The sequence below is a fragment of the Mesorhizobium sp. B3-1-8 genome (assembly GCF_006439495.1).
Taxonomy (GTDB): domain Bacteria; phylum Pseudomonadota; class Alphaproteobacteria; order Rhizobiales; family Rhizobiaceae; genus Mesorhizobium.
The window spans coordinates 111,009-161,354 of the sequence record NZ_VFTK01000015.1 but is presented as its reverse complement, the minus strand read 5'-3'; the positions used below and the strand labels follow the sequence as shown (position 1 = coordinate 161,354).

47 protein-coding genes, 1 tRNA gene and 2 pseudogenes (1 of these 50 cut by a window edge) are annotated in these 50,346 nt (G+C 58.2%); 20 read left to right on the top strand and 30 right to left on the bottom strand.

The window, feature by feature from the left end:
• Positions 1-490 (top strand): hypothetical protein (locus FJ424_RS16210; RefSeq protein WP_210239419.1); only part of this gene is annotated, 490 nt, incomplete at its 5' end.
• 34 nt (positions 491-524) lie between these two features.
• Here FJ424_RS16210 and FJ424_RS16205 read toward each other — a convergent pair.
• Positions 525-971, bottom strand: coding sequence for a MucR family transcriptional regulator (locus FJ424_RS16205; RefSeq protein ID WP_140653899.1), 447 nt, complete (start codon positions 969-971; stop codon positions 525-527).
• A gap of 358 nt (positions 972-1,329) precedes the next feature.
• Between FJ424_RS16205 and FJ424_RS16200 the strand changes: the two genes are divergently transcribed.
• Positions 1,330-1,587, top strand: a complete 258-nt coding sequence (locus FJ424_RS16200) for a hypothetical protein (RefSeq protein ID WP_140653897.1) — start codon at positions 1,330-1,332, stop codon at positions 1,585-1,587.
• A 98-nt stretch (positions 1,588-1,685) separates the two neighbouring features.
• Here the strand turns inward: FJ424_RS16200 and FJ424_RS16195 are convergent, their stop codons facing one another.
• On the bottom strand, positions 1,686-1,916 hold the full coding sequence (locus FJ424_RS16195) for a helix-turn-helix transcriptional regulator (protein ID WP_140653895.1): 231 nt from the start codon (positions 1,914-1,916) through the stop codon (positions 1,686-1,688).
• Between the two features lie 117 nt (positions 1,917-2,033).
• Between FJ424_RS16195 and FJ424_RS16190 the strand changes: the two genes are divergently transcribed.
• From FJ424_RS16190 to FJ424_RS16170, 5 genes are all read left to right on the top strand, one after another.
• A complete protein-coding gene (locus FJ424_RS16190) occupies positions 2,034-2,660 on the top strand; it encodes a DUF4339 domain-containing protein (RefSeq protein ID WP_140653893.1) in 627 nt (208 codons plus the stop codon).
• A gap of 51 nt (positions 2,661-2,711) precedes the next feature.
• Positions 2,712-3,134, top strand: a complete 423-nt coding sequence (locus FJ424_RS16185; protein WP_140653918.1) for a superinfection immunity protein — start codon at positions 2,712-2,714, stop codon at positions 3,132-3,134.
• A gap of 49 nt (positions 3,135-3,183) precedes the next feature.
• On the top strand, positions 3,184-3,630 hold the full coding sequence (locus tag FJ424_RS16180) for a hypothetical protein (protein WP_140653892.1): 447 nt from the start codon (positions 3,184-3,186) through the stop codon (positions 3,628-3,630).
• 89 nt (positions 3,631-3,719) lie between these two features.
• A complete protein-coding gene (locus tag FJ424_RS16175) occupies positions 3,720-4,058 on the top strand; it encodes a hypothetical protein (RefSeq protein ID WP_140653890.1) in 339 nt (112 codons plus the stop codon).
• A 165-nt stretch (positions 4,059-4,223) separates the two neighbouring features.
• Positions 4,224-4,799 carry a hypothetical protein gene (locus FJ424_RS16170; protein WP_140653888.1) on the top strand — a complete coding sequence of 192 codons (576 nt, stop codon included), beginning with the start codon at positions 4,224-4,226 and terminating at the stop codon, positions 4,797-4,799.
• Between the two features lie 417 nt (positions 4,800-5,216).
• Here FJ424_RS16170 and FJ424_RS16165 read toward each other — a convergent pair whose 3' ends face one another.
• From FJ424_RS16165 to FJ424_RS16120, 10 genes are all read right to left on the bottom strand, one after another.
• The gene (locus FJ424_RS16165) at positions 5,217-5,729 is read right to left on the bottom strand and encodes a sigma factor-like helix-turn-helix DNA-binding protein (protein WP_246677263.1); all 513 of its coding nucleotides are present in this window, start codon (positions 5,727-5,729) and stop codon (positions 5,217-5,219) included.
• 92 nt (positions 5,730-5,821) lie between these two features.
• Positions 5,822-6,172, bottom strand: coding sequence for a chorismate mutase (locus FJ424_RS16160; protein WP_140653884.1), 351 nt, complete (start codon positions 6,170-6,172; stop codon positions 5,822-5,824).
• Positions 6,173-6,244: 72 nt separating this feature from the next.
• A complete protein-coding gene (locus tag FJ424_RS16155; RefSeq protein ID WP_140653882.1) occupies positions 6,245-7,315 on the bottom strand; it encodes a 2-dehydropantoate 2-reductase in 1,071 nt (356 codons plus the stop codon).
• A 471-nt stretch (positions 7,316-7,786) separates the two neighbouring features.
• Positions 7,787-8,362 carry an FAD-dependent monooxygenase gene (locus FJ424_RS34355; protein WP_140653880.1) on the bottom strand — a complete coding sequence of 192 codons (576 nt, stop codon included), beginning with the start codon at positions 8,360-8,362 and terminating at the stop codon, positions 7,787-7,789.
• A 49-nt stretch (positions 8,363-8,411) separates the two neighbouring features.
• Positions 8,412-9,149 carry an FAD-dependent monooxygenase gene (locus FJ424_RS16145; protein ID WP_140653878.1) on the bottom strand — a complete coding sequence of 246 codons (738 nt, stop codon included), beginning with the start codon at positions 9,147-9,149 and terminating at the stop codon, positions 8,412-8,414.
• A gap of 80 nt (positions 9,150-9,229) precedes the next feature.
• A complete protein-coding gene (locus FJ424_RS16140) occupies positions 9,230-10,798 on the bottom strand; it encodes a class I adenylate-forming enzyme family protein (protein ID WP_181182038.1) in 1,569 nt (522 codons plus the stop codon).
• Between the two features lie 43 nt (positions 10,799-10,841).
• Entirely contained in the window at positions 10,842-11,504 is a 663-nt protein-coding gene (locus tag FJ424_RS16135) for a CatB-related O-acetyltransferase (protein ID WP_140653875.1), read from the bottom strand.
• A 176-nt stretch (positions 11,505-11,680) separates the two neighbouring features.
• Positions 11,681-12,187 (bottom strand): DUF3455 domain-containing protein, encoded by a 507-nt coding sequence (locus FJ424_RS16130; protein ID WP_140653873.1) that lies wholly within the window; start codon positions 12,185-12,187, stop codon positions 11,681-11,683.
• A gap of 171 nt (positions 12,188-12,358) precedes the next feature.
• A complete protein-coding gene (locus tag FJ424_RS16125; protein ID WP_140653871.1) occupies positions 12,359-12,766 on the bottom strand; it encodes a BA14K family protein in 408 nt (135 codons plus the stop codon).
• 111 nt (positions 12,767-12,877) lie between these two features.
• Positions 12,878-13,891: a helix-turn-helix domain-containing protein gene (locus tag FJ424_RS16120; RefSeq protein ID WP_181182037.1), complete on the bottom strand. Its 1,014-nt coding sequence runs from the start codon at positions 13,889-13,891 to the stop codon at positions 12,878-12,880.
• Positions 13,892-14,224: 333 nt separating this feature from the next.
• Between FJ424_RS16120 and FJ424_RS16115 the strand changes: the two genes are divergently transcribed.
• A complete protein-coding gene (locus tag FJ424_RS16115) occupies positions 14,225-14,596 on the top strand; it encodes a DUF1127 domain-containing protein (RefSeq protein WP_210239417.1) in 372 nt (123 codons plus the stop codon).
• Positions 14,597-14,721: 125 nt separating this feature from the next.
• Positions 14,722-16,353 (top strand): GMC family oxidoreductase, encoded by a 1,632-nt coding sequence (locus FJ424_RS16110; RefSeq protein ID WP_210239416.1) that lies wholly within the window; start codon positions 14,722-14,724, stop codon positions 16,351-16,353.
• 78 nt (positions 16,354-16,431) lie between these two features.
• On the opposite strand, the gene FJ424_RS34045 is transcribed toward FJ424_RS16110, so the two are convergent.
• From FJ424_RS34045 to FJ424_RS16075, 6 genes and pseudogenes are all read right to left on the bottom strand, one after another.
• Positions 16,432-16,836: an AraC family transcriptional regulator gene (locus FJ424_RS34045; RefSeq protein WP_140653865.1), complete on the bottom strand. Its 405-nt coding sequence runs from the start codon at positions 16,834-16,836 to the stop codon at positions 16,432-16,434.
• 756 nt (positions 16,837-17,592) lie between these two features.
• The gene (locus tag FJ424_RS16095; protein WP_140653914.1) at positions 17,593-18,372 is read right to left on the bottom strand and encodes an alpha/beta hydrolase; all 780 of its coding nucleotides are present in this window, start codon (positions 18,370-18,372) and stop codon (positions 17,593-17,595) included.
• Between the two features lie 250 nt (positions 18,373-18,622).
• Entirely contained in the window at positions 18,623-18,976 is a 354-nt protein-coding gene (locus tag FJ424_RS16090; protein ID WP_181182035.1) for a nuclear transport factor 2 family protein, read from the bottom strand.
• Positions 18,977-19,297: 321 nt separating this feature from the next.
• Positions 19,298-19,402 (bottom strand): annotated as a pseudogene (locus FJ424_RS34040) (ATPase); the annotation flags it as partial.
• Between the two features lie 163 nt (positions 19,403-19,565).
• Positions 19,566-20,252 carry an MFS transporter gene (locus FJ424_RS34350; protein ID WP_210239415.1) on the bottom strand — a complete coding sequence of 229 codons (687 nt, stop codon included), beginning with the start codon at positions 20,250-20,252 and terminating at the stop codon, positions 19,566-19,568.
• Between the two features lie 540 nt (positions 20,253-20,792).
• Entirely contained in the window at positions 20,793-21,194 is a 402-nt protein-coding gene (locus FJ424_RS16075; RefSeq protein WP_140653913.1) for a MarR family winged helix-turn-helix transcriptional regulator, read from the bottom strand.
• 364 nt (positions 21,195-21,558) lie between these two features.
• On the opposite strand from FJ424_RS16075, the gene FJ424_RS16070 reads away from it, so the two are divergent.
• Together FJ424_RS16070 and FJ424_RS16065 are read left to right on the top strand one after the other, a co-directional pair.
• Positions 21,559-21,972, top strand: coding sequence for a hypothetical protein (locus FJ424_RS16070; RefSeq protein ID WP_140653861.1), 414 nt, complete (start codon positions 21,559-21,561; stop codon positions 21,970-21,972).
• 21 nt (positions 21,973-21,993) lie between these two features.
• Positions 21,994-22,767 carry a tetratricopeptide repeat protein gene (locus tag FJ424_RS16065; protein WP_210239413.1) on the top strand — a complete coding sequence of 258 codons (774 nt, stop codon included), beginning with the start codon at positions 21,994-21,996 and terminating at the stop codon, positions 22,765-22,767.
• On the opposite strand, the pseudogene FJ424_RS34030 reads toward FJ424_RS16065, so the two are convergent.
• Positions 22,739-22,867, bottom strand: a pseudogene (locus tag FJ424_RS34030) (IS630 family transposase); the annotation flags it as partial. The gene FJ424_RS16065 and the pseudogene FJ424_RS34030 overlap by 29 nt on opposite strands.
• A 150-nt stretch (positions 22,868-23,017) precedes the next feature.
• Between FJ424_RS34030 and FJ424_RS34025 the strand changes: the two are divergent.
• Positions 23,018-23,290, top strand: a complete 273-nt coding sequence (locus tag FJ424_RS34025; RefSeq protein ID WP_140653859.1) for a hypothetical protein — start codon at positions 23,018-23,020, stop codon at positions 23,288-23,290.
• 218 nt (positions 23,291-23,508) lie between these two features.
• On the opposite strand, the gene FJ424_RS16050 is transcribed toward FJ424_RS34025, so the two are convergent.
• Entirely contained in the window at positions 23,509-24,258 is a 750-nt protein-coding gene (locus tag FJ424_RS16050) for an outer membrane beta-barrel protein (RefSeq protein ID WP_140653858.1), read from the bottom strand.
• Between the two features lie 1,431 nt (positions 24,259-25,689).
• Positions 25,690-26,847, bottom strand: a complete 1,158-nt coding sequence (locus tag FJ424_RS16045; RefSeq protein WP_140653856.1) for a sulfite oxidase — start codon at positions 26,845-26,847, stop codon at positions 25,690-25,692.
• An 861-nt stretch (positions 26,848-27,708) separates the two neighbouring features.
• On the opposite strand from FJ424_RS16045, the gene FJ424_RS16040 reads away from it, so the two are divergent.
• Together FJ424_RS16040 and FJ424_RS16035 are read left to right on the top strand one after the other, a co-directional pair.
• Entirely contained in the window at positions 27,709-28,209 is a 501-nt protein-coding gene (locus FJ424_RS16040) for a TIR domain-containing protein (RefSeq protein ID WP_140653854.1), read from the top strand.
• 3 nt (positions 28,210-28,212) lie between these two features.
• Positions 28,213-29,094 (top strand): macro domain-containing protein, encoded by an 882-nt coding sequence (locus FJ424_RS16035; protein WP_140653853.1) that lies wholly within the window; start codon positions 28,213-28,215, stop codon positions 29,092-29,094.
• Positions 29,095-29,604: 510 nt separating this feature from the next.
• On the opposite strand, the gene FJ424_RS16030 is transcribed toward FJ424_RS16035, so the two are convergent.
• Positions 29,605-30,681, bottom strand: a complete 1,077-nt coding sequence (locus tag FJ424_RS16030) for a type I restriction enzyme HsdR N-terminal domain-containing protein (RefSeq protein ID WP_140653851.1) — start codon at positions 30,679-30,681, stop codon at positions 29,605-29,607.
• A 442-nt stretch (positions 30,682-31,123) separates the two neighbouring features.
• On the opposite strand from FJ424_RS16030, the gene FJ424_RS16025 reads away from it, so the two are divergent.
• A complete protein-coding gene (locus tag FJ424_RS16025) occupies positions 31,124-34,540 on the top strand; it encodes a TM0106 family RecB-like putative nuclease (protein WP_140653849.1) in 3,417 nt (1,138 codons plus the stop codon).
• A gap of 160 nt (positions 34,541-34,700) precedes the next feature.
• The gene (locus tag FJ424_RS16020) at positions 34,701-36,803 is read left to right on the top strand and encodes an ATP-dependent helicase (RefSeq protein ID WP_140653846.1); all 2,103 of its coding nucleotides are present in this window, start codon (positions 34,701-34,703) and stop codon (positions 36,801-36,803) included.
• Positions 36,804-36,813: 10 nt separating this feature from the next.
• Here the strand turns inward: FJ424_RS16020 and FJ424_RS16015 are convergent, their stop codons facing one another.
• From FJ424_RS16015 to zorA, 5 genes are read right to left on the bottom strand one after another with little or no spacing between them, the layout of a single operon-like run.
• Complete coding sequence (locus FJ424_RS16015) at positions 36,814-37,722, bottom strand: ASCH domain-containing protein (RefSeq protein ID WP_140653845.1); 909 nt, start codon at positions 37,720-37,722, stop codon at positions 36,814-36,816.
• Positions 37,723-37,758: 36 nt separating this feature from the next.
• Positions 37,759-40,743 (bottom strand): DEAD/DEAH box helicase, encoded by a 2,985-nt coding sequence (locus tag FJ424_RS16010; RefSeq protein ID WP_140653843.1) that lies wholly within the window; start codon positions 40,741-40,743, stop codon positions 37,759-37,761.
• Positions 40,740-42,125 (bottom strand): EH signature domain-containing protein, encoded by a 1,386-nt coding sequence (locus FJ424_RS16005; protein ID WP_140653841.1) that lies wholly within the window; start codon positions 42,123-42,125, stop codon positions 40,740-40,742. Before FJ424_RS16005 ends, FJ424_RS16010 begins: the two co-directional genes overlap by 4 nt.
• Positions 42,122-42,985 (bottom strand): OmpA family protein, encoded by an 864-nt coding sequence (locus tag FJ424_RS16000; protein ID WP_140653839.1) that lies wholly within the window; start codon positions 42,983-42,985, stop codon positions 42,122-42,124. The genes FJ424_RS16005 and FJ424_RS16000 overlap by 4 nt, the downstream gene beginning before the upstream one ends.
• A gap of 12 nt (positions 42,986-42,997) precedes the next feature.
• Positions 42,998-45,121, bottom strand: a complete 2,124-nt coding sequence (gene zorA / locus FJ424_RS15995; protein WP_140653838.1) for an anti-phage ZorAB system protein ZorA — start codon at positions 45,119-45,121, stop codon at positions 42,998-43,000.
• A 536-nt stretch (positions 45,122-45,657) separates the two neighbouring features.
• On the opposite strand from zorA, the gene FJ424_RS15990 reads away from it, so the two are divergent.
• From FJ424_RS15990 to FJ424_RS15980, 3 genes are read left to right on the top strand one after another with little or no spacing between them, the layout of a single operon-like run.
• A complete protein-coding gene (locus FJ424_RS15990; RefSeq protein ID WP_140653836.1) occupies positions 45,658-46,080 on the top strand; it encodes a DUF3489 domain-containing protein in 423 nt (140 codons plus the stop codon).
• A 5-nt stretch (positions 46,081-46,085) separates the two neighbouring features.
• The gene (locus tag FJ424_RS15985) at positions 46,086-46,556 is read left to right on the top strand and encodes a DUF2924 domain-containing protein (RefSeq protein ID WP_246677264.1); all 471 of its coding nucleotides are present in this window, start codon (positions 46,086-46,088) and stop codon (positions 46,554-46,556) included.
• Complete coding sequence (locus tag FJ424_RS15980; RefSeq protein WP_140653832.1) at positions 46,553-48,247, top strand: recombinase family protein; 1,695 nt, start codon at positions 46,553-46,555, stop codon at positions 48,245-48,247. The genes FJ424_RS15985 and FJ424_RS15980 overlap by 4 nt, the downstream gene beginning before the upstream one ends.
• Positions 48,248-48,448: 201 nt before the next feature.
• Here FJ424_RS15980 and FJ424_RS15975 read toward each other — a convergent pair.
• A tRNA-Ile gene (locus FJ424_RS15975) sits at positions 48,449-48,524 on the bottom strand.
• A gap of 221 nt (positions 48,525-48,745) precedes the next feature.
• Between FJ424_RS15975 and FJ424_RS15970 the strand changes: the two genes are divergently transcribed.
• Positions 48,746-49,456: an SIMPL domain-containing protein gene (locus FJ424_RS15970; protein ID WP_140653830.1), complete on the top strand. Its 711-nt coding sequence runs from the start codon at positions 48,746-48,748 to the stop codon at positions 49,454-49,456.
• A 227-nt stretch (positions 49,457-49,683) separates the two neighbouring features.
• Here the strand turns inward: FJ424_RS15970 and FJ424_RS15965 are convergent, their stop codons facing one another.
• Positions 49,684-50,049: a hypothetical protein gene (locus FJ424_RS15965; RefSeq protein WP_140653828.1), complete on the bottom strand. Its 366-nt coding sequence runs from the start codon at positions 50,047-50,049 to the stop codon at positions 49,684-49,686.
• Between the two features lie 219 nt (positions 50,050-50,268).
• Positions 50,269-50,346: the final stretch of a YcgN family cysteine cluster protein gene (locus FJ424_RS15960; RefSeq protein WP_140640628.1), read on the bottom strand. The gene runs 369 nt beyond the window's last position; 78 of the gene's 447 nt are visible here — the last part of the coding sequence; its start codon lies beyond the right edge, outside the window — the gene reads right to left on this strand; it ends in the stop codon at positions 50,269-50,271.

The window sequence follows — 50,346 nt, the reverse complement described above, 5'->3', positions numbered from 1 at the left end:
CTCCGATCCCACTACAGGATCGGCAACCTCACAGATCGCGATCACTCCCGAAAGGTGGCCCCAAAACACCGCTTACCCAGAAGGGAAAGTGGGCTTCTTCTGGATCGTCGTCGATCGCAATTGCCGCGATGCCATCTTGGCCGACGCCATAGGACTTGCCGATGCAGAACACTATGGCGAGCTGCTCACCCATCCGGGTGGACACTTCGATTATTGGGAGACGATGAAGCAGCGCGGCCCGGCCTGGTTGCGCGGCAAAAAGCTGAGCGCTCAGCTGCTCCAAACTGAATATGAGGACTGGCCGCGCGGTCGAGTGGTTTTTTCGCCCAACGAGGCATGCTTTTTCGTCTATGCCGATGCAAGGATCAAGACTAGAGCGCGAATAGCGCTAGTACGGGCAGCGTTTCAGATTTCTGATGTCAACCTTATGATAAGGGAAGACAGTCATTACCGGCCTCTTTCGCCCTCGATCATGCTATGCGATGACTGAGACCTGCCCCTGTCCGCAGCCGCGATCCTCCACGTTAGGATTTGGCTTTGCGCCTCAAAGGCTGTTTTTTGGCCGGCACGGGCGCTGCCTTCCTTCCTAAGCCGAAGGATTTTGCCATCGCAGCGCGCGTAGCAGAGTAACTTGGCGCGACCATTGGATAGTCCTTTGGCAACCCCCATTTCTCGCGATATTCCTCTGCTGACAGATTGTGAGCTGTGCGCAGGTGACGTTTCAAGGCTTTGTATTTTCTGCCATCCTCGAGGCTGATTATGTAGTCCGGAAACACGGAGCGCTTTGGATTGACCGCCGGCTTCTGCGGTTCCTTCTGCGCTGGGGCCGGATTGTTTACCTGTGACAAGGCCGAATTCACACTCGCAATAAGATCCGGCAGCCCGGCGACAGGAACGGCATTCCTCTGCACGTAGGCAGCAACAATATCCGTCGTCAGTTCAATCAGACTTATTTGATTTTGATCCACCACTGTTCAGTTCCCTCGGCCCCGCGATTTGGGCAATTGATATCGGCGTTAATGGACACGAGAGTCCAATAGGAGGTTGAAAAATTCTCGTCAATGCGGACCATCGGCCACAACGCTCAAAATGAGATACTAAAGCTGGTGATCGAACGGCTGCTACAAAGCCTAGCCAACGGTTCATTCGAGCTGGTTGCCGCAAAAACCTCAGCTAAGTCTCAGCAGGTCATTAGTCTATTCTCTGTCCATCGTTAAGGTAATTGTTCCGACTAGTGCCAACAATATGCAGAGATATAGATAACGTCGCGAATCGACTGGACTTCCGCCAAAAAGCAAGCATTGGTTTGGTGGCTAGGCGAGGTCAGCAATGCGGAAAACACGGGGTGCAGTATCGAACGAAACAACGATCGACGCGCTTCGCCAGCATTTATTCGACATCGAGCCGGAGCTCGGAATGCTGGAAGGTGTCGTGGCAATACTCCAGTCACTTAGCACTACAGCGGATCATATTGAACCCCTCGCCCTAGCGCCGCTTGCCCATTTGAGCGCGGAGGCCTTGGAAAAGGTTTGGGCATCGTGGCGGCAGGCCATGGCTGCCTGCTCCAAAAAGGCACGGGCGCAATGAACGTGCGAGATCAAGGACACAACCGCAAAGCAAGAATCCTACTTAGCGGTGTTGGTGCCGGCTGCGTGCGCGAACTCGGCCAAGGACGTCAGTGTTTGTCACTCGTCGCCGGACGAATCCTGGTCCTTCCGCAGCAAATCGGCTGGATCAATCTCCAGCACCCTGGCGATCTTCTCGATCGCGCTCAGGCTCGCGTAATACCGGCCGCGCTCGAGCAGGCTGATATAGGTCCTGTGCAGCTTAGCCTCATGGGCAAGGTGCTCCTGGGAAAGATCCTTCGCCTCCCGTGCGGCTCGAAGATTGCGAGCAAAACGCTGCCGTATGTCCATCGGACGCACCACAGCCGCTTGCAGCGCATACTCGCCACAGAGTATACTCTACAATCCCACCCTACGCCGCATCTCAGCGGCAAATCCAACGCATTTTGAAGCCAACTCGGAGGAAGCATGACTGACTGGTATTATGAAGAGAACGGAACGCAGCGCGGGCCGGTTAAGGAGACGGACCTCGCCACGATGTTCGCGAACCGGTTCTTGCCGATAGAGGCCAGAGTTTGGTCGGCGGATCTCGGATCAGAATGGACGCCGGCTAGCCAGACCAAATTTAGGGACAGCGCTTCTGCCACGCCTCCGCCTTTGCCGCCTTCATCTGACGTGCAGCAGGGCCAAGCGGCTGCGACAGTGCTATCGCCTTTCGTGGGCCAGCGCCCGACGCCGAAGCTCGGCACATATTATGCCGAGATGCTGGCCTACTCACCTCTTGCCATTCTGTTGATCGATGTCACTGCCAAGGCGGCCAAAGTCGATCCGAACGCCAGCGACTTCAGCAACGCTTCTCAACTCTGGTTGACCTTGGCCACCATCGCCGTGTGCCTTCTCGATGTGAGGCAGCTCAATCGGAGGGGCCTCAATCCAGGCAAGCGCTGGATCGCCCCCTTCCTGCTGCTTACGCCGATAGGATATTTTTGGCGACGGGCCGCAATCCTCGGCGGCGGCTGGCGTTATCTTTGGATCTGGCTCGGCTGCATGCTGGCGCTCCTCATCGGCGAGGTCGCCTTCGTCATCGACGTATGAGACCTGTCAACCGCGAACCATCGATCCGATCCACCGAACAGAACCGCTGACATGTCAGATCCACAATCCGAATTCCTGACGGTGTTGCTTATCGCAACGATTATTTTCTTGATCCCGAGTATCATTGCCTTCCTGCGGCGCCATCCCAACCGCTGGATGATCTTCCTCCTTAACACCTTTCTCGGCGCCACTGGCATCGTCTGGTTCGGCTGTCTGATCTGGGCATGCAAGGCCATTCACATCACAGCTAACCCGAAAGGAACCAATGGCGGCGAATCCGGCCTCAACTTGGCCGCCAACGACATTCGGCGGGTTCGGTTGGAGAATGCCCCGGCGCCGCGGCCACTTGCGTCGCGGCCTCCAGGCGAGGACATGCTCAATCGGCTGGAGCGCCTCAAAAAGCTGCGCGACGACGGCGCCATCGACGCCGAGCAATTTCAACGAATGCGAGATGGGATTGTCGGGACGGGTTGATCCCGCTCCGACAGTCTTCAAGCGACGAGATTTGAAAAGGCATGATCGTATGCGCGTACTTTCAACCGTCTTAGCATTCGTACTGCTCGCCAGCGAGGCGTTCGCCTTTGGCAACGATGATCACTGGGTCTCGGGGTCTGGACAGGGCTTTGACGAGGCAATCATCACCCACGGCCCGGGCAACGAGATTCTGGTGACATGCAATCGCGGGGCCACCGATCCAGGCGGCACCGGAATCACGATCAAAATCGGCGGTCGAGAAATCAACGGGCCGCTCACCATGCTCTTTGACGGATCCAAATCGGTCAGCCCATACACCGGCGTTATCACCACTGACAATCGAGCCGGTATCTCCTGGTATCAAGAGGTTATGAAGCAGCTGGTTAGCTCTCGATCCGTAATGGTTGTCATTCCCAGCATAGCGCCGGTCAGATTCAGCCTAAGGGGGGCGAAGAAGGCCATCGGCACCCCTTGCGCGCCTGACCTTTGGAGGTAGGCGCCCAAGTAATAACTGACCGCCCTTCGAAAAACCAGCCAGCACCAGCCCAGGTGAGCAGTCGTCACGTACCGAGACGGAAAAGCGATATGAAACCAATCTACGGACTGATTTTCACGATTGTTTTCGCTACCGCAGCTTTCGCTGGCAACAAACATCCGGTGTTGGCTGGAGGAGAATTGAAGTTCGTTGCGGACTACTGCCACTTCAGGCTGACGCCAGCAGGAAAAGCCTTCCTTGCAAAGTCGCGCGAAAGGGATCCTGGCCTCTTCGATGCGCAGTACGCCAGCGAAGAAAAAGGCCTCACATTCGACGACAACAACAACGTTATTGATGGGCTCGACTGTGAAAACGGGTACGGCAAGTTCCTGAAAGGAGGCTCCTGGTATCTCGGCTTCCAACCATTTTTCGAACTACCGCCAGAATGATTTGAGGCATGAAGCAATGGGAACCAAGCGCCCTGCTTGGGACAGTTACGGGCCGCATCTGCCTGGTTAAGTCGTCCGAGTGAAGGAGGTGATCCCGCTCGAACGGCGCCTTGCAGTTCCCACAGCGCGACAACCGAGCCACGTCCCAATGGAGCTATAGGCTGAATGAGAAAGACCAATTTCGAAACAGCATCCTTCAATGAGAGCAGCCTGTCACGTGTGTGGCATCACACGCACAACAGTAACATCGGGCTCATTACCGCATTCCAAAAAGCTGCAGCAACCCAGGAAAACCCAGAACGTAACAGCGAGCTCGCTGCGGCCATACGCGGCCGTTTTGGCTATATCAAAGTGCGTGGTCGGCTCGTTGCGGAGAACGGTGTAGACACGGGAAAAAGCATTGATGATGAGAGTTTCCTCCTTGTCGGCAACAGCGACGACAGCGGCAACATGCTCGGCTTCCTGCGACAGCAAGGCCAGCGATTCGAGCAGAACTGTGTTCTGTACAAACCGCACAACAATGAGAATGCATATATATTAGGCACTCGCGAGGGCGGGTTTCCGCGGCTCAGACAGAAGCACAAGGCTGGCCTCTGGCATCCGAACAGAATGGCAGAGTACTACCCACTGTTGTTCGGCGCTGAGACCGTCGAGGGTGGTGACAAGGTGGCATGCCACTACGCCGAATTCAGGTTCTACAGGCCCCTCAGTTTCTTTTCCCGCGTTGAGGCGGAATTCTGATGTTTCTGCCATAGGACAGTCGGTCGCTATGAGCATCGAAAGGGACGTGTTCTGAGACAATAGACGAGGCACGCACCTCGCGACGTTTGCCTTTCGAAACAGCTGTCTCCGAATCTGAAATGGGGCCGGGAGGTGACGGTCTGGTTTCGAGTTCGGACGTGGCGATAGCTGCCAATCGCCGGACGTTTGCTCGAATGGCCGGTCTGGGTAATTCGAGCACACTATATGCTCTTCGCCACGTTGGGACCTAACCAGCCTTTAGGCCAGTTCCCCGGGAGGTGTGCCGGCCGGCAATGCGATCGGAGGTTCAATCCCGCCACTGCAACGAGAAATAGGGCAGTCACGTGGCCTTGAGATTGCGTCCGGATGCATCCATGTCTCGGGTGCGCGAAACATGAAGCGGACGCGATTGCCTGGTCATTTTTCGACGTCCGTCACTCTATCAGCGAACCGCAAAGCAAGGATCGACCGCAACTCTTCTCTGCCTCTGGCCACCTGCGACACCAGTAGGTCCGCAGGGATTTCAAGAGCGCTCGCGGCATCGGAGTAGGAAAGACCTTCGACCGCGACAAGCACAAGCGCTGCGCGTCGTTCGGGCGCGAGTTGCTGAAGTGCTGAATGCATTTCCGCCGAAGCGACCCTGTCGATCTGCGACGGCTGGGCGATCACATCTACGATCTCCGGCGTCGTCTTCGCCACTTGCGCGTTGCGTTTGCCGCATCGCGACTGGTCCAGGAACCGATGATAGATGATGGTGAACAGCCGGTGGGGTGAAGATCTACCAAACGCGCTCTTCCCCATCCTTGAGCGGGCTTGTTCGAGGCTGTTGTGCACGAGATCGTCGGCGGCACCGCAGTCTTGCAAGAGCGCGCGCGCATACCGGCGCAGTCGTGGAATGTCCTCTGTGATCTCTCGCCCGTGACCGCTCAAGCTCTGATTTCGTCGATCGAGTGGCAGCGCTGAGCTTATGGGTCTATGCATGTCGTTTATCCAACCGCCGCCGCCCTTGGACAATCTAGCCCTCAGGCGGTTTTGTTTAGGCCACTCGGGGCATTTTTTGTATCGCCGTTCGAAGCGGCAATCTGTTCGTGGTGGCGGATCACTTCGCAGATGACGAAGTTCAGGAACTTTTCCGCGAAGTCAGAATCGAGATTTGCGTCCTTTGCCAATTCGCGCAGACGGGCAACCTGCTGCCGTTCACGCGCGGGATCAGCTGGCGGCAGCCCATGCGTCGCCTTCAGCACGCCGACCGCTTTCGTGCAGCGGAAGCGCTCAGCCAGCATATGGACGAGCGCGGCGTCGATGTTGTCGATCGAGGCGCGACAGTCTGCCAGAACGACGCGCGCATCGGCGCTGTCCTTTTCCTTGATCATCGTGTGCTCACTTTCAGCGTCCGTTGATTGTCTATTAGCTATGCCGTCGCGTTAGCCGTCCACACCGGCATATCAACGGGAACTCGTCCCGATGCTGATTTGGGGCGGACGATGTCGCACCCGAGTGAGCAGATCAGCTTCTCGCCCGGAATCGTTCTCGAACAGGCCCAAGCTGTTTGCCCGCAAGCGGGCAAGGCCTAGCACGCTGTCGATGAACGGCGTCGGCACCCCTACGACCAGGCCGATGTCGTGAATGACTGTCAGCAACGTATCGATCTCGACCGGCTTGCGAAGTTCGACATCCTGCAACATCGACATCTTGAACGCGCCGAGCGTCCGGATCTTTTCAATCATCATCGAGACGGGTGGATTGTCCGACACGCCGATCGCGGTGCCTATTTGTGCCGCCTCTTCCATCATCGAGACACAAAGCCGGTGAAGCAGCGGATCGCCGATGATACGATCGGATGTCGCTGTGGTCAGCAGGCTGATGGGATTCATGCTGAGGTTCGCCCAAAGCTTGAGCCAGATCTCACGCCGGATATCGAGGCTCTCCCGGCAATCGAAGCCGGCATCGCAGAGCCAGTCGGCAAGGCGTCTCAACCGAGGTGTCAGCCTGTTGTCCGGCTCACCGACAAAGAGCCGGCGGCCGCTTTGATGACGGACAATGCCGGGCTCATCGACGGAGGCCGCAACATACACCGCACAGCCGATCACGCTGGTTGCGGGGATGGCCTGGGCGATCATGCCACCTGGATCGATTGCCTCGAATTGATATCCGGCAAGGGCGCCGTTGGCGTTAAGGAAAAACCACCAGGGCAGACCGTTCATCGCCGTGACCACGGCCGTTTCAGATCCAAGCAATGGACCGATGCGCCGCGCAATATCCGGCATTGAAGGTGCCTTCGCCGCAACGATCACATAGTCTTGCACGCCAAGCTCTGACGGATCATCGCTGACCCGAACGGATGTCCGTAACACTTCGCCGTCGATCTTAAGCTGGAGCCCCCTGCCCTTAAGAGCTGCGAGGGTCTGACCTCGTGCCACCATGCTTACCCTGGCGCCACAGCGCGCGAGAAGAGCGGCCATCGTCCCGCCTATGGCGCCGGCGCCGAAAATGCAGATTTTGGGTGAAGCGGGCATAAGATGTATCTCGCCTGTTGTCATTTGGGTGCTGCAAACGAGGCTAGATCGCCGGCGGATGAGCGTCATGAGCCTGCCGCGCACCTTCACAGGTATGAGCGCGCACTGCTTGCCGGGCCGCCGCTCGCTTTCGGAACTCGTGTGGGATATCGAGCCAGCCAAGCACGAGCCTTCCAGCGTTCCGCATTCTCGTCAGCCGCTTCTTTCAGGCCGGCAAAGCCCCCTTGGCATATGGTGACGCGCGTGCCCGTTGAGACAGGTTCCAGAAGAAATGCAATTGTCGTTTCCGCCGGCCGAGCGATGGATGATCCCATTCGCTCTTTCGCGTCAGTACCATCCTGCGTGGCGCTTCAATCTCGATGAATTCTGTCGTGGCAGAGGTTAGGTCGCCAAATGACGAAGGTCATGTGCGGTGTGCGTACAATCGCTGGTACCGGCACGCACTAACCCGCCGAGGCGAGCACATGCTTGTCAGGCAGTGCTGCGCAACTGATCGGCCGCATAACCAGCAATCTGCGCATATCCGTGCACGATCGCTTTGCGCTCCTCAAAGGGAGCGACTTCCTCGATATCGGCATTGGATCCCGAAAGCCGCGACACAACAAAATCGATCACGCGTTCCGGACCACCCTGGCGATTGCTCATGACGACAGAGTTAGCCTTGTCGCGCCGCTCCTGCTCGTACGCAACGAGTGCCCCGGCCACGTCGCCATTGGCTCTTACAAGCTGCACGGCGAGCGATTTCGCATCGAGGATCGCTTGCGCCGCACCGCTACCGCCATAGGGATACATCGGATGGGCGGCGTCGCCCATCAGCGTCACGCGACCAAAGCTCCATCGAGACAAGGGATTGCGATCGCACATGGCATATTCCCAGATATTCTCCGTGGCCGAGGCGAGCGCGTGGACGTCGAGATCGGGGACGATGAAGGTCTCAAGCATTTTTAGGCAGCGCGCGCGATCAGCCCGGCCTTGCCATTCTTGACGCCGATTCAATGGGCTGCCGTCTTCCGCCGCTCGATGAACCAAAACCCAGCTTGTAAGCAATGTGCCATCCGTCTCGCCGGCAGCTATCGGACACAGCACAAGGCGTGAGTCATTCGATCCCGCTATCACTGCCGTCGCCGAATTTTGACCAGTTCGCCGTGCCGCGCCACATCAGGCGCCCGCTCCAGCGTGGCATGCCCTCGTCGGGAAACAGGATTCGGCGAAGCTGGGAATGGATGCCGTCACCACCGATCAGAACATCGCCTTTCACGGCGAACCGTTCACCCGATGCGGAAACAAATTGCGCTTGGACTTGGCCATCCGTTTCGTACCAGGACGCAAAGGTGCGATCGACATGAACGCGACCGGGGGCTCGTGCTTCGAAGGCGTCATGAAGCAGGCGCTGCAGTCGGCCGCAGTGGATCGAGATTTGCGGATACGGCAGGCCCGCGCGCCGTCCGCGCGGCTCGTCCCACACAGTAAGTCCCTGAGCCGTGCGATAGAAGAGGTGGTCTGGTGCAATGCCAGACTGCTCCAGCACCGCAAGCAGGCCGATCTCATCGAAAGATGCGATTGCCTGAGGCATCAAATTGATGCCCACACCCAATTCCTGGATCGCCGCCGCCTGCTCGAACACCTCGCAGCCGATGCCGTGCTTGTTCAGAAAAAGCGCGGTGGTTAATCCTCCAATACCCGCACCGATGATGATCGCCTTCAAGGGATGTGGACGGGGCTCCTCATGTGAAGACGTGCGGGTGACAACGCGTTTTCCTGGCGTAACCTCTGTCCGCTCATCCTCACGCTCATGACCGTTCGAAAGTTCATTGACGGTTTTTTCGGGGTTCATCGTGCTTGCCTTCCTGTTTGCCGCGACGACCAGCCTTCCGAAGACGGCATCGAAATTGTGTGATCAACAATTTTCGGGAGTCAGTTCGACGCGGCCACGAGACTGTGCTGGCATTCATCCCTGCCCCCGAGACCTTGGCCTGCATCAGCCGTCAGTGCCAGCAATGCCTTCCGATCGGTCTTGCCAAGGCCATTGCGCGGAATCGACGGGACCACCTGCAGGCGCTCCGGCATCTTGTAGTCCGCGAGCTGTGTGCTCGCCGCGTCGAGGATGTCATTCTCGATTCCCGGGCGGAAGTCGTGCTCCAATTGCACGAAGCCGACGACGCGTTGTCCAAGAATATCGTCTGGAATTCCGGCGACGGCGGCGTCCCGGACCGCGGGGTGGCTGGCCAGCACAGCCTCGACCTCGACCGGTGAAATGTTTGATCCGCCGCGGACAATGATGTCTTTCTTTCGACCCATGAACCACAGATTGCCCTCTTCATCCTGGCGCATCAGATCGCCGGTCTGATACCAGCCTTCATTCGGCGCACCTTCGATCGCGTCCGGACCATTCCAATAGCCAACGCTGACATTGGGTCCGCGCAGCAGCACTTCACCAACTTCGCCCCGCGGCCCGGTTGCCCCGGCATCATCGACCAGGCGCACTTGAGCGCCCGGAGCAATTCGGCTGATCGGCCCCGGCTGCAGCCCGTAGGTAAGGGTGCCAACCGCCTCACTTGCTCCCCAAATCGAATAAAGCGGCAGGCCGAACTCGACATCGAACTCCAGCTGCAACTGCGGTCGACAAACGTCGCCGGCGGATGCACAGAAACGCAAGGTTTCGACATTCCGCCTGCGCAGCCGCTGAGCTTCCAGCGTAGCTGTCCACATGAACGTCAGTCCGAGCATCCAACCGCATCGGTACTGCTCGATGGCATCCAACACTGCGTCAGGATCGAAACGCTCGAACAACACCATTTGAGCGCCGTGATGCATGCATCCGATGAAGGAGAAAAGCCCGCCGGCATGTACCATGGGACAGGCAATGATCGCGGTACGGCTGCCGTCGACCCCGACATACTTGGTATTCTCGGCAGTTGCCGCCAGCGTCGAGAGGGTATGGATGACGAATTTGGGGATGCCGGTCGTCCCTGAAGTCGCGAGCAGCAGAGCAGGCGCGTCAATGTCGGAAGACACTGGAATTGACACCGGAACGTCCCAGAACAGATCCATCCGCAGCTCTGCCCATTGATGTACGCCGCCATCGTCACCTCGGCTGTCGGTGATAAAACACCGCTCCGGCGGGACTATTGATGAACTCAGAGTCCGAACCTCGCCGTAGAGATCGGCGTGCCCGACATAAAGTGTCGGCTGCAAACGCTGCAGCATGGCGTTGAGCTCGGGAGCCTTGAACCTGTTGTTCAGCGGAGCGGCGATGGCTCCAAGGTGAAAGCAGGCATAAACCGCCACGGCCAATTCGGGACAATTCGGCAGATGGAGCGCAACGCGATCACCCTTCTGAACGCCGCGTGCAGCCAACCCGTGCGCCACGCGACGCACTTCTCCCGCAAACCGGCCCAAGGTCCATTGGTCGCCGGCGGCGATGAACGCCGTGTCGTTTTGATTTCTTGCAGCTCGATCATACAATGTCTGGATCAGTGTCATAAACATCTCCTGTGATACGCGAACGCAGGTTTGTGCCTCAGCGCTATGCGATGAGGCCGGCGCGGTCGGCCACGTGTTCGAGCTCGACCGGCGTGCCGGCCCAGATCGTGCGGACGTGCTCGGTGATCAGCTCGATCGGCCAGTTCCACCACGCGATCCGCAGCAGCCGCTCGATGTCGTCGTCGGAGTAGCGACGGCGGATCAGCCGTGCGGGGTTGCCTCCAACCGTCGCGTATGGCGGCACATCGGAGGCGACGACCGCCCCGGCGCCGATGATCGCCCCATCACCGACGGTCACGCCGGGCATGATCACCGCGTCGCGCCCGATCCAGACGTCGTTGCCGATCACCGTGTCGCCGCGGCTCGCGATCCTGGGCAGCAGGTCGGCGGTGAGTTCGAGCCAGTCGCCCCCGAAGACGAAGAAAGGGTACGTGGTCGAACCGAGGATCGGGTGGTTGGCCGCCGACAGCAGAAAGCGGGCGCCGCTCGCAATCGCACAGAAGCGTCCGATGATCAGCCGCTCTGGCCCCGCCGTGTAGAGCACGTTGCGGATCTCGAACGCGGTCGCGTCATCGGCGTGATTGTAGTAGGTGTACTCGCCGACCTCGATCTTCGGCGAGGTGACGAGGGGCTTCAGGAACACCGTGTTGCGCTCCTGGCCGTCGATCATACCTGGGATGACGATGTGGGTGGGATCAGGCGGCATTTTGTTGCTCCTTTTGTCGACGGTGATCGGGTGCTGTAGCGTCGCCGCAACTGCGCGAGCTTCGCGCCCGTCAGGTTGGATGTCGTGAGCCGGTGGCGCACATTCGCCGGTATTGACACGCACCACCCGAACGCTACCAGGATCAAAGTCTGTTAGACGGACACTTGGGCGCCGGGTTACTTGTAAAAAATATAGTCGGCTGTGTAGTCGACGCGCTGCTCTGTTCCGACGGTCCGACATGCGCCGGTCGGCCCGGCTCCGCCAGAGGTGTTGACCCGTTGGACAAAACGCACGCCGGCAAATGTCCCCGAGGCTGGGGATTGGGTCGACAACAGCAGCCAGGCAACTGCGCCCGCTTTCGGAGCGGTTTCGCTTGCCAATACCTTGCCGGCGATCTTCGAGCCGTCGTTGGCTTCCCAGGTCGGACCGGCATAATGCTTGGCGAACGGCTTGCCATGTGCATCGACAAGTTCGGCCTCAGGAGATTTGAAGGCCCATTCGTTTGCGGATCCGTCGTGGCTGCAGACATATATCTGAACGCCCTTGGCCGCATATTTGCCGACCAGTGTGCTTCCCTGTGGAGGCTCGAGCTTGGCGGGAATGCCTTGAGCGACCGCTGAAACCGTTAAGAGCACAAGAACAGCAACAGTGCGGCCGAGAATGGACTCGATAACCGTCGGCATGGGAAGCCTACTTTCTTGAAGGATCGCTTTTCAATATGCAGCGGATTCTCGTGGTTGGCGGTGCCCGGCACGATTGCGTCGCCTTCTTTGCCATCACGTCCATAGGCCTTTCGCGCTCCAATCCGGCCCTGCGTTTTGCAGAGACCGGATCGAAGGGACTGAGCGAGTGGATCACGAGCAGGCGTGACGGATTCCATGCCGCCCAAGATATGTACCGGTGGCAGGGTCAAAGGAACGATACAGCCTCTCGCAGTAGGCGGAGGTGCTGTCGTCATACGCCTGGTAGCTGCCCGGCCCCCAGAACGGGCCAAACCCAAAAAAGGCGTCTGAGCCGTCATGTCCGCGGAAATCATGCAAGTGGCGCCTGTGGCCGGAGCCATAGTGGCCAGCCATGCCCCTGCCGTGATTGGCGCCATTGCTCATGAAAATTGAAGGGGCGCTACCGCCACGCTCGCCACCATGACCCATGCCGCCATGCTCGCCACCCATGCCGCCGCGAGCCATCGACGCCGTCGCCGAGCCGATGGCCAGCACCGAGCCCAATGCGATTGCCGCAAAGATTGCTGTTGAGTTTCTCATAACATACTCCTTCGAGGTTGAAGCCTCCCGACCGGTCTCCTCCCGGTCCTGGGCGCGCCTCCGCGGACGGACGGTCCCATCCTCCGCGCTGGATCACATGAATGAGGGAAGTTAGATCGCTGCAGGCTGGACGTCGTGAGTTGACGACGCACTTTCGCCAGTCCGCTCGCGCACTAATTGATCGAGTTCTTCTGAATGGGCGCCTGGCGCTTGACCGAACCGATGACGAAACCTCCGGGCGAAATGTGCATAGTCGCGAAAGCCGCTGGCGTAGGCGATTTCGGCGAGAGGCTGGTTCGTTCCCAGCGAGGCCCGGCGTTGCACAAGACGCGCGGCATGATCCAGGCGAAGCGAGAATACGAATTCACTGCAGGTCGAGCCACGCTCGGTGAAGAGCTTCTGAAGATAGCGCAGCGATATCCCCGCTTCCGCCGCCACTTCGTTGGGACCGAAATCCGGATCGGCAAACCCTTCCTTGACAATGCCACAGATGCGCCGGAACAGCGTGTCCGAATGTCGTGAACCGAGGGAGGGGTCGGGCGGCGCAAATAGCGCGCCGACGAGATCATAAACGGCCAGTTTCATGTAGGAATCGGCCGGCGACAAGGTCGATGCCTCGACGTCATCGGCCGCCCGAATGAGATTGAAGAGCAGGCGCCCGGCAGGCGTTCCGCCGGGCCGGTAAAGCCCGCCCTGTGGCTCGAATCCAAGGTGGGACACAAGCGACTGGCGTGGCAAGCTGAGAGCGACAGTATTCCATGGTTCGCCGTTGTCGGTGCTGTATGCTACAGGCCGAGACGCATCGACGAGCGCAACATCGCCTGCAGCGAGCCGCACGGCTTGATCGTTGTGGACCATCGCCAACTGGCCACAGGGAGCAAAGAGTGCGAAATAGTGGTCTGCGCCATCGCGCCGAACATCTTGATTGGTTCGTTCGACCCGTGGAGCATTGGAGCCAATATCTAATGCCGTAATGCCGCGGACGCTGACGGGTCGCACCCAACCCGAGAAATGATCGGGTGCGATACCTTCCGAGTAGTATCGCCCACATCCAGTGCGAAGCGTATCTCTCCATTCCTCGAAATCCGATTGCAGCGTTCCGGAAAGATCGTCACTTTGAAACATGATCGGCTCCACTAGGCGGCTCTCTGCTTCGAAACGCCTTAGGTAAGGCCCTTCTGCCATCCGAGTCGGCGAAATGTCGGAGACGTGATGAATTGTGACCCGAGGCTCCAAGTCTCGGCCGTCGCGAATGTCGCCTGCCTCACGGGTATGCTCGAGGCAATCGCGTTCAGCGAAAAACCCACACGCAGGCATTGCCGGACGCATTTGACAGGGCCGTGTCGGCAATAAGGTGCGCGCCGGTACCGACTTCTGTGCGCTTCACGCCCACGACATTTACCCGCCACCACCTTACGCCTCGCTCCCTCAATTCAACAGCGTTGAAAGGGAAAACACATGGCCGACGACAAGATCCTGAATGTCGAAGTTCTGAATTTTTCAAAGCCAGCCGTCCGGCGCATTGCCCCGCCGCCTTACAGGGATGATGGACGTCGAATGCTTGACGGAAACGTGCAGCCTAAGGCGGGTCACACCGGTTCGACGGCTGCCGATTTTCCCTCCCGCGGCACGGGTCTGGTGAAATCCGCCAAGAATTTGATGGCTTGGCTCAGGCATCGGCGTCGGGTTCGTCGCGACATCATTAACCTGATGCAATTGGACGACCGCCTGCTCGCGGACATCGGCCTAAGTCGCGGAGAGGTCCTTTACGCAGCCGTTCAGCACGGCCGCCTGCCGGAGCGCAGCAACCGGGCCCGCCTGACTAAATAGTGCGCTGTCGGACCGCTCATCATCATTCGGATCTCGGTCCGACCGGGACGACGGCGAAGCTCACCGCTTCCCATCCTCAAGAATATCCCCACACACGGAGATCCAGCATGACATCGGGAAGAGACATGAAAACCTCTGAGCTCGATGCTCGCATCCACGCCAACCAGCGCCAACTCAGGACCGATATCCGACCTTCCTACGATTTCATCGTCTGCGGATCCGGCTCATCCGGCTCGGTGGTAGCGCGCCGCCTGGCTGAGACCGGCGACGCCTCCGTGCTGTTGCTGGAAGCCGGCGGGACCGACGACGTGCAAAGCGTCTGGGACCCAGGACAATGGCCGGCCAATCTCGGCACGAGGCGTGACTGGGGTTTTGAAGCCTTGCCCAACCCTTCGCTCAACGGCCGCCGGCTGCCGCTCTCCATGGGCAAGGTGCTGGGCGGCGGCTCGAGCATCAACGTCACCAACTGGGCGCGCGGGCACCGGAACGACTGGGATTATTTCGCTGAAGAAGCCGGCGATCCGGGTTGGGGCTATGATGCCGTTCTCGGCATTTTTCGGGGCATCGAGGACTGGCAAGGGACACCGGACCCGCTGCGGCGCGGAAAGGGCGGTCTCGTTTATGTTGAGCCGGCGCGCGATCCGCATCCTGTGGCGCCGGCCGTGGTGGACGCCGCCCGATCCGTCGGCATTCCGACCTTCGACGATCACAACGGCCAGATGATGGAAGGCAACGGCGGTGCCGCCTTGTTCAATCTGCGCATCCGCGACGGCCGGCGTCAATCGGTCTTTCGCACCTATACCTATCCTTATATGGATCGGCCGAACCTGACCGTCCTCACCGGCGCCCTGGTGACGCGCGTCATCCTGGAGGGTAAAAGCGCCGTCGGGGTGACGTTTGTCCACAAGGGTGTTATCCATCGGATCAAGGCACGCTGCGAGACAGTTCTTTCGCTCGGCGCCATCAATACGCCCAAGGTGCTGATGCAATCAGGCATTGGCGATGAGCGCCAGCTGAGCGCGGCCGGCATCGAGGTTGTGCAGCATCTCCCGGGCGTGGGGCGCAATTTTCAGGACCACATCGCGGTTCCCTGCGTCTTCGAATATCGGACGCCGCTGCCTCTTCACAACAGCGGCGGAGAGACGACCTTTTTCTGGAAAAGCGATCCCTCGCTCGCCACCCCGGATCTGCAGGGGCTCGTAGGAGAGTTTCCGTTCTCGACTCCGGAAGTCGCCCATTTCGCGCCGCCTCCAGGCTCCTGGACGCTGCTGGCCAGCCTGGCACGCCCTGGCAGCCGCGGCAGATTGCGGATCACCGGGCCAAAGCCGTCCGATTCCATCGAGATCGCAGCCGACACGCTTTCCGATCCCGCCGACATGAAGGCGTTGCTCCGTGGGGTCGAGCTATGCCGCGAGATCGGCAACTCGTTGGCCATGAGGCCGTTCGTGAAGCGCGAGGTCATGCCCGGCAATCTGACGGGAAGCGCGCTCGAAAGCTTTGCTCGAGATGCCGCCTCGACGGTCCATCACCAGACCTGCACGGCGAAGATGGGGCGCGATGAGATGTCCGTCGTGGACGGTCGTCTCAAGGTCTATGGCATCGACAATCTGCGCATCGCCGACGGCTCGATCCTGCCGCGAGTGACCACTGGCAACACCATGGCGCCCTGCGTGATCATCGGCGAGAAGGCCGCGTCGTTCATCAAGAGCGCAGCGAAACTCGGGGAAGAGAACGGGGCACGCCAAATCCCGACTTAGGGCTTTCCGCGCAAGGAAGGCTCCTGAGATAAGGCGTCGTGAGCCCACGACGCCTGATCTTGATTCCCTGCGCCCCGATCAGCTGTCGGTGACACCGAGTTCTGTCGAATGGGCGCCTGGCGGGTGACCGAAGCGATCACGAAATTTTCGGGCGAAATGCGTATAGTCGCGAAAGCCGCAGCTATAGGCGATCTCGCTGAGAGGTTGTTTCGTGCTTAGTGACGCCCGGCGCTGTACGAGGCGCGCGGCTTGATCCAAACGAACCGAAAATATGCACTCGCTGCAGGTCGAGCCACGCTCCGTGAACAACTTCTGGAGATAGCGCAGAGAAATCCCCGCTTCGGCCGCTACTTCGTTGGGACCGAAATCCGGGTCGGCGGCGCCGTCCTTGATGATGCCGCAGATCCGCCGGAACAAAGTTTCCGAATGGCGTGAGCCGAACCATGGGTCGGATGGGGGCAAACAGTGCGCCGACGAGGTCATAGACTACCAATTGCATGTAGGACTCGGCCGGCGACGAGGCCGATCCTTCGGCCTGATCGGCTTCGCGAATGAGATCGAAGAGCAGACGCCCGGCAGACGTTCCGCCCTGTCTGAAAAGGCCACCCTCCGGCTCAAAACCTAGATATGAAACCAACGCCTGACGCGGCAGGGCAAGGGTGACGATATTACTTGGTCCGTCAGCGCAGTATGTCACTGGCCGAGACCCATCGACGAGCGCGACGTCGCCTTGAGCGAACCGTACAGCCTGATCGTTTTGGAGCATCGCCAACTCTCCATTGGCCTGAAAGTGAGCGAAGTAATGGTCTGCGCCATCGAGGCGAGCATCTCGGTAGGTCCGTTCAACCCGTGGAGCATTAGAACCAATATCTAGTGCGGTGAACCCTCGGACGCTGACAGGGCGAACCCAGCCAGCAAACTTATCGGGTTCGATACCTTCCGAGTAATACCGTCCAGACTTTGTGCGGAGCAGATCTCTCCAGGCCTCGAAATCCAATTGTGGCGCTGAGATAGCATCGTCGCTTTGAAACATCTTTGGCTTCATTTTTGTGGTTTCTCTGCATAAACGACTCGCAGCCGGTCTTTCTGCGATCTTTACCGTCAAAATCGCAGAGGCGTGATGAACAGTGAGCGAAGCTCAGCGATCTCTCGGCCTACGCGAACGGTTCCGGCCAATTTGCTAACGGGACGCGCTGCGGAGGCTGCACCTTCCGCGCCGCTCCTTTATCCGAAGCCTCGTCAGGCGCTCTGCCGCCCGGCGGCTTCCAGGATGAGCTGAGCAATCTCATGCGGATGAGAAATCAACGACAAGTGGCTTGCCTTCACCTCTATGGTCTTTGCGTTCATGCGCTTGGCCATGAAGCGCTCTAGATCCGGATTGATCGTGCGATCCTCGCTCGAGACAGCGTACCAGCTTGGCTTCGAGCGCCAGGCCGCTTGCGTAGTCTTTCCGGAGAAAAGCTGGTCCGAGATCGGTGCCTGAGCGGCATAGAGAATGCGCGCCTTGTCGTGCGCGATACCGCCGGCGAAATCCCGCAGGAAAGCCTCTTCTCCGAGCTTGCCATAGCCTCCGGACCAGACAAGGCCGGCGGAGGCCGGCGGCGCAGGGAAAGTCTTGGCGAGCGCCGTATAGTCTTCGGCGGCATCCGGCGCGCGGGCCGCGACGTAGACGAGCGAGGAAACCTTCGGATCGATCCCTGCCTCGGTGATGATCATGCCGGCAAAGGAGTGTCCGACAAGTACGGTCGGTCCTTCCTGGAGCGCGATCGCGCGACGCGTTGCCTCGACGCCCGCCTCCAGGGTGGTCAGCGGATGTTGGACAGCGGTAGCGTTGAAGCCGGCCTTCTGAAGAATTCCAATCACCTCCGACCAGGACGAGCCATCGGCATACGCGCCATGGACCAAGACAACATTGCGAATCTTGGAGCCCGTCTGCGCTCGTGCCTTGTCGGCGCCAGTCAACAAAGTTGTTGCCATTCCAGCGGCGAGTGCGGTGGAGAAAGTACGTCTATTTAGCATGTCGTGAACTCCTTGGGAGGGTGGCAGACTTGGATCCAATTGGTATCAAATCTCGAGCCAGATGAGCCGCAAACGTGCCGCCCATGCCCAAGCTTCGCAGCCTACCGGGGCTTCGTTACGGCCGTCACCGCTTCGTGATCTTCGCCTCGTGTTCAATGAAGAGGTCTGCTCACGATCTCGTCGACTTGCGCGCCCCGTCTGCCGGTTGTCGTTAGCGGCACAAACGCGAAGTTCGGCCGAGAACGCCGTCTCAGGTTTTACCGAGAGGTGTAGCATCGAAGACGACGCGCAGCGATCTTATCCGGCCGCCGCTGATGGTGAACCATCCGCAACAGAATATCGGTGTACCTGGCCTTGCGGGCAGAACAAGGTAGTATTGGCAGGCAACCTCATCGCGTTCGACGAGACACTTCACTATCGTCTGTTGAGCGCCAAGGCGCGCCATGGCGTCGAGATACGCATCGGCGCCGTCGATTGGCGGGCCGAACGCGCCAACAAAATGAAAATCATCCGTCAAATAGCTCCTCGCGCGCACCAGATCGCGTGCGTTGAGCGCATCAGCGAGGCAGGTGACCAAGTTTCTGTCGAAGTCGACCGTTCTCATTTCCATTCTCCGAGGTACGTCGAGCTCCGGCCGGTCTCGAACCCGGTCGCTCCATCGCACCTTGGTGCAACCTAGATCTCGCACTGTCGGAGGTCGTGAGCCGATGACGCACTCGCGTGGGCACCGGCGCGCACCGTTGACTGCGGTGAGCTCGGATATTCATTCCGGTTTCCCCCGCTACGTTGTGAAGACTGCTCAAGTCCGTGGCTTTCGCGACTTACTCATTTCGCATAAAAGCGCCGTCATGGCTTCGGTCGCGCTCGGGGTGCCTATCCAAAGGAAACTTGCGATCCGCTCCGGTTCGCTCAAGGCGGCGGCAGATCGCCTGACCAGGTGGAAGAGCAGCTGGCTGCCGGATTGGGCGAAGGGCAGATAGCCCAGTTCATTGAGGACGATGAAGTTCTTGCGGCTGAGGTAATAGGCAACCGTGCACCACAGCTAGCTCGCCTCCGATCCCTTCAACGACTTCTGGAAAGACAGACAAACAGGGCATTTTCGCCAACATATCACTCAAACCCTTTGGATCAAAAATTTCGAGGGTCTGAGCGCGGAACCCCTGATAGCAAGGCGAAGAGCAGGCTACCGCCGGTCAAAGCAACCCCGAAAGCAGCCGCGAGCGGCCATCCGCCCGTGGCGATACCCCAACCACCGAGGGCGGAGCCGCAGGCGCCGGCGAGAAAGATAGAGCCATGTAGAGGGCGTTCACCCTCGTCCGAATGTCGTCCCCGAGTGAAAAGATGGCGCGCTGCGAAAGGATCATATTTGCAGTCACGGCTGCGTCCAGAACGATGCCCGCGCAAGCCAACAATCCCACAGCCCATATGCGGTGACCAAAAAACGATATGATGAAAGGAATGACGGCTGTGGTGAGTGCAACGAGCTGCGCAGCCCGGGCAATGCGCGGCTGGCGATGTCCCGCGTCTGCAATGCGCCCGACGAAGGGAGCCACACACGCGCCCGAAACGCCAGCCAACGCGAACAAGCCGATAGCCTGCTGGCCCAGGCCGAAATCTCTTGCGAGGTGAAGGGGGGCAGCCGTCCAAAATAGAATGAAGGCGGCCAAAAGACCCGCGTGGATAACCGCCCGGTAGCGCAGTTCCGCATGGTTGCGCCAGATCGGCAAAAGAGAGCGCAGCAACGCCGTGTAGCTGAGGGATGTCTGCGGTCGAAGAGAGGGTAACACCTTCAACAGGAGCACCGCCAGGACCGCTTCCCCCGCAGCGATGAGCCAGTAGATGGCCCGCCATCCCGCGACGCTTGCCACGAAGCTGCCCATCGGCCGTGACAGCTCATGACCTTGCCGACGACTTGGCCCCGCTCATGCTCCGGCGCCAAGCGAGCGGCATAGGGAAGCAGAATTTGGCCGCCGACAGGACAGATGCCGATCCCAAGGGCGGCTACCAAGAATGGTCCTGGCGACGAGCTCAAGGCAGCAGCGACGAGGGCTAACAGCCCAATCAAGACGATCGGAACGACGACTGCTCGCGTTTCGCAAATGTCGCCCAACGGTGCCAACAGAAGGAGCGCTATGGCGTAGCCCACTTGGGTCAGGGTGACGGGCACACCGGCCAGAGATGGCGGCAAGCCCGTAGAGGCGCTGATCGGAGCCGCAAGCGGTTGCCCAAAGTAGAGATTGGCAACCAGCAGTCCGCACCCAAAGGCAAGCGTGAGGATAATCCCGCCCGAGAGGTGGGACCCCGCTGTGCTCGTTGGCCCGCGCTCTACTTGCAATGACGGCATTTCGCTGCTCCTGCTACCGGTCCTCCAGGGAGCGGTTCCACGCATTATTCGGGTATATACCCACATCTGGCAAAATTTAGAGGCTTGCCAGAAGGCGTTGAAGTTGCCTCGCTTTGTCGACCCCGAGGTTTTTCTCTATGCCATGCTGCACACTGTCCCACAGCGGCAACCCTCGCTTGAGCACCTCGTGTCCTTTTTCCGTCAGCGAGAACAGCGCCTCGCGCTGGTCCGAGCCATTAGACCTCTTCACCAGTCCCAAGCGCTCGAGGACGCGCCCGTTCCGACCCACGGTTGATCGGTCAAGCTCAACAAAGGCAGCCAAATCCGTGACGGAAACGGGCTCCATCGAGATGATCACCCGAATCAGATTGAATTGCGCGATGCTCACCCCCAAAGGGGCGAGCGCTTCGTCGTAAAGCGCAGAGACTTTACGGGAAGCACGATTCAGAAGGACCCGGTAGCAGTGCGTCTCTCTCATCATGAGGGTATATACCGATACTCCGGGAGCGGTTCAAGCCATTCCGGGCTCGAAGCTCGACCGCCGAGGGATGGCGGCTGACTGAATAACCAGTATGGGGCACAAACGCGCCGGCTTCGCCGGTTAACTGAACGTCCGCTTTTAGGATATCGCCAAAGCCGGCTCAACGTCCAACATGAAGGCGCGAAGCTGCCGTCGGATCGAACCCGCATTGCCGGATCGTCCGGCTTGGATCCAAGCGGAAGGAACAGACCGCATTCCGTCGGCACATCGCCCCTCCGCTAACGCAAAGTTGATCCCCCTCTTGGATTGACTTCAAAGAGCCGAAGCAAGTTCCCTCTAATCACGAGAAATGGAGGAAGGAATGGCTGAAAAGGTCAGTCCGAATAACGCTGGGCCTGTGGCCGAAGTTACCAGGACCGACGGTACAACGCACAGTCCCCTTACTATCGATCAATTTTGGGATGAGAACAAGTTAATTCCGCCTTGGATTGATCAATATCTGCCACAAAATCGAATGTGGAAAGACGCCATCTTCCTGGCATATAACTGCTTCTTTTCCGTCGTCATAGTGGTGATATTGTCAATGATACTTTTGTTGCCGGACAAATTCGTTTTTTCTCCGGGAATCCTTCTGATCACTTGGGATTCATATCTTTTAGCAAAGCTTAATACAAGAATGGCCCGCGCACAGGGAAAATTCCTCAGAGCGAAGCTGAATGCGAGACCCCTTTCCGAAAGGGTTCGGGACGGAGTGCATGCATCAAAGAATGGTTGAACCCTTAAATCGGAGGCCAACATGCAGAGGTTGTCGAAGTTGTTTTGTTTCGCCTCCGTCATGCTGATGGCCGGCGTAGCCCATGCGGGGCAAGCGGAACGGGCCTATAAAAGAGGAGACTATGCAGCGGCTGTCTTGTTGTGGAGCGTCCTGGCCAACACCGGTGATCCCAAAGCACAGGACAATCTTGGCACTGCTTACGCCGAAGGGCACGGTGTCACACAGGATTACCTCCAAGCTGCCGCTTGGTACCGTAAGGCAGCGGACCAAGGTGACGCCCAGGCAGAGCACAATCTCGCCTATCTTTACGACCGTGGGCTAGGCGTCGAGCAGGACTATGCCGAGGCCGCAATTTGGTATCGCAAAGCAGCCGATCAGGGATTAGCGGACGCTCAAACCAATCTCGGGTTGCTTTACAGAGATGGAACAGGCGTCCGGCAGGACTATAGAGAAGCTGCCACGTGGTTCCGTGAGGCAGCCGACCACGGAACGGCCGTTGCCCAATACTTTCTGGGATTGGCCTACCTTAAAGGTCAAGGGGTCGCCCAGGATTATGCTGAAGCAATCGCATGGTATCGCAAAGGGGCGGAGCAGGGAAACGCCCTGGCGCAGCATGATCTTGGTGTAGTTTATGAAGAGGGCCTAGGCGTTACAATTGACTATGCCCAGGCTGCCTCCTGGTTCCGAAAGGCCGCAGACCAGGGGAATGCGGGTGCGGAGTACAATCTTGGCATTTCGTACTACAAGGGGCTAAAGCGTGTCGCGATTAATTGGCCTCATATCCTGCAGCTTTGAAGAAGTTTCTGCATTCGGCAGGCTCGAATAGGTGGCAGATGTCGCCAAGGGCCTGGCAGAGTGCATCGAAGGTTCTGGCCGCCTTCTTTCGCAGCTTCGCGAGTGGAAGCGGCAACAACTGGCGGCATGGGAGGTACGCATCCCCTGGAAGCACAGGCGATCAGGCCCGCGCCATAGCGGGCGCGCCGCCAAGAAGCCAAACAACAGGCTGTACGGCTTCGTCACGCGCCGATCGGTCTACAAGGACATCATGCGCATCTGCGGCCTGGCTGGCCTGCCCTACCTCGGCGCGCATCAGCCAGGCAGCCACAGCTTCGCCACCGAAATGATTGTCAGGCACGGCATCGACGTCGCCACCACCGCCAAAAAAGGCCGATGGAAAACGAAGAAGCTTCTCCTCGAAAACTATACCCACGGGGAGCGCGGCAAAGGCGTCATCGACAAGGTGTTCGGGAAACAGAAGCCGCGCAAATCTGCGAACGAGGATCAACGATCAAAGCGCCGTAGGGCGGAAGGACAATGAGAGGAGGCGGGTCACAAGACGGCAGACCGACGAGGCGGAGATGCGTTCCGGCTCATGGCCAAAACTTCGGCGCCGTCTATGGCGCCTGCGATCTCAGGACATGAAGCGTGGGATCGACGAACTGCGGCGAAAGCAAGAAACTCAGACGCCATTGTTTTAAGAGGCCCGTCGCACTCACGAGGGGCCTCTTCCGGATAAAGAAAACGGTGATTAACGGACTAAAAACCGCCGCCGAACTTATAGCTGAGGCGAGCCATAACAGCGTCCGCTCTGGCCTTGACCTTATACGTCTCGGGATTGTCGCCCAGGGAGCCGTCGTCGAACACGTTGTTTCCGGTGCTGGTCTTGGAGCCGAGATCGATGTGCGTGTAGTCGATGCCGAGGCTAAGCTTGTCAGTGAGGGCATAGTCCACCCCCAGACCTAGCGCGTAGCCGTTGTGCCATTCGTTCTGCTCGTAGGTCACCAAGGCATCGTTGTCCCTTGCCTTGAACCCTACCTCGCCACCTGCATAGCCGCCCTTGGCGTAGACCAGGAACCGGTCGAAGGCATAGCCGACCTTACCAACCACCGTCGCATAGTGCTGGATCCTGCCGGTCTCGGTGTCGGTGTCGGGAAAGTAGGGGCTGACAATCGTCTTCCGGATGCCGGTCGCCGTCCAAGAGGCTTCACCGCCGAACACGAATTGGTCCCATTGATACTGAGCACCGACATGTACGCCGCCCGCAATGTTCGTATCACGGAAATGAAATCCCTCGGTTCCGGCAGGAACCAGTTCGGTGAAGAAGCCGCCGCTCGGCTGAGTGAAGTCCGTCGCACCGATGTTGCCGGTGGCGACGCCGATATGCGCGCCGGCGTAAAAGCCGCTCCAATCGTAGACGGAGCCGGCTACTGGACCAGCCATGTCGGCCGCATAGCCAGTTGTTGCGCTGAACAGTACCAGTGCAGTTGTCGCTAAAAGTTTTCTCACGGAATTTCGTCCCCAACTTGAGCCCAAGACTGAGCTTAGCAGTATTGGGGGCCTTATACTGTGACGAATATGTCGCACCGCGACAAAATCAGGGATTGCGCGGGCTATGTCACCGCGGCCAAACGGGCGCCGTTTCAGTGTAACCAGTTTGGCACCGAGACCTTACCCCGGGCGCAAAATACGAGCCATCATAAGGCGATGATTTTGCATGGGCGTGGTGCCAGTCTGGTTACTCCCTTACCAAGGGAGAGTTCCATCACCGGGCGCCGAAGTGTCTGAAGCGATCGGCCGGCAAGAAAGAACCCCGCAACCTTGGCCACCGGGCTTGGAGCCGCAACAGTGTCAAGCAATTTGCGGTAGGGCTGCTCGAAGAACGTCAACGGCCCTCGTTGTCGCCCGCGCATACAATTGCCAGATCCTCACCTGCCTCAAGAATTGCCAGCAGATACTGGAGCTTGGGGTCGACCTTCGAAAGGGTCTCGCACGATAAGTCAGCACGGTTGCTATTTAGCCCAGTTGAGCTGTTGCGTCCCATTCGCCGCTTTTCGGCGAAATCGACACATCTTCGGTGTGGAAACGCAAAAACCGCCCCGGACTTTTATGGTAAACCTCGGTGTCGGGTCAGACGATACCACGGGCCGCGTTCCCCCAGAAGCCAGTCCGCCAACAGCATGTGGCCGGACTTGAAAGAATTCACACTTAGACCCGAGAACCAGTACTGCGAGGTGGTAGTTTCTCAGTTTAAAATTGCGTGGGCCCCCGCTTCTCGTGAGGTCAAGATGGTACGCAGCGTTAGATAAATTCCATACGCGCTCCCGCCGACGCATATGAGGGCAACGATAAGGCCGATTTGTTTTTCGCCTTTACGATATAGTTCCTTCAGCGTGGGCAACACCAGCCAGGCCGACAAGACCGCCATAGCCACGGCCATACAAGCATCGTGATATAGATGCTTTTCGGATAAATGGGCCGCAGGAGAATGCGTGTTATGGCAATCGCGAGATTGGCGGCAATGAGCGCTTGGTAGCGCCCTGACAGCCGATGATCATTGATATCGATACCCGCTTTTTGTAGGTGCCCGCTTGCCCGGCTTCGGCGCAACAGTATCCATCTTCTCGCAGAGGTCTTCCATCGACCAGAGCGTCTTGGACACGCCAGCGGCCATAGTCTACCTGCGAGGTTGTCAGCTGGCCGACGGCGCGGTTACAAGCTTTTCTTGCGGGATTCGCTTCTGCTTGAAACACGGAGCGAAATCCAACCTATTCCGCGTCCGCAGGTCGCTAAAACGCGGCTCTGGCGCCGGGAAGATGTCGCCATCACTTCAGCCATCGTCTCCAGCCAGCTTCAGGCCGGCGCCTGGTCGACATGACCCAATGCCAAAAAACATGGGGTCACCTCGATCTCAGACAGGTTGTTATGGCTTTCCGCCAATCAGTGAATGTTGATACGTCGCGTCACCTGACCGTTGCTTTCCCAATAGGTGTGTTTCTTGGCGATGAAGGGATCGTCCATTGCGGGTTGGACCTGCCCTCCAGTACTAACGGCACGCGAGGTAACTGTGTGCTCCCCGGCGGAGGGCTTGGGCCAGTCGACGGACCATATCTTCCAAGCGAAGTCCGCCTTATCGGTCTCGTCTATGGCCGCCGGCATCCACGGCCCGTCGTCGATCTTCACCTCGACCCGGTCGATGGGCGCGCCCCAAGCCGCCCCGACTATCCGGTAGTCATTGCCGATATGAGTCACCCGGGCCGGTGCCGATTTCAGCCGCGCCCGCCCGACTGAGGTTTCCACCCATACTGTCTCGCCGTTGCGGTCTTCCTCGCGCAAAGTGACATAGTCGCGTCCCATGAACTGGTTCTCGAAGCGCTGGTCGCTCACATCGATGCGCTTAAGCCATTTCGTGTTCGCGATCCCGTACCAGCCCGGCGCTATCAGCCGCAGCGGGAAGCCGTTGTCAGGAGGCAAGGGAGTCCCGTTCATCTCATAGCAAAGGATGTTTTTGGGATCCATGGCATCGGCGAGCGACATGCTGCGCGCAAAATTCTGCGTGAACTTGACGCCGTCGGCTCGTTTGATTTCTCCTTCATCGGTGCCCCAGAATACAACCTCGATACCACTGCCGAGAACTCCGACCTCCTTGAGGATCGGGGCGAGCGGCGTACCCGCCCAGCGAGCATTGCCAATGCCACCATTGAAAAACGGTAGGCCAGTATTGCCCGAACATTCGACCGTGAACGTAACTTCCTGGCGCGGTCGAGCTTTGATGTCGGCGACCGTCAGGGTTGTCGGATTTTTGACGGAGCCGCCGATTTCGAGCTTCCACTTGCTTTCGTCGATGACCGGCCGATTGAAATGCGCGATTGAAAAGAACTTGTCGTTGGGAGTCACCCAGGAATCGAGATCCTCCCACACCAGCTGATTTTTGATGACTTGAGGAACCGGGTTCGGCGGCAGCTGATCGAGCCATTTGATGACTTCCTCGCCGGCCCGGGTTGGAAAGGCATAGGCAATCCGCGATTGAAAGGACGCCAGCGTTATGAGTGCTGCCCCGCCTTGAACGATGAATTCACGTCTTGGAAGGTAATGCATGATGACTTCTCCTCCAGTGAAAAGCTCAGTTCTCCTTCTGTGACAAGTGCAATAGCCACCGGAATCGCGCGAAGCAGAGCCCGGCCGCGGCGGGCGAGTTATGAGAGCGCGTGAAACAACCCGAGTTAGACGCGCACCGTAGCTAAAGCGACGTCTTCCGCTGTCAAAATCGCCAGCTTGTTAGGTCCGAGCTGGCGATCCTCAAGTATATGCCCTATCTGCCCTCGTGGCGAGGGCGGGGCTCGCAACTCGGCGCAGCAGCCCATCACTTTCAAAATCATCCCAGCCGCGCAACGTGAGATGCGTCGTCGCCGCCCTTGCTCGAGCCTGCAGCCGTACGGCAGCGCTTTTGCGCACGCTCAGGCGGTCTTTGCGGCGGCTCGGCACCTGTTCTCAGCGACGGTCGCCGTGTCTTCCTCGCGCCAGACGGTCACCAGGTCGCGATCGAAGGCCCGGGCTCGCGATAGGCGAAAAACCGGGCAGGGCCCTGGTCGGGCGTGCCGTGCCCGGCAATCATATAGGTCGCCACCGAGGTGCGGCGCAAAGCCGCCCTTCGCTCTCTCGCAATCAGACTAGTAGTCTGAAAATGCCGGAAGCGGACGGTTCCAACGTGAACGGGCTAAAAGCCGACCTTTCACGGCTACTCGGTTTGCTGCGCGCCAGGAAGCCAGGCAAGCCGATTGCCTACGGAGGCAAGCGACCGACTGCTACAGCAAAACAGGCCATAATCACGGCAAATGACAATTTGCGTGGCGCTGTATTGGGGGCGAGTTGCTAGTTGTGGAAGACGGTATCATTCTTAGGCTAGACGACTCTCTTGTTCTGTGACAGGTCTTTCCGCGCAGAAGGTGGGGGAAAGAGATGGCATACAGGAATAAGACTTATATCTGCTTCGACGGCGATACGGACATGCGTTACTACCGCCTCATGACGGCATGGGCGGACAATGAGAAGTTCACGTTCGATTTTCACAATGCGCATGACTTGAATACAGCGCGAGATACAAGCCAAGAAGAAAGCATTAAGCGCCAACTTCGCGAGCGTTTTGCCAACTCAAAACTGCTGGTCGTCCTTATCGGCGAAAAGACAAGACTGCTTACGAAATTCGTCAAGTGGGAGATGGAAGTCGCGCTAAGGCTTGACCTGCCAATAATCGGGGTGAATTTGAATGGCACCCGGCATCGCGACGACCGTTGCCCGCCAGCAATTCGAGAGAGTTTGGCGATCTACGTCCCGTTTGGGGTCAAGATTGTGGAGTATGCCATGGCTAACTGGCCAGACAGCCATGCCAAGTATCGGAAAGAAGGGCAAACAGGCCCGTATTACTACACCGACCAAACGTACAAAAACCTCGGGCTTTAGGTCGTGAAGTATTTTTTCAGCTCGATCCGCACTTGGTCATACTGGCGGTATGCAATCCTGTCGATTGATGGCCTAGCGAGGATTCTCGCCGTTCTCGGGGGAATATACCTTCTTCTCGATATGCTTGACTTTTTCAGCATGTACACTCGAGACAAATACAGCGGCTACAGCTTCTTTGTGGTATTGGGTTTTGCTGTGGTAGCAGCTCTCCTTTCCAGGCGACCAATTTCTCGAATTTCATATCGCATTCCAAAAAAGGATTTTTCCTATGAGGTTCTTATTGGAGACCTCTTGGAATCACCCGCTACCAACATAGTCATCAGCACCAACACCACGTTCGACACCGACATAGCCAGCGGCCTGATCAATCCGGACAGCTTGCAGGGAAAGTTCACGAACAAGTATTTTTTGGGGAAGACGGTGGAGTTGGACAAGCAACTGACAGCGTCCCTCAAAGGACTGGCTTTCGACGAGCATTCGTCTGGCAAAGGAAAAAAACGCAGATATCCTGTTGGGACAGTCGCAAAGGTCAGCACGCACGGAAAGACGTTCTACCTCGCTGCGATGGCCGAATTAAATGAGGAGGGTACTGCTAAGTCGACGCCCAAAATGCTCGACGCAGCGCTAGAGGCTCTTTGGGAATTCTTGGCCACGAAGGGCGAGCTCGGCGATACTGCGATCGGTTTGATCGGCACCGGACGCGGGCGCGTTGGGCTACCGAGAAAGAAGGTGATTGAGAAGATCGCGCAATCCTTTGCGGATGCTTCGTACGACAAGGTATTTTCAAACAAACTCTCGATCGTTGTATTCCCTGGTGATGCCGATCGATTCGGTGTCAATCTCTTTGAGATTCGGGACTACCTTGCTCAAACCCTGCAGGTTTAACGGTTCGCGGCCGAATCGAAATGAACATGCTCGTTGCAAGCAATCGGCATCGGTCTGAGCTCTCTAGCGCAAGCATCGCAGTTTTGGTTGCGCACCCGGGGTGCCTAATTGCGGCGATCGACTCGGCGTATCACCTTGACGATATTGTCGTGGCGCTATCGTCCAGTGATATGCGGTTAGCTTCGCGATCGCCGCGTCCTGGCCGAGCGCCATTTTAGGATCGCAATCTTGCACCAGTTCGGATGTCCGCTTCCGGAAGCGCCGCGAGAATAAACTCGACGGCCGATATGGAGGCGCAAAGTGGTCATTGGCTGAAGATCAGACTGAATGTCAGGAACCCTCGCCCCGCATTCATTCCGATGATTGGAAGCCCATCGCCGAGCACGACGACCACCAAATTGGGTGCATGGTTACGTGGCTAGCCCCCCGCCAACGGGCGCGAGGGGACTCTCATCGCTCAATTCGAGCCTGGAAGAGTGCACTTCGCCTTGGACTTCCGAAATGCTCAAATCACAAAGCAATCGAGGGCGCCCCGATTGCCCCAGCAAGATATTCCTTTGCCGTAACCCGTAAGCGATCGGCGTGGTCATAGATTTCGTCGAGCGAGTCGATCTTAACCTTCTCTTCCTTCTCACCATCGAAAAGCCCGAGATATTTGACCGACCTGTTGAACCACAGCCGGGCCAAGGGCTTGCGGTTGTTGTTGTCGACCAGGATCCCGCAATAGCTTTTCTGATCGCGCATGATCACCCTAGCTGGCTTTAGAAGGTCGCGGACGATTGCCCGCACCACCATGAACCCCTCTCGCTCGTCCTCAGTGGTCACAACCTCTTCTTCGGCGCCAAGTCCGTCCGCCCCAATTTCCGAAACCTCAGTCTCGGCCAAGGCTGTGGAAAGACGTGACTGAACGGATTCTCGGACAATCTCGCGAAAAGCCGCTTTGACCATGGGCGTGAATTGCTCCTTCACCTGGGCCGTGAACCGTCCTTGGTAGAGGCCCCCGGTCACCATCCGCACAAAATCCTCTGGTGGATTCTCCATCACGCTTCCAATTTCTTTCTTGATCGCCGACGTATATTTCAAGCGATGAGCGGATTGCAGAATCCCATCCACATTGAAATCCGCTTTCGCAAATTTCTTCAGTTCGGATATTAATTGCCCCTGCAGGTCCGAAAGATCGAACGTTAGGAAAGGTCGGTCATCAAGCTTGTTTGGTGCAACCAAGTCCGTATGAAAATGGAACGCGCGACCGTTCGTCAAAATGGCGAATTTTGCGTTAGTCACAGAAAAATATCTGTATAACTGCGCGAGATGTACTCTATCAAGAACTGTGGTTATCGGTTTGCATTCAACAAGAATCCTGATTTCCCCGTCCATTTTTATGGCGTAGTCAACTTTCTCGCCCTTCTTACCCACTGCGTCGGCACAGAATTCAGGGATGACCTCGTCAGGATTGAAAACGTCGTAATCTAATGCTGAGAGAAAGGGCAGTACTATCGCTGTCTTTAAGGCCTCCTCAGTAAGCATTGCGCTCGAATGCGTCTTGATGCGATCAGCAAGAACGCGAAGTTTTTCTTCAACACTCATGATCCCCTCCCCCCAAATTGAGATAGGTAAGATCGTGCAAAAGTTCCGTTTGCGCAAGTCAATGTAAGCTGGTGTCTTAGAAAGAGGTGAATGCCACATGCGCGCAGCAAGGGCGCCTAACGATTTGCGATGGCCGGTTTTGACGTGCACGGTCCGATATCGACATGCTGAGGGGGCCACCCGGCTCGTCAAGACGGAATGCCGTGCGACCAACCGATGTGTTCAAAAAGGCTGTGAGGTCGAGCACGCAGCGCGGACCTGGCGACGTATGCCCGAGCCCGTACACGACTGACCCATCCGGCTGGTTACAAAGACTGTCAGAGGCTCTTGGGTCCTAATATTCTTGTGAAATTAGCCGCTGCGCTTAAGCTTGATATTGAAAACCCACGTGCGGGCCATTGTTTTCCTTTAGTTGAACCCTCGTTACCCTTAAACTTGACGTATGAAGTACGAGAACCACACAACATACCTCACCGCAACGGATCTCGTCGGCCACCTGAGCTGCCGGCATCTTACAGCTCTGGATCAGGCTGTTGCCAAGGGAGCAATTGCGAAACCTGTTTCTTTCGATCCGTTTCTTGAAATCCTTTGGGAACGTGGTTCGATCCACGAACAGGCGTATGTCGACCATCTTAAAGCCTCCGGTCTCGACGCCGTGTTAATCGAGGGCATCGACATAACCGTGTCGAATGCTGAACAGACTTTGAACGCGATGCGGGCCGGCGCGCCGATTATTGTCCAAGGTGCCTTGTTAAGTGGTCGGTGGAGCGGAAGGGCCGACGTGCTTCGCCGTATTGAGACACCGTCGGCGCTTGGCGGCTGGTCCTATGAGGTAGTCGACACCAAATTGGCGCGCGAGACAAAGGGCGGCACCGTCCTCCAGCTTTGCCTCTATTCAGATCTCCTTGCCATCGCTCAAGGTCTGGCGCCCGAATTCATGTACGTAGTCGCGCCGTGGACAGATTTTGCAGCACAACGGTATCGCTTCGCTGACTATGGTGCGTACTATCGCCGAGCCAAGTCCGGTCTTGAACAGTCTGTGGATTCGCCAGGCGGTACCGACACCTATCCTGACCCCAACAGCCATTGCGACGTTTGTCGCTGGAGCACGCAATGCGACAATCGACGCCGAGTTGACGATCACCTCTGTCTCGTTGCCGGGATATCCAAGGTGCAGATCAACGAGCTGAAAGCCCGCGGCGTCGGCGCGATGGAATCGCTCGCCGCTATGCCCCTGCCCTTGCAATGGAAGCCCGAGCGCGGCTCGGTTCATTCCTACGAGCGCATCCGCGAGCAAGCACGGTTGCAGATGGAGGCGAGAGTCAGTGGCAGCCTCGGCTTCGAGCTCCTTCCCGTAGTAGCAGGCTTCGGGCTAACCTGTCTTCCCGAGCCATCGGATGGCGATGTCTTCCTTGACCTGGAAGGCGATCCGTTCGTCGGCGAGCACGGGCTTGAGTACCTCTTTGGATATCATTTCAAAAATGAAGCGGACGAATGGAGTTACGTCGGGGACTGGGCTTTCTTCCGCGCTGACGAAAAGCTCGCATTCGAAGCGTTCATCGACTTCATAACCAAGCGTCGGGAGACGTATCCGGAACTGCACGTCTACCACTACGCACCCTACGAGCCTGGGGCACTGAAACGGCTGATGGGCCGCTACGCAACGCGTGAAGAAGAATTCGACAACATGCTGCGGTCGAAGCTATTCGTCGATCTTTACGGCGTTGTCCGCAACGGCCTTCGCGCCAGCGTTGAAAGCTATTCGATCAAGAGGCTGGAACCGTTTTATGGATTTACGCGCGAAACAGCTCTTCAGGACGCAAACGTTGCGTTGCTGAGTCTCCAGTCAAGCCTGGAACTCGGACACCCCGACACAATTCGCGAACAAGACCGATCGGTGGTGCAGAGCTACAACCGCGACGACTGCGTATCGACGCAGTTTCTCCGTGACTGGCTGGAAATGCTCCGCTCACGCGTGATCGCTGCTGGTGAAAATATTGTCCGACCTAAGCCCAGCGACGAAGTAGCGAGCGAGAACGTCACGGCATGGCTCGCAAAGATCAGTCCGCTGATTGAAAAGCTGACCGCGGACGTTCCAGCCGATCCGGAGGAGCGTAACGCTGAGCAGCACGCGCGATGGATACTAGCCAACATTCTCGATTGGCATCGGCGCGAAGCAAAGGCGACGTGGTGGGAGTTCTTTCGCCTTCGCGATCTGTCGGCCGAAGAGCTGATGGACGAACGCAGCGGCCTCGCGGGCCTCACGTTTGTCGGCGAAGTCCCCGGAGCCGGAAAGCTGCCGACGCACCGCTATTCATTCATCCCTCAGGAAACAGACATCCGCGTCGAAGACGATCTACACAACGTCGGCGGCGACAAAATAGGATCCACCGATGCGGTATCGCAGCAGAACCGTACGATCGACATCAAGAAGACAGGCAAGTCCGTCGATGTTCATCCCCAGGCGATCTACGGCTCAAAGAATTTCGGCTCTGACGAACAGGCCAATTCCCTGGTGCGCATCGGCGAATACGTGGCGGACCGCGGCCTAACTGGCTACGGGCCATATTGCGCGGCGCGCGATCTGCTGCTGCGCCTGGCGCCGCGTCTGCGGGGTGAGCCGATCAAGACCGATGAGGAGACAACCTTGGCAGCAGCGGTGCGGGTCGCCACCCTGTTCGATGGAGGCGTCTTCCCCATTCAAGGCCCCCCGGGCACCGGGAAATCGTTCACTGGCGCGCGGATGGTTTGCACGCTTGTTGGCGAAGGTAAGACTGTTGGGATCACCGCAAACAGCCACAAGGTCATCAGGAATTTGATCGACAAGGTGGTCGAGGCGGCCGACGAACTAGGGGTCGACCTGACATGCATCGTGAAGCCGAAAGAGGTGGAATCCAATCAGCACCGCTTGGTCTTCGCGAAGAACAACGCCGACGTCTATGGAGCATTGAGCGGACCATGCAAGGTCGCCGGGGGGACGAGCTTCCTTTGGTCACGGGCAGATGCGTTTGAATCCATCGACGTTCTCGTCGTGGACGAAGCGGCTCAGATGTCTCTCGCAAATGTGCTGGCGGTTTCGCAGGCAGCCCATACGGTTGTTCTGCTTGGCGATCCGCAACAGCTGGATCAACCGATGCAGGGAAGTCACCCGGACGGAACCGACGTGTCGGCGCTGAACCATATCCTTCATGGCGAGAAAACGATACTCGCCGGCCAGGGCCTCTTCCTCGATGAGACGTGGCGGCTTCATCCGGATCTCTGCGCTTTCACTTCGGAACTGTTCTACGAGGGCAAGCTAAGGTCGAGACACGGCCTTGAAGGCCAGGCCATCTCGAGCGGTCCGATAAACGGGTCCGGCCTGAGGTACTTGCCTATCGCCCACAGTGGGAATCAGAACTCCTCACCTGAAGAGGCAGATGCCATTCATCGTCTTGTCGATCATGTCCTTCGATCGGATACGCGTTGGATCGATCGGGAAGGCAAAGAAGCGGCCATCACCCTAAACGACATCCTGATCATCACGCCGTACAACGCGCAGGTCTTCGAAATCCAGCAGCGTCTTCCCGGCGCCAGGGTCGGTACGGTGGACAAGTTTCAGGGTCAGGAGGCGCCGATCGCGATTTATTCGATGACGACGTCAAGTCAGGCAGATGCTCCACGGGGAATGGAATTTCTTTACAGCCTGAACCGCTTCAACGTTGCGACTTCGCGTGCCAAATGCTTGTCGATTCTGGTAGCGTCACCGCCTGTGTTCGAAGCGGAATGCAGCACGCCGCGCCAGATCCAGCTTGCCAATGCATTCTGCAGATATCTCGAGTTGTGCTCGGAAATCCCGTTGCCGATGACGAGTCAGCATTGACCTCATGGTCGCAGCATTCGAGCAGGCCGCAGCATAAGCTTGCAACTGCGCGCTGTTGCGCTCCGCGTTCGAAACTTGCTCACGCTGCGGTCCACGGGGCAGACTGCAATCAGAAATCGTTAGATTCTGCAGGCCATCGCCTCAGTTTGGGAACACTGACATGACTGACGCACAAGCTATTCCGACCACGTCAATTGACGTCTCGGATCAGCAACTTGACGAATTTCAGCAGCAGTTCTGTAAGGCCCCCGGGGGCAATTTGCGCCTCCTTGCTCCTGCCGGCAGTGGTAAGACACAATCTCTCTTATGGCGGTGTGCAGAGCTTTATCGCCGAGCGGATTCGAAGGGCCGGTTCCTTGTCGTGACTTTCACCCGTGCAGCGCGCGACGAACTACGCGCACGACTTTCAAACCCCGATTTCGCGTTCATGGCGAGTGCTGTCGAGGTGGTGACTCTGAACGGCTGGGGCTTCAAGAGGATACGCGCCAATCATCACAGTCCGCGTCTGCTGGTAAGTGAATTCGAAAAGTCAGGTTGCGTGCGAAATACATTGCAGCCCGTCTGGCGCAAATACCCTCGGATTGAGAACGCTATGGAGGCGCAGCCCTACGTTGTTGACAAGATTCTGAACGGCCTGATTGAACGACTGAAATCATTAGGCTTCGACCATGAAGCTCCGAGCATTTGGGCCGCTCACGACCAGATGGACTACCTCATGCGACTGGGATTGCTTTGGCAAATCCAAAATCTGATCGACCAGTTGGCTGAGTGCGAGATACTGGCCGACAAGCGCCTTGAATCCTTTATCGAAGATGTGCTGCCGTTTTGGGTCGACAGCTGCCAGACCATGATTGGTCAGGCGCTTTTTACGTTGGAAGACCAGAAGTATGTTGCGTTCCTGGATCTGCGCCGCCAAATTGCGGAGGATCGCTTTCCCACCGGCGGTTCGCGGTACACACAGGTACTCGTGGACGAGTTCCAGGACATTAATCCGCTTGACCTCAATCTCGTTCGAAAAATCGTTGATCTGCACAAGGCTGACTTAACGATCGTTGGGGACGACGACCAAGCCATCTTCGAGTGGCGTGGCGCGACGCCCCATTACATCCTGCAACCGGATCAACATTTCGATCGTGAATTTTCGACCCACATCCTGGAACGGAATTATCGGTGCCCTAGAAACCTTGTGGCAGCGTCACAGAAGTTGATCGTGAACAACAAGCGTCGAGAAGAAAAACGTGTCGTTGCCATGCAAACGGTAGACGCAGATGTCGAAATCGTGAGGAGCGACAGGTTCGTTGAATCCATCGATGCCGTAATGGATGAAGTGCGATCTTTTCTCGCCAGCAACAGGCCCAATGCGAAGCTCGCTATTCTTTCCCGCAAGCGCGCGCAACTCATCCCGTATCAGGTTTTGATGGCGAGCGAGGATCTGCCCTTTTGCGCGGCAGAGGATCTTCAGATTTTCATGAGTGGCGCCTTTGAAAAACTGCGCCATGCGCTTCAGACATGTGCAATGGCGCGAGCCAATTTCAGGCCGCCTGCGCTTGTGGATGACATCGTCAAGCTCTGCGACCTCGTAAAACGCTATCCGTTGAAAAAGGCGGAACGAGAAGCATTGGCCGCCCATTTGCGCACCAGCCGACCAAAAAGCTACAGCGACGCGCTGGATGCGATAGCAGCTTACCGCGGATCATTGAAAGGCCTCAACGAGGATGGGGCAGCCGGCCTCGTTTTCTGCCGGGTGCTGCGCGACCTCCTGGATGCGCCGACGGTAAGGGATGCAATCGCAGCATTGGGTGCGGGCTTTGCGGGGCTCAACCAGGACTATGGCAAATCGCAGGAAGACATATTCTACACCGACCCGCCCTTCCTCTACTTGGCGGAATTTGCGGGACGCTATGAGGACGACTTCCAGCGCTTCATTGATGATCTTGACAGCGCACGCGATACGCTTGCTCGGTTGCCGGGCGAGGACGACGCTTCAGGCGCTGCCGACGAACTGTGGCGGCGACCAGTTCATCTGATGACAGCATTGCGCGCAAAGGGCAAGGAGTACGACACCGTCATCATACTTGACGCTAATGATGGTATCTGGCCCTTGCGCCGGGCGGAAACGGCAGAAGCCAAGGAGAGTGAGCGACGCTTGTTCTACGTGGCTATGACAAGACCAAAGCGCCGTCTCATGATTACGCTTAGTGGACGGATTGGAGACCAACCCGCCAACCCGTCGCCGTATCTGACGGAAGCAGGTCTCTTATAGCGATCCGCGTTCAAGCGACCTCGACAGCTTGAAGGATGGCTCCGAATGCGGATTCCGCGCGTAGCGCCGACACTAACCAGCCATGCGCTTCGGGCTCCTGACCCTCATATGGGGCGAATGCGCGAAAAGCGCTGTGTCTGAACACATAATGGCCCGATCTACCATTCCTGAACCGCTCAACGCCAGGAATTCCAGTGATTGCGTTTTCAGCCTTCTTGTCCACTTCCGGCGAGAGGAAAACCCTGAACTGCGGTTCGGACTTCGGCATCCGGTCGACGAAGACAAAACGCTTGCCGCTCCCTGTAGTGACCGACAGTTCAAGCATCTTGGTCTGCGAACTTCTGCGCGGCTTGACGGCAAAGCCGAGCTCTTCAGCCTTGAGCACCAGCTTGGATTCGAGTGCGGGGGACATTTGCGGTTCCCTCCCAGATGGCCTGGGGGAAGAATCGAATTTCTCCTCTGCGTATGGGCGAGACGTTGAAGTGGGCAATGCAACTGACACAGCCTGCACCGTCGCGGCGTTCGACCGATCTAAGACAGCAGAATGCTGCTGCACGGCACGCATGGCTTCGACATCCAGATCGACCCAGGTAACAGGCCCGGAGGGACGCGTAAAAGGAACGGGCGCAGAAAGACGGTAGGCGTCTACCAGCACCCATGGTGTCAACCAGCCAGCTTGCGTCACCTCCTGAAGTCTGCTCGACGGGACACGGTGAAACTCGATGGACTCTGCCAGATCGGACGGTGACAATTGCGGCAGGACGTCGACGAGTTTAACTACGCCTTCGATTTCTCGACTGCCTTTACGAATGAGGGCGATCCGCCCGCGGATCGAGGTGGGCTGGGTTCGCAGTTCCCACGTCTTGTGGCCATCCAGGATCAGATCGATCCATGGCTCTCGAACGATGAGCGCTTTCATGTGCTTGCTCTTGGCTGATGGGAGGGATCGGATGGCTCAGTGCGTCGAGATGGTGGCCCCGAAAAGAGCGCTTAAATCCCCATCCGACACGGGCGGCGCAAGCATGTTGCGCGACAGCGAACGCTTTCGGCTCAGGAGACGGTCCAGCGTGACGTCGAAGGAGGCGTCGCCCAATACTGGATGAATCGCTATCGGCAGATGGATGGTCACCGGCTTGTCTTGCCCGATGCGATAGCAACGGTCATTGCACTGATCCTCAACGGCCGGATTCCACCAGCGGCTAAGATGTATGACGTGGTTCGCGGCCGTGATGGTGAGGCCGATTCCGGCAGCCTTCGGAGACAGCACTAGGAGATCGAAGCCCTTTTGCGTCCCTTGAAACCGTTTGACATATTCCTGCCGCCGGTGGCCCGGCACTTCGCCGTTGATGATTGTCGGTTCGGCGTGAAGATCAAAGAGAGTGGCGGCAACGCCGGCGAAGGCTTTCTGAACGGCGCGATCTTCGATGAAGATCAGTGCCTTATCGCCCGCTGATTTGACCCGCCGCAAGATTTCGATCGCCCGTGCCAGCCGTGCGGATTGCCCGAGCCAGGTCGCTGCCGATTGAGTGTCATAAGGATCGACCTCCCTGGCTCCTTCGGGATGCAAGGAAATGCCACGCAACGCGTGAATCGCCTTAAGCATCGCTCCATGCGAGCGCTCGCCTGCCTGGGCGGAGCGAACGGCGTCCATATAGGCCTCCGCTTGTGCATGGGGCATGTGCGTCTCGTAGGACATGATCTTCTTTTCAGGCAACCCCTCTATGTGGTTTTCCTTCATTCTACGAAGCATCATTGGTGGCCCGTCGGCCTGCGGCTCATCGAGCTTGTACTTGAGCGCCCTGAGATTGTCCGGCTGGTCCTCGGTATGAGCCTCGGAAAATCTCTTGAGGTCGCCTAGAAATCCGGGCGCCACCCGATCCATGATACACCACAGATCCTCGAGCCGGTTCTCGATGGGCGTTCCCGTCAGCCCCAGCACGAAATCGGCGTTCATCGCCTTGGCGGCATGAGTATTGATCGTGCGCGGATCCTTCACCTTTTGCATTTCGTCGAACACCGCGACCGAATAGCCAACCCGCGCGAATGCGCGATGATTGTCGGCAAGGGTTTCGTATGTGGTCAGGATCCAGTCGGCGCGCTTCAAGGCGTCTGTGTCGAGGGAGTCCTCAGGAGACCAGGATTCCGATCGTGGCCGCTTCAGCCTCTTCAATCCCGGTCCGAATGCATCCATCCTGTCTCCCAGCGCATCCGGCGCAAGATGCTGTTCTGCCTCGGCGATCCAGTTGTTCAGAAGCGCCGTCGGTGCAACAATAAGGATCGGGCCTCGCTGCAGCGGCGTCAGTGGTGTTGCTTGATATTTCCGGTTCGCCCTGGTCCAGGCCAGAAAGCCTAAAGCTTGAAACGTTTTTCCCAAACCCATGTCGTCGGCCAATAGCACTCCCGGTCGCCCCGCCACCCATGCATTGAGCAACCATGACAATCCCGTTTGCTGGTGCGGCTTTGCCCTGGTGCTCCCCATCAGTGCTGATGGCACTTCAAGCGGAATGGATGCAATCCGCCTAGGAGCAGCAAGCACATAGTCGGCGGCTTCCAGATTCTGCCTGATGAGAAGGACTTGCCTGTCGTCTTGTGTCAGCACCTCATCGCTTGCGGTCTGGCCGGGTTCTTCCCCCGTTTGGTCGATGCCGACCGGGGCAGAATCAACTGGCGCAATGTGAGTAAGCGCGCCCTCCACCTCGGATACGGAATAGTCCGTCCCCAAAACGGCGACGGTCTCGTGTCCTTCGACCTTGGCGGCCTGAACCTGGTGCGACAGCTGCTCCACGCCCTCCTGGCTGAAGATGAGGGTCTTGTCGCGCAGCTTCAGCGCGAAACCTTCGGGCAGCCACTGACCCGCCTTGTTCTGCAACCAGGGAAGCGCTGGCCTTCCCCACACGCCAAGGCCGAGAACACGTTCGGAATATTGTTGTGTCTCGACAAAAAGCGAAGCTGCGACGGCATCGGCCGCTTCCCCGCCCAGCGCTTCCGAGAGCGCCGGTCGAGGGTTGCGGATAAAGGCCCGTCGCGCTTCCCGTGGAGCGGAGCGCATCTTTCGGACCACATCCAGCGCCTGCTTCAGATCAGGATCAAGGACGACGAAGACATTGCGCCCAAGGACGTAGGCATTGTGGGTGTGGCCGGTGGCCTCGTAACGCTCGGAAACGAATTTCTGTTGCAGTTCCGGCGGCAGAAGCGCGTCGGCAATTTCGTCGCGAAGCTTCCCCGTTGGTTCGTCCTCATCACCTTCGACGGCGGGCGCCACGTCCTCGAGGGTTGCGGCCTTGCCTCGGCTCATCAGGACGGGCGTAAAGTCGGGGCCGTTTGACGTTTCCCTGACGTCGAGCGCGAAGGACCCTGCCTGATAGATCGTAAGGCTGGAGAGATATTGGTCGGATTTGACCTCAAGTCCCGTGCTCTCGCGCAACGCTTCCTGTACCGGTTGCCATAGACCGATGCGAACTTCGATCGGTTGCCCTGCGCTCGCATTGTAGGATTCGATGGCCTCTGTCAGCCGGAACAATGCACCGGTCAGCCTCCCCGTGTCCTCACCGACCGTCACGAAAGCTCCGGTGCGGATTCCGAGAACGGGCCGGGTATTCGCGTCGTACCAGCGAACGCGGATTCGTCCGGTCGCGGAATCAATCCTGTCCTCGAAAGAGAGCGTTGCCGAGAGATGGGCCAACGGAGCTATTCCAAGCGTGCTAGCAATCGATGCCGGCAATCCAGTCACGGCAGCGTGGGACAACACGACCGAAGCCGGCTCTTCGCGAGCCTCCTGTCTGGCCGCCGCCGACAAGATCATGCGCGCCGCGACGGACTCAGTGCCGCTGAAGGTTTCCCACTGCGCCGGCGGGACATTTCTTCGTCCAAGCAATCCCTTCTGCTGCGCTTCTACATGGACGCCGTCCTGCGTAACGCGCGTACGGAAAACAATCCTCATCCCCTTACCTTGTAGCTTGACGAGGGGATTCGAATGCCGGTCATTTGGTGGATCTTGTTGGCTACTTTTGATTGCCAGCTATTCGCGCCCTCATGCGGCCAATGAGTCACGGCGAAAATAGAATGTTGGAGAGAGTCGTTACCGTACGACCGTACTGCGTCCGGAACATACGAACGCCCGTAAAGCCTTGGGGCGGTTCGATCGTCTGCGTCATTCCATATGTGGCATTTTCCGTTGTGACTCCATTCGGCAACGACTCCGCGCCCAATACGCAAGAGCAGAACGGCATGGCCCGATTGGACAGAGCCATCAAAAGTGGCGAAGGAAACCTCTTTTCCGAAGGCCCGTCGGGCCGCCCGGGCACCGGATACGTCAAAGACAACCCAAGCTTCGGAGATAAGTTCGGCCCTGTAGATAGCTTCCCAGAAGGCTCGTCGATAGACCCACATCCGTTCGAGCGCGACCTCGTCGACGATGTCAAGGAACTGTCGTAGCGACTGCTCGGTCAACCATCGGCGAACGATGTCAGCCGCTTCAGGCATCCGCGACCATCGCGCGCCCGGTAGTCGCGGATCCTTGAACAGTTCGAGGAGCAGCGAAAGGTATTGGTCTCGAACCTGTTTGGCGGGCAGCACCGCACCAAAGGGAAGCACCAGTGCGTTCGCTACGAGAGGCGCATGCTCCTCGAAGATGAGTCCCCCATTTCGGTCAAGCGCAAGGTTCTTCACGATTGCCAGTCGGGTGTCGGCGTGAAGTCCGGTATCAGCAGCAAGCTGTGACAGCGCTTCCGTGGCGCAGGCACGCGCATAACCCGATCGCGAGTCGAGGGCGCCAAGTCCGCCCTTCTGCAAGACGACTGTAGGCGAGACGCCATCTGTCAGCGCGCGGCGGCTAATATTGCGCGGTCCGGTCCGCGAATCGAACAGGTCATGTTCGTTGTGAAGGTCCGACCATGGCCGACCCAATCCGCTCGCAAGCCGGCCGAGCGCGGCGGAGGCTTCCGCCATTCCGCTACGACCAGGTGCGAAGGCTGAGAGGAAAGACGACGCCAAGGCACGGCCGGGCGGCTTGCGGCCACAGTTTTCAATACGAGCAAGCGTGCCTTTGAGGATCTCGCTGTGATCGGAAAGGGCGGGAGTGGTCATCCAAAGGCACCACGCTGCATCACGAAGTTCACGCATGGTTACGTCCGACCCGACGCTCAGGCGATTGAGAAATGTCCGTGCCAGCTCGTTGTAATCCTTCGCCTCACGACGGAAGGCTTGCCCATCAATGCCACTGACACGCTCGGCTGCCGCCGCCACGGCCGGAACAGCCCGGAGTTTCGGGGAGGTTAGCGGGCGCGCCTTCAGTTGCTGAATTACTCCCTTCAGATGGCTCATGGTGCACCTCCGATCGCGTCTATCAGGATCTTGATTTCTCCCTGCATGTCGTCCGTCTGCTTGCGCAACTGCTCCAGCCGCTCGCGATTGTCGCTTTCCATAACGAAACGCAAGTCGATGCGCCTGTTGGCAGCCCGAGCTTCGGTCGTATCAGACTTGTCTGCAGGGCGCGTCGAGGAGTAACCGGAGACAGATAGGATTTCCTGATCATTGTGGTTCGAAAACGTTCTCAGCTCAGGAGCACTTGCGATCATTTGCTTGAATGTTTCCGAAGCGCGGGCGGTTGATAGCCGCCAATTGTTCTGGTCGATGCCGGTGCTGTCGGTATGCCCTTCGATGAAAACGGTCTCAATGGCGGGTGCGTTGGTATCGCGACACGTGCGCGTACCATCTTCCACTTTGCATGCAACATAGTCGACAAGCACCTCCCGAAGGATTTGTGCGATCGTCTCCACATTTCGTTCAGCCTGACCCTTTAGTGTCGACTCATCTGAGCCAAACTGGACAGCATTTTCGGTTATCCGCAGGACATCGCTCTTAGGACTGATCACCACATCAATATTTCGACTGGCAAGCTGGTCCCGGATCCGCTCCAGCAATGTGCGTCGTGCCACCGCCGCTTCGTCCATCGCTGCGATGTGTTGGCGAACCTCGATCTGCAACGCCGCGACCTTGTTCGCCGCCTGCCTCGCCGCTTCCAGGGCAATCTGCTGCGTGTCCGTCTTCGTCCGGAAATCGAGGGCGAACACCATGAGCATAATGATGAAAATAAACAGGACGCCGACCATCATGTCGGTCATCGAAACGAAATAGTTTTCGCCTTCTTCCGCGGCTGCGTGAGAATCTTCCTCGTTAATCATTCACGCGGCGTCCTATTCCGCGGCCTGCGGCAGCAACGCCATCCGCAGTCGATCAACTTCCTCACTCAACGCAGTGGTGTTGTCGTTCATGTCTGTCAAGAGCGGGTTTAGCTTGTCGATGGCGCTCGCGAAGCCGGCGTCGATTTGCTGCACCCGCTGCGCAATGACTTCACCTTGGTCCTGGGCGGCCTTGGCCAAGCCTTCGACTGCACTGGCAAGACTCTTGTCTACGCCTTCGAAGCGCTCCGCGTAGGACGACCAAGCTGTTGCTAGATGGTTGTGGTGCTGCGTTAGTGCATCAGCCAACGAGCGCGATGCGGTCTGGCCCGCCTGCAGAGCAGCTACCGAGGAAGTAACCGCCTCTGCCATTTTGTCGGTCGCGCCCGCGATACGCTCGCCGTACTGGAGCAGCGGTGCGGAAGCCGTGCGAACATCCTGGGCGGTACGCTGGAAAGCGTCGGCCACGGCGCGAGATTGGTCGGTCGTCTCCCGCATTGCATTGCCCTGGGCGACAAGCGTGGTTTCGGTTCCACGCATTGCCACAGCGAAGCGCTCGATCTCTTCGCGGATGGTGGCAAGGGCTCCTCCAAGCCCATCACGCAACGCCTTGGCAGCTTCTGCAGATGCACCGCCAATAGCTTCAGCTGCACCTGCCTGAGCCGCCGCCACGCGCTCGCGCGTTTCCTCGAGCTGTTTCGACAAGCCATCCTGGAAGCCGCCGAGCCCGTTGTTGAACGTCGATACCTGTCCTTCCAGCCGTTCGAATACTCTCCCCATTGCTTCTTCGAGCCGTGCCGATGCGCCGGATGCCGCTTGGCCAAGGCTCTCGTCGACCTTGCGGTTCGCCTGCTCCATCGTCTCTCGCAGCGCGGCAACGACCTCGACCATTGCGACACGGCTCTGTTCGGAACTTGAACCGAGCTTGTCACCGGCATCCGAGACGAGCCGATTGAGGTTCTCAGCTGCCTCCGACAGTCTTCGGCCGAAATCGGCGCCGCTACCGTGGATTCCGCGCTGCGCCTCGACCAGCGCGCCTTGCATCGACTGGAGTGTGGAAGCCAATTCGCGCAGTTCAGTTCCGGCGCCCCCCTGCACGCTCTCGCTGAACCGAGTAACGAGTTCTGCGACGCCAGATTGGCTATTAGTGGAAAGCTTTCCAACAGCCTGATCGATGCTTGCCGTCACAGGCGCCATAGCGCTCGCAAAGGCAGTCTGGATCTGCGGCGAGAGGTTTTCGCCCATGCGAGCGAAGAAGTCAGCGGAATTAATCTGTTTCAACTCCGTGAGTTGGCCCGCCAGCGTTTCGTTCATCTCCGCAGTAATGGCCTGAGGTGCGGTGTAACGAAGTTTTCGCTCCACCGCTTTGCAGAATTTGTCGAAAACCGATTCGATGACTGAAAGATTGAGCTTGAACCAGAAGGACAAGAAAATCGACGCGCCAAGACCCGCGATCGAAGTCGAAAATTTGAATGTTGCAACCTGGAGCAACTCGCGCGTCGCAACCTGCATGCCTTCTGCATCCACGCTGTTGACGGCAGTTGCAGCTTTGTTGAGTGCGAGCACCAAACCCACAAAAGTCAACAGCAAGCCTATGCCGACAAAATAGCCCGGGATGCTGCCGACGAGCTTCAGGCCTAGCAGATGCTCACGCGCGACCGACATGTTGACAAAGGCCTGGGGACGCACGGTATTGCGATACACGCCACCCTCTTCCTTTGGCGGCACAAGGGTCTCATCGAACTCTTTCCAGGCGTGGCCCAAGAGTGGATGCTGTTCAAGCCGCTTGTGCATGGACGGATATGACGTGGCAAAGTCGACCATATCCTTGGTCTTCTGCACGCGGCGCCTTATGCCGAAGATAGAAAGGGAAATCAAAATCGTATGCATGACAGTGAAAGCGATCGCCAAGGCCATCGCAAATGCCACCAAACTGCTAGCTATGGCGAACGCAAAACCTTGAGAGCTCACGCCTCTCAGGTCTCCGTTTCTCACTTCTGTGAGGGTCGCCCAAATCAGATCAACATCTAACCAGGCGAATGTGGAGGCAAGCTTCCATAATACAGCCGCAACAATGGCCCAAAAAAAGATAAAGCGGATGGCACCGTTCCACAGCAGCTTCGATGCGAAAATGGACATTTGAACCCCCGAGCCCTTCGCCTGTCAATACACCCCTCTTTTTACAACTTCCAGCTTGCCTTGCAGGTACCGGGAATGGAGTCACAAAAATTGATCCCGTAGAAATCCGCGACTGGATACAAAACTGCCGTTCACCGTTGCGCCTTCGGGCTACGCCTAAGTCAAGGAGGCGGTCTATGACATGGAGGCGGAACTGCGCACCTTCACGGCCTTGTCGCCCTGCTGACTGTTCTGGGCGACGCTCGCGGTTCGATAGAACCTGTCACATTGCCGGTCTTGGCGAGGTAGGTCGCGGACATACGTGGCCCTATCGGCCGCCTGGCAAACAGCTTTTGAAGGTTTGCCGGAGTTGTGAAGCAATCTCTTCCGTGCCCGGATAGAAGCCAGTCTTTTTTTGCTGGACTTCGTCGCCAAGGGAAGCATTGCTTGAAGAGCCATGGCACCTCCCCCAGCCAGCCTTCTCCAGCCCGCATTGCGGGCTCATGTCAGTACAGGCGTCGGATTGGCCGGCATCTGCAAACTGACGGGAGAATCACATGGCAATTCTGAACACCGAGCAGAGCACGGATTCGAACCAGGACACCAGTGAGACGCCACGTCCTTCGCCAGACAACAGCCAGACCGACGCTGCGCCAGGAAAGCCTGCAACGAAGAAGTCGGCGAAAACCGCTGCTAGTTCGTCCTCGGCTTCTGACGCGAAAAAGGGAAAGCAGGCCAAGTCAGCCCCGCGTGGCGGGGACGCCAAGCAAAACAAGACTGGAAGCGTCTTGAAGCGTCTGCGGCAGGCCAAGGGCGCTACGATCTCAATGCTCATGGCAGCGACCGGTTGGCAACCGCACTCGGTGCGAGGCTTTCTCTCGGCCGTCGTCAAGAAGAAGCACGGTCTCAACCTGGTGAGCGATGTCGGGAAGGACGGGATTCGCCGCTATCGCATCGACGATAATGCGAAGGACGCTTGACCATCATGCGCGCCAAGCTCGACATCGAAGCAGAGGTCGCCACCTTGGGCGACCTCTCCCGCGAAGACCTCACTGTTCAATGGGAGAAGATCTATAGGTGCTCGCCACCAAAGGGTATTAGGCGTGAGCTTCTGATAAGGGCAGCAGCCTGGCATCTTCAGGAAAAGCGTCTCGGTGGATTTTCTACCGAGACGCGTCGCATGCTCAGGTCCGCCATAGACCGGGTCGAGAAGAAGCTGGCCGACCGCGACAAGCAACCTAGCGTTGTTGCCGACATCAAGGTGACGACCACTCCAAAGCGCAAACATGTTTTGCCAGGCGCGAGGTTGGTCCGGGACTGGAACGGCAAGACCCACATCGTCGATGTGGTCGAGGAGGGCTTCGTCTTCGAGGCAAAGGTCTATCCATCGCTGTCGTCGATAGCGCGCAAGATCACCGGCGCGCATTGGTCAGGTCCGAGGTTCTTCGGCCTATGAGCAGTAACTCGACACAGCGCCTCAGATGCGCGGTCTACACCCGCAAATCGAGCGAGGAAGGTCTCGATCAGGAATTTAACTCGCTCGATGCCCAGCGCGAGGCCTGCGTGGCATTCATCTCCTCGCAGGTAGGTCTTGGCTGGAAGCTGCTGCAAAACCACTACGACGACGGTGGCATTTCGGGCGGGACGATGGAACGCCCTGCCCTGCAGCGGCTTTTGCAGGACATTCGCAACAGACAAGTCGACGTGGTTGTCGTTTACAAGATCGACCGCCTCACCCGCTCCCTAATGGACTTCTCGAAGATCGTAGAGATCTTCGATGCTAGTTCCGCGTCGTTCGTCTCTGTCACGCAGCAGTTCAACACGACCACATCGATGGGCAGACTAACGCTCAACGTGCTCCTGTCGTTCGCCCAGTTCGAGCGAGAGGTCACAGCCGAGCGCATCCGCGACAAGATCGCGGCCTCCAAGAAGAAGGGTATGTGGATGGGCGGAGTGGTCCCGCTCGGCTATCGCGTGGAGCACCGCAAGCTAGTCATCGACGATGTCGAGGCGAAGATCGTCCGACATCTCTTCGAGCGCTACCTTGTTCTGAAGTCCGTCCGCGACCTTGCTGACGAGGCTGCGCGCGACGGCCTCACCATTAGAACCCGCGAACGCCAGGATGGGACGGTTGCCGTCACGATGCCATTCGGGCGCGGCAACCTCTATCACCTGCTCTCGAACCCGATCTACGTCGGTAAGATCAAGCACAAGGATCAAGTCCACGACGGCGAGCACGAGCCGATCATTGCAGGTCCGGTCTTCGATGCGGCGAAGGCGCTTCTTGCGTCTCAGGCACCGCGCCGCAGGAGCAAATCAAACGCCACTCAGCGGCATCTTCTAACCGGGCTGCTCTTTGATGAGCAAGGTGAGAAGCTACGATCAGTGCACGCCAACAAACGCGGTGTTCGCTATCGGTACTACGTCTCAAAACAGTTCGTTGATCAGCGACGTGGCAACTCCGACGGATGGCGTCTTCCCGCCGATACAGTTGAATCGGTGGTCGAGCATCAGTTGAATCGTGTTCTCAGCGATCACAGCCAAATCGCTGATTTGATTCAGCGATGGGGAAGCTCCGGCGATATCCGCTACGCGATCCATCAAGCAGCAGAGGTTCGAGTAGCGTGGGCGTCCCTCGGCGCGGATGCAAAGCGATCTCTGCTGCAAAAGCTCGTCCGCCGCATCGCGCTTGGTCAGAAGGCGCTGACCATGGAAATCGATTACCCGGCACTGTCCGAACATCTGCTCGACAGGGTTCTGTCATCTAATGGCGGTGCTGAGACGGTGTCGATCACATGTCCATTCGATATTAAGCGGCGCGGCGTCGAGATGCGCATCGTTCTAAGCGATGCCTTATCCAACAGCTCGCAACCGGACTCTGCTTTGATCGAGGTTGTGCATCGTTCTCAGCTATATCTTCACCAACTCACCGATGGGTCTGGTCGAAGCCTGACGGAGATCGCCAGCGTGAACGCAACCACCGTCTCCGAGGTAAGCAGGCTGCTACCCCTGGCGTTTCTCTCGCCGAAGATCGTGTCAAAGATCATCGCCGGCAACCAGCCGATCGAACTGACGGCCCACAGGCTATCACGCCTGCCGGGCCTTCCACTCACCTGGGTCGATCAGGCCTCGCTCCTAGGGCTTTGATTTCGACCATCAGCCGAGCATCGCTTTTCCAAACAGTTGGCTACGGAAATGAGCCCACAGAGACGAAGGCCCGAAATCGGTACATTGGGGGTAGCAAAAGCCGCGTCTCCGCCAAGTGTTGCCGTCAAGGCGCCGCTAACCTACGGCAATGTCGACACTATTCTGAGACGGTCGAAAACACGCCAAAACTGGCGGACTGAATGGTGGGCCCGGAGGGACTCGAACCCCCAACCAAGCGGTTATGAGCCGCCGGCTCTAACCATTGAGCTACAGGCCCCACGCGGGCTGGCTTAGTGTTTTTCGTTCGTCCGCACAAGGCTTTCGAAAGCTCTGGCGGGAACCGTCAAAATCAGCCCATATTCGCTGCGTAGAGCGGCTTGCGCCCATAAGGCGCGTGAACAGGTCCAGGCCATGCACCGCACTGCAGGGAATCGGCGCCTTTGCGGAGTCGAGTGAGATGCGGCACGGGCGGCGGACCGCAGACTTCGAGGAGTTTTCATGACCAGACATCTTTTGCCCATCGCGCTCGCTGCCGCGGTCGCGTTCCCGGCGCTGGCAAGCGCCGCCGACACCCAGCCCCCGCCCCGCATCATCGTGTCCGGCGAAGGCGAAGCGACGGTGGCGCCTGACATGGCGATCCTTTCGCTCAGCGTCATGCGCGAAGCCAAGAGCGCGCGCGAAGCGCTCGATGCCAACAACGACGCCATGGCGGCGGTGATCGCGGCGATGAAATCCGCAGGCATTGCCGACCGCGACCTGCAGACCGCCGGCATCCAGATCAACCCGCGCTACAATTACACCAACAAGGCCGACGGCAGCCAGGAAGCCCAACTCGTCGCCTATCAGGTGACCAACACGCTGTCGGTGCGCGTGCGCAACGTCGACAAGACGGGCGAGATTCTCGATAAGGCGGTGTCTCTCGGCGTCAACCAGGGTGGCGGCATCACCTTCACCAATGACGATCCGAAGGCGACTATCACCGAGGCGCGCAAGAGGGCCGTCGCCGACGCGATGGCCAAGGCAAAGACGCTCGCCGAAGCGGCCGGCGTCAGCTTGGGCAAGGTGCTCGAGATCACCGACCAGAACGTCGCGCCGGTGCCGATGCCGATGGCGGCCAAGTCGTTCGATGCGGCCCGTTCGGCCGTGCCGGTGCAGGCGGGCGAGAATTCCTACAACGTCCAGGTCACGGTCACCTTCGAGCTGAAGTGACGCCCGGCCCAGTCGCGGGCATGCCGTTAACAAAAAGCCCCGAAGGAAACATCCTCCGGGGCTTTTTGAGCCGCGCCTCATTTGAGGGGCTCCGCTACTCAAGATTGATCTTCGCAGGAGATCATATCTGAATTGATCTTCGCAGGAGATCATATCTGATAGCTGATCCTCGCAAGGATCATGCTTTCAGGCGATCCTCGCAGAGGATCGTCCTTTCAGCTCCAGCCTCAGCGATAGATGATCGGGCAGCCGCGCTCGTTGGCGAACACCACCACGACACGGTCGCCATACTGGCGGCCGGCCACCTTCACGGTACGGCGGCTGATGTCGACGATGCGCGCGCGATGCAGGCCCATGCGCTCGGCCTTGTCGAGGGCGCGGTCCGGCGAGCAGCCGCGCCAGTCGCGATCGCGGTCGCGGTCACGGCGCCAGTCGCGGCGATAGCCGTCATCGTCGCCGGTGTAGATGCCGAAACGCGGGTCGTGCCTGTCCCCGAAACCGAGATAGAGGCTGTCCGCATGCGCCGGAATGGCGGCCAAAGTGCCAAGCCCGACAAGGGCCGAAAGGGCTGCCGTCTTGATCGTGTTGAACATCGTCTTCTCTCCTTGTTGTGGGCTTTCGCCCGTAGAACCGATGATTGGAAAATGCCTTTTTGCGTCTGAATTTTCTGCGAACCGACCATTCATGTCCGGTTCATGTAGCGCGAACCCGCCAGGGTTCCCCGCTCGCAGTGCTTAAACGCGAACCCCACGACGGTTCGTCCTTAAACGCGGACCCTTCAGCGTTCGTCATCAATATGCGTTGCGAACCGGTTACGGTTCGTCATCCAGTATATAATCGAAGTAGTCGTCTGGCTCGGCCAGATCGGTTTCCTTGGCCTTCACACGGCC

What these genes read in the sequence shown, in the direction of transcription:
- FJ424_RS16200 (WP_140653897.1), top strand. Translation starts at nt 1,330, where the DNA reads ATGCGGAAAACACGGGGTGCAGTATCGAACGAAACAACGATCGACGCG.
- FJ424_RS16195 (WP_140653895.1), bottom strand. Translation starts at nt 1,916, where the DNA reads ATGGACATACGGCAGCGTTTTGCTCGCAATCTTCGAGCCGCACGGGAG.
- FJ424_RS16190 (WP_140653893.1), top strand. Translation starts at nt 2,034, where the DNA reads ATGACTGACTGGTATTATGAAGAGAACGGAACGCAGCGCGGGCCGGTT.
- FJ424_RS16185 (WP_140653918.1), top strand. Translation starts at nt 2,712, where the DNA reads ATGTCAGATCCACAATCCGAATTCCTGACGGTGTTGCTTATCGCAACG.
- FJ424_RS16180 (WP_140653892.1), top strand. Translation starts at nt 3,184, where the DNA reads ATGCGCGTACTTTCAACCGTCTTAGCATTCGTACTGCTCGCCAGCGAG.
- FJ424_RS16175 (WP_140653890.1), top strand. Translation starts at nt 3,720, where the DNA reads ATGAAACCAATCTACGGACTGATTTTCACGATTGTTTTCGCTACCGCA.
- FJ424_RS16170 (WP_140653888.1), top strand. Translation starts at nt 4,224, where the DNA reads ATGAGAAAGACCAATTTCGAAACAGCATCCTTCAATGAGAGCAGCCTG.
- FJ424_RS16160 (WP_140653884.1), bottom strand. Translation starts at nt 6,172, where the DNA reads ATGATCAAGGAAAAGGACAGCGCCGATGCGCGCGTCGTTCTGGCAGAC.
- FJ424_RS16155 (WP_140653882.1), bottom strand. Translation starts at nt 7,315, where the DNA reads ATGCCCGCTTCACCCAAAATCTGCATTTTCGGCGCCGGCGCCATAGGC.
- FJ424_RS16145 (WP_140653878.1), bottom strand. Translation starts at nt 9,149, where the DNA reads ATGAACCCCGAAAAAACCGTCAATGAACTTTCGAACGGTCATGAGCGT.
- FJ424_RS16140 (WP_181182038.1), bottom strand. Translation starts at nt 10,798, where the DNA reads ATGACACTGATCCAGACATTGTATGATCGAGCTGCAAGAAATCAAAAC.
- FJ424_RS16135 (WP_140653875.1), bottom strand. Translation starts at nt 11,504, where the DNA reads ATGCCGCCTGATCCCACCCACATCGTCATCCCAGGTATGATCGACGGC.
- FJ424_RS16130 (WP_140653873.1), bottom strand. Translation starts at nt 12,187, where the DNA reads ATGCCGACGGTTATCGAGTCCATTCTCGGCCGCACTGTTGCTGTTCTT.
- FJ424_RS16125 (WP_140653871.1), bottom strand. Translation starts at nt 12,766, where the DNA reads ATGAGAAACTCAACAGCAATCTTTGCGGCAATCGCATTGGGCTCGGTG.
- FJ424_RS16120 (WP_181182037.1), bottom strand. Translation starts at nt 13,891, where the DNA reads ATGTTTCAAAGTGACGATCTTTCCGGAACGCTGCAATCGGATTTCGAG.
- FJ424_RS16115 (WP_210239417.1), top strand. Translation starts at nt 14,225, where the DNA reads ATGGCCGACGACAAGATCCTGAATGTCGAAGTTCTGAATTTTTCAAAG.
- FJ424_RS16110 (WP_210239416.1), top strand. Translation starts at nt 14,722, where the DNA reads ATGAAAACCTCTGAGCTCGATGCTCGCATCCACGCCAACCAGCGCCAA.
- FJ424_RS34045 (WP_140653865.1), bottom strand. Translation starts at nt 16,836, where the DNA reads ATGACCTCGTCGGCGCACTGTTTGCCCCCATCCGACCCATGGTTCGGC.
- FJ424_RS16095 (WP_140653914.1), bottom strand. Translation starts at nt 18,372, where the DNA reads ATGCTAAATAGACGTACTTTCTCCACCGCACTCGCCGCTGGAATGGCA.
- FJ424_RS16090 (WP_181182035.1), bottom strand. Translation starts at nt 18,976, where the DNA reads ATGAGAACGGTCGACTTCGACAGAAACTTGGTCACCTGCCTCGCTGAT.
- FJ424_RS34350 (WP_210239415.1), bottom strand. Translation starts at nt 20,252, where the DNA reads ATGGGCAGCTTCGTGGCAAGCGTCGCGGGATGGCGGGCCATCTACTGG.
- FJ424_RS16075 (WP_140653913.1), bottom strand. Translation starts at nt 21,194, where the DNA reads ATGAGAGAGACGCACTGCTACCGGGTCCTTCTGAATCGTGCTTCCCGT.
- FJ424_RS16070 (WP_140653861.1), top strand. Translation starts at nt 21,559, where the DNA reads ATGGCTGAAAAGGTCAGTCCGAATAACGCTGGGCCTGTGGCCGAAGTT.
- FJ424_RS16065 (WP_210239413.1), top strand. Translation starts at nt 21,994, where the DNA reads ATGCAGAGGTTGTCGAAGTTGTTTTGTTTCGCCTCCGTCATGCTGATG.
- FJ424_RS34025 (WP_140653859.1), top strand. Translation starts at nt 23,018, where the DNA reads ATGCGCATCTGCGGCCTGGCTGGCCTGCCCTACCTCGGCGCGCATCAG.
- FJ424_RS16045 (WP_140653856.1), bottom strand. Translation starts at nt 26,847, where the DNA reads ATGCATTACCTTCCAAGACGTGAATTCATCGTTCAAGGCGGGGCAGCA.
- FJ424_RS16040 (WP_140653854.1), top strand. Translation starts at nt 27,709, where the DNA reads ATGGCATACAGGAATAAGACTTATATCTGCTTCGACGGCGATACGGAC.
- FJ424_RS16030 (WP_140653851.1), bottom strand. Translation starts at nt 30,681, where the DNA reads ATGAGTGTTGAAGAAAAACTTCGCGTTCTTGCTGATCGCATCAAGACG.
- FJ424_RS16025 (WP_140653849.1), top strand. Translation starts at nt 31,124, where the DNA reads ATGAAGTACGAGAACCACACAACATACCTCACCGCAACGGATCTCGTC.
- FJ424_RS16020 (WP_140653846.1), top strand. Translation starts at nt 34,701, where the DNA reads ATGACTGACGCACAAGCTATTCCGACCACGTCAATTGACGTCTCGGAT.
- FJ424_RS16015 (WP_140653845.1), bottom strand. Translation starts at nt 37,722, where the DNA reads ATGAAAGCGCTCATCGTTCGAGAGCCATGGATCGATCTGATCCTGGAT.
- FJ424_RS16010 (WP_140653843.1), bottom strand. Translation starts at nt 40,743, where the DNA reads ATGAGGATTGTTTTCCGTACGCGCGTTACGCAGGACGGCGTCCATGTA.
- FJ424_RS16005 (WP_140653841.1), bottom strand. Translation starts at nt 42,125, where the DNA reads ATGAGCCATCTGAAGGGAGTAATTCAGCAACTGAAGGCGCGCCCGCTA.
- FJ424_RS16000 (WP_140653839.1), bottom strand. Translation starts at nt 42,985, where the DNA reads ATGATTAACGAGGAAGATTCTCACGCAGCCGCGGAAGAAGGCGAAAAC.
- zorA (WP_140653838.1), bottom strand. Translation starts at nt 45,121, where the DNA reads ATGTCCATTTTCGCATCGAAGCTGCTGTGGAACGGTGCCATCCGCTTT.
- FJ424_RS15990 (WP_140653836.1), top strand. Translation starts at nt 45,658, where the DNA reads ATGGCAATTCTGAACACCGAGCAGAGCACGGATTCGAACCAGGACACC.
- FJ424_RS15985 (WP_246677264.1), top strand. Translation starts at nt 46,086, where the DNA reads ATGCGCGCCAAGCTCGACATCGAAGCAGAGGTCGCCACCTTGGGCGAC.
- FJ424_RS15980 (WP_140653832.1), top strand. Translation starts at nt 46,553, where the DNA reads ATGAGCAGTAACTCGACACAGCGCCTCAGATGCGCGGTCTACACCCGC.
- FJ424_RS15970 (WP_140653830.1), top strand. Translation starts at nt 48,746, where the DNA reads ATGACCAGACATCTTTTGCCCATCGCGCTCGCTGCCGCGGTCGCGTTC.
- FJ424_RS15965 (WP_140653828.1), bottom strand. Translation starts at nt 50,049, where the DNA reads ATGTTCAACACGATCAAGACGGCAGCCCTTTCGGCCCTTGTCGGGCTT.